At 67.9% G+C, this 56636-nt stretch carries 57 protein-coding genes and 5 pseudogenes (1 of these 62 running past the window's edge); 33 read left to right on the top strand and 29 right to left on the bottom strand.

From position 1 onward, the window contains the following. The 3 genes from E5671_RS02830 to E5671_RS02820 all read right to left on the bottom strand — a co-directional run. Positions 1-513: the start of a winged helix DNA-binding domain-containing protein gene (locus tag E5671_RS02830; protein ID WP_160502293.1), read on the bottom strand. 576 nt of this gene lie to the left of the window's left edge; 513 of the gene's 1089 nt are visible here — the first part of the coding sequence; it begins with the start codon at positions 511-513; the stop codon falls past the left edge of the window. 247 nt (positions 514-760) lie between these two features. Beyond that, positions 761-1201 carry an SRPBCC family protein gene (locus E5671_RS02825; RefSeq protein ID WP_160502292.1) on the bottom strand — a complete coding sequence of 147 codons (441 nt, stop codon included), beginning with the start codon at positions 1199-1201 and terminating at the stop codon, positions 761-763. A 45-nt stretch (positions 1202-1246) separates the two neighbouring features. Beyond that, positions 1247-1588 carry a VOC family protein gene (locus E5671_RS02820; protein ID WP_160502291.1) on the bottom strand — a complete coding sequence of 114 codons (342 nt, stop codon included), beginning with the start codon at positions 1586-1588 and terminating at the stop codon, positions 1247-1249. 82 nt (positions 1589-1670) lie between these two features. Here E5671_RS02820 and E5671_RS02815 point away from each other — a divergent pair, with 82 nt between their 5' ends. Then, a complete protein-coding gene (locus tag E5671_RS02815; protein WP_160502290.1) occupies positions 1671-2288 on the top strand; it encodes a CGNR zinc finger domain-containing protein in 618 nt (205 codons plus the stop codon). A 128-nt stretch (positions 2289-2416) separates the two neighbouring features. Here E5671_RS02815 and E5671_RS02810 read toward each other — a convergent pair whose 3' ends face one another. Further along, entirely contained in the window at positions 2417-3328 is a 912-nt protein-coding gene (locus E5671_RS02810) for a LysR family transcriptional regulator (RefSeq protein WP_160502289.1), read from the bottom strand. Positions 3329-3398: 70 nt separating this feature from the next. Here E5671_RS02810 and E5671_RS02805 point away from each other — a divergent pair, with 70 nt between their 5' ends. The 4 genes from E5671_RS02805 (at position 3399) to E5671_RS02790 (ending at position 7155) form a co-directional block, all read left to right on the top strand. Then, on the top strand, positions 3399-4337 hold the full coding sequence (locus tag E5671_RS02805; protein ID WP_160502288.1) for an NAD-dependent epimerase/dehydratase family protein: 939 nt from the start codon (positions 3399-3401) through the stop codon (positions 4335-4337). A 14-nt stretch (positions 4338-4351) separates the two neighbouring features. Then, entirely contained in the window at positions 4352-5296 is a 945-nt protein-coding gene (locus E5671_RS02800; RefSeq protein WP_160502287.1) for an aldo/keto reductase, read from the top strand. 344 nt (positions 5297-5640) lie between these two features. Next, a complete protein-coding gene (locus E5671_RS02795) occupies positions 5641-6468 on the top strand; it encodes a PhzF family phenazine biosynthesis protein (RefSeq protein WP_160502286.1) in 828 nt (275 codons plus the stop codon). A 225-nt stretch (positions 6469-6693) separates the two neighbouring features. Further along, the gene (locus tag E5671_RS02790) at positions 6694-7155 is read left to right on the top strand and encodes a DinB family protein (RefSeq protein WP_336606031.1); all 462 of its coding nucleotides are present in this window, start codon (positions 6694-6696) and stop codon (positions 7153-7155) included. 670 nt (positions 7156-7825) lie between these two features. On the opposite strand, the gene E5671_RS47685 is transcribed toward E5671_RS02790, so the two are convergent. Continuing rightward, positions 7826-8203: a transposase domain-containing protein gene (locus E5671_RS47685; protein ID WP_160502285.1), complete on the bottom strand. Its 378-nt coding sequence runs from the start codon at positions 8201-8203 to the stop codon at positions 7826-7828. Between the two features lie 407 nt (positions 8204-8610). Here E5671_RS47685 and E5671_RS02780 point away from each other — a divergent pair, with 407 nt between their 5' ends. Together E5671_RS02780 and E5671_RS45920 are read left to right on the top strand one after the other, a co-directional pair. Then, entirely contained in the window at positions 8611-9231 is a 621-nt protein-coding gene (locus E5671_RS02780) for a dihydrofolate reductase family protein (RefSeq protein WP_160502284.1), read from the top strand. Positions 9232-9554: 323 nt separating this feature from the next. Next, positions 9555-9731: pseudogene (locus E5671_RS45920) on the top strand (NUDIX domain-containing protein); the annotation flags it as partial. 204 nt (positions 9732-9935) lie between these two features. Here the strand turns inward: E5671_RS45920 and E5671_RS02770 are convergent. From E5671_RS02770 to E5671_RS02760, 3 genes and pseudogenes are all read right to left on the bottom strand, one after another. Then, a complete protein-coding gene (locus E5671_RS02770; RefSeq protein WP_336605644.1) occupies positions 9936-10331 on the bottom strand; it encodes a hypothetical protein in 396 nt (131 codons plus the stop codon). A 621-nt stretch (positions 10332-10952) separates the two neighbouring features. Beyond that, positions 10953-11288: pseudogene (tcmP, locus tag E5671_RS45915) on the bottom strand (three-Cys-motif partner protein TcmP); the annotation flags it as partial. 435 nt (positions 11289-11723) lie between these two features. Next, positions 11724-14612 carry an XRE family transcriptional regulator gene (locus E5671_RS02760; protein ID WP_160502282.1) on the bottom strand — a complete coding sequence of 963 codons (2889 nt, stop codon included), beginning with the start codon at positions 14610-14612 and terminating at the stop codon, positions 11724-11726. A gap of 35 nt (positions 14613-14647) precedes the next feature. On the opposite strand from E5671_RS02760, the gene E5671_RS02755 reads away from it, so the two are divergent. Then, positions 14648-14929 (top strand): hypothetical protein, encoded by a 282-nt coding sequence (locus E5671_RS02755; RefSeq protein ID WP_202122778.1) that lies wholly within the window; start codon positions 14648-14650, stop codon positions 14927-14929. A 379-nt stretch (positions 14930-15308) separates the two neighbouring features. After that, entirely contained in the window at positions 15309-15863 is a 555-nt protein-coding gene (locus E5671_RS02750; RefSeq protein ID WP_160502281.1) for a hypothetical protein, read from the top strand. A gap of 1038 nt (positions 15864-16901) precedes the next feature. Here E5671_RS02750 and E5671_RS02745 read toward each other — a convergent pair. After that, the gene (locus E5671_RS02745; protein WP_160502280.1) at positions 16902-18197 is read right to left on the bottom strand and encodes an MFS transporter; all 1296 of its coding nucleotides are present in this window, start codon (positions 18195-18197) and stop codon (positions 16902-16904) included. 183 nt (positions 18198-18380) lie between these two features. Continuing rightward, complete coding sequence (locus E5671_RS02740; RefSeq protein WP_160502279.1) at positions 18381-19163, bottom strand: MBL fold metallo-hydrolase; 783 nt, start codon at positions 19161-19163, stop codon at positions 18381-18383. Between the two features lie 116 nt (positions 19164-19279). Between E5671_RS02740 and E5671_RS02735 the strand changes: the two genes are divergently transcribed. After that, on the top strand, positions 19280-19867 hold the full coding sequence (locus E5671_RS02735) for a CGNR zinc finger domain-containing protein (RefSeq protein ID WP_160502278.1): 588 nt from the start codon (positions 19280-19282) through the stop codon (positions 19865-19867). A gap of 90 nt (positions 19868-19957) precedes the next feature. Here E5671_RS02735 and E5671_RS02730 read toward each other — a convergent pair whose 3' ends face one another. Both E5671_RS02730 and E5671_RS02725 read right to left on the bottom strand, forming a co-directional pair. Further along, the gene (locus tag E5671_RS02730; protein WP_202120992.1) at positions 19958-22207 is read right to left on the bottom strand and encodes a family 78 glycoside hydrolase catalytic domain; all 2250 of its coding nucleotides are present in this window, start codon (positions 22205-22207) and stop codon (positions 19958-19960) included. A 292-nt stretch (positions 22208-22499) separates the two neighbouring features. After that, complete coding sequence (locus tag E5671_RS02725) at positions 22500-23066, bottom strand: TetR/AcrR family transcriptional regulator (RefSeq protein WP_160502277.1); 567 nt, start codon at positions 23064-23066, stop codon at positions 22500-22502. Between the two features lie 77 nt (positions 23067-23143). Here E5671_RS02725 and E5671_RS02720 point away from each other — a divergent pair. From E5671_RS02720 to E5671_RS45235, 3 genes and pseudogenes are all read left to right on the top strand, one after another. Continuing rightward, a pseudogene (locus E5671_RS02720) lies at positions 23144-24064 on the top strand (SDR family oxidoreductase); the annotation flags it as partial. Continuing rightward, the gene (locus E5671_RS45910) at positions 24065-24853 is read left to right on the top strand and encodes an MBL fold metallo-hydrolase (protein ID WP_160509942.1); all 789 of its coding nucleotides are present in this window, start codon (positions 24065-24067) and stop codon (positions 24851-24853) included. An 897-nt stretch (positions 24854-25750) separates the two neighbouring features. Continuing rightward, positions 25751-26077: a methyltransferase family protein gene (locus tag E5671_RS45235; RefSeq protein WP_202120991.1), complete on the top strand. Its 327-nt coding sequence runs from the start codon at positions 25751-25753 to the stop codon at positions 26075-26077. 249 nt (positions 26078-26326) lie between these two features. Here E5671_RS45235 and E5671_RS02705 read toward each other — a convergent pair whose 3' ends face one another. Continuing rightward, positions 26327-27496: a cytochrome P450 gene (locus tag E5671_RS02705; protein WP_160502276.1), complete on the bottom strand. Its 1170-nt coding sequence runs from the start codon at positions 27494-27496 to the stop codon at positions 26327-26329. Between the two features lie 110 nt (positions 27497-27606). On the opposite strand from E5671_RS02705, the gene E5671_RS02700 reads away from it, so the two are divergent. After that, a complete protein-coding gene (locus E5671_RS02700) occupies positions 27607-28215 on the top strand; it encodes a TetR/AcrR family transcriptional regulator (protein WP_160502275.1) in 609 nt (202 codons plus the stop codon). Between the two features lie 28 nt (positions 28216-28243). Here the strand turns inward: E5671_RS02700 and E5671_RS02695 are convergent, their stop codons facing one another. Further along, entirely contained in the window at positions 28244-28792 is a 549-nt protein-coding gene (locus tag E5671_RS02695; protein ID WP_202120990.1) for a PLP-dependent transferase, read from the bottom strand. A 244-nt stretch (positions 28793-29036) separates the two neighbouring features. Between E5671_RS02695 and E5671_RS47680 the strand changes: the two genes are divergently transcribed. Then, on the top strand, positions 29037-29504 hold the full coding sequence (locus tag E5671_RS47680) for a hypothetical protein (protein WP_443032555.1): 468 nt from the start codon (positions 29037-29039) through the stop codon (positions 29502-29504). Here E5671_RS47680 and E5671_RS02685 read toward each other — a convergent pair whose 3' ends face one another. After that, positions 29505-29654: a hypothetical protein gene (locus E5671_RS02685; RefSeq protein WP_160502274.1), complete on the bottom strand. Its 150-nt coding sequence runs from the start codon at positions 29652-29654 to the stop codon at positions 29505-29507. Between the two features lie 126 nt (positions 29655-29780). Then, on the bottom strand, positions 29781-30305 hold the full coding sequence (locus tag E5671_RS02680; RefSeq protein WP_160502273.1) for a hypothetical protein: 525 nt from the start codon (positions 30303-30305) through the stop codon (positions 29781-29783). A gap of 149 nt (positions 30306-30454) precedes the next feature. Here E5671_RS02680 and E5671_RS02675 point away from each other — a divergent pair, with 149 nt between their 5' ends. Next, on the top strand, positions 30455-31774 hold the full coding sequence (locus tag E5671_RS02675; protein ID WP_160502272.1) for an ISKra4 family transposase: 1320 nt from the start codon (positions 30455-30457) through the stop codon (positions 31772-31774). A 12-nt stretch (positions 31775-31786) separates the two neighbouring features. On the opposite strand, the gene E5671_RS45900 is transcribed toward E5671_RS02675, so the two are convergent. After that, a complete protein-coding gene (locus E5671_RS45900; protein WP_336605643.1) occupies positions 31787-32113 on the bottom strand; it encodes a hypothetical protein in 327 nt (108 codons plus the stop codon). A gap of 484 nt (positions 32114-32597) precedes the next feature. Here E5671_RS45900 and E5671_RS02670 point away from each other — a divergent pair, with 484 nt between their 5' ends. Together E5671_RS02670 and E5671_RS02665 are read left to right on the top strand one after the other, a co-directional pair. Beyond that, positions 32598-33362 (top strand): hypothetical protein, encoded by a 765-nt coding sequence (locus E5671_RS02670; protein ID WP_160502271.1) that lies wholly within the window; start codon positions 32598-32600, stop codon positions 33360-33362. 19 nt (positions 33363-33381) lie between these two features. Then, positions 33382-33780 carry a hypothetical protein gene (locus E5671_RS02665; RefSeq protein WP_160502270.1) on the top strand — a complete coding sequence of 133 codons (399 nt, stop codon included), beginning with the start codon at positions 33382-33384 and terminating at the stop codon, positions 33778-33780. Between the two features lie 348 nt (positions 33781-34128). On the opposite strand, the gene E5671_RS02660 is transcribed toward E5671_RS02665, so the two are convergent. After that, positions 34129-34998 (bottom strand): IS5 family transposase, encoded by an 870-nt coding sequence (locus E5671_RS02660; protein WP_160502269.1) that lies wholly within the window; start codon positions 34996-34998, stop codon positions 34129-34131. 832 nt (positions 34999-35830) lie between these two features. Between E5671_RS02660 and E5671_RS02655 the strand changes: the two genes are divergently transcribed. Continuing rightward, positions 35831-37012, top strand: a complete 1182-nt coding sequence (locus E5671_RS02655; protein WP_160502268.1) for a hypothetical protein — start codon at positions 35831-35833, stop codon at positions 37010-37012. Positions 37013-37076: 64 nt separating this feature from the next. Here the strand turns inward: E5671_RS02655 and E5671_RS02650 are convergent, their stop codons facing one another. Further along, complete coding sequence (locus tag E5671_RS02650) at positions 37077-37529, bottom strand: hypothetical protein (RefSeq protein WP_160502267.1); 453 nt, start codon at positions 37527-37529, stop codon at positions 37077-37079. 517 nt (positions 37530-38046) lie between these two features. Between E5671_RS02650 and E5671_RS02645 the strand changes: the two genes are divergently transcribed. From E5671_RS02645 to E5671_RS47670, 3 genes and pseudogenes are all read left to right on the top strand, one after another. Continuing rightward, positions 38047-38220: a hypothetical protein gene (locus E5671_RS02645; protein WP_160502266.1), complete on the top strand. Its 174-nt coding sequence runs from the start codon at positions 38047-38049 to the stop codon at positions 38218-38220. Positions 38221-38578: 358 nt separating this feature from the next. Beyond that, positions 38579-38743: pseudogene (locus E5671_RS47675) on the top strand (transposase family protein); the annotation flags it as partial. A gap of 98 nt (positions 38744-38841) precedes the next feature. Continuing rightward, positions 38842-39213, top strand: a complete 372-nt coding sequence (locus tag E5671_RS47670; RefSeq protein ID WP_443032773.1) for a transposase — start codon at positions 38842-38844, stop codon at positions 39211-39213. Between the two features lies 1 nt (position 39214). Here the strand turns inward: E5671_RS47670 and E5671_RS02630 are convergent, their stop codons facing one another. Further along, complete coding sequence (locus E5671_RS02630; protein WP_160502263.1) at positions 39215-39595, bottom strand: hypothetical protein; 381 nt, start codon at positions 39593-39595, stop codon at positions 39215-39217. 140 nt (positions 39596-39735) lie between these two features. Here E5671_RS02630 and E5671_RS46875 point away from each other — a divergent pair, with 140 nt between their 5' ends. The 5 genes from E5671_RS46875 to E5671_RS02605 all read left to right on the top strand — a co-directional run bounded on the left by E5671_RS46875 (position 39736) and on the right by E5671_RS02605 (position 44212). Next, positions 39736-40044: a transposase gene (locus tag E5671_RS46875; protein WP_272902809.1), complete on the top strand. Its 309-nt coding sequence runs from the start codon at positions 39736-39738 to the stop codon at positions 40042-40044. 217 nt (positions 40045-40261) lie between these two features. Continuing rightward, positions 40262-41248 carry a hypothetical protein gene (locus E5671_RS02620; RefSeq protein WP_160502261.1) on the top strand — a complete coding sequence of 329 codons (987 nt, stop codon included), beginning with the start codon at positions 40262-40264 and terminating at the stop codon, positions 41246-41248. A gap of 1402 nt (positions 41249-42650) precedes the next feature. Further along, on the top strand, positions 42651-43013 hold the full coding sequence (locus E5671_RS02615; protein WP_336606030.1) for a hypothetical protein: 363 nt from the start codon (positions 42651-42653) through the stop codon (positions 43011-43013). A 54-nt stretch (positions 43014-43067) separates the two neighbouring features. After that, positions 43068-43676, top strand: a complete 609-nt coding sequence (locus E5671_RS46870; protein ID WP_160509940.1) for a DUF6431 domain-containing protein — start codon at positions 43068-43070, stop codon at positions 43674-43676. A gap of 104 nt (positions 43677-43780) precedes the next feature. Continuing rightward, a complete protein-coding gene (locus tag E5671_RS02605; protein WP_160502260.1) occupies positions 43781-44212 on the top strand; it encodes a helix-turn-helix domain-containing protein in 432 nt (143 codons plus the stop codon). 297 nt (positions 44213-44509) lie between these two features. Here E5671_RS02605 and E5671_RS02600 read toward each other — a convergent pair whose 3' ends face one another. Continuing rightward, positions 44510-45211 carry a hypothetical protein gene (locus E5671_RS02600; protein ID WP_160502259.1) on the bottom strand — a complete coding sequence of 234 codons (702 nt, stop codon included), beginning with the start codon at positions 45209-45211 and terminating at the stop codon, positions 44510-44512. A 595-nt stretch (positions 45212-45806) separates the two neighbouring features. Beyond that, positions 45807-46079, bottom strand: a pseudogene (locus E5671_RS47290) (HNH endonuclease); the annotation flags it as partial. Between the two features lie 252 nt (positions 46080-46331). On the opposite strand from E5671_RS47290, the gene E5671_RS02590 reads away from it, so the two are divergent. Continuing rightward, positions 46332-47273 carry a GNAT family N-acetyltransferase gene (locus E5671_RS02590; RefSeq protein ID WP_160502258.1) on the top strand — a complete coding sequence of 314 codons (942 nt, stop codon included), beginning with the start codon at positions 46332-46334 and terminating at the stop codon, positions 47271-47273. Here the strand turns inward: E5671_RS02590 and E5671_RS02585 are convergent. The 5 genes from E5671_RS02585 to E5671_RS02565 all read right to left on the bottom strand — a co-directional run bounded on the left by E5671_RS02585 (position 47210) and on the right by E5671_RS02565 (position 51669). Continuing rightward, positions 47210-47626 carry a nucleotidyltransferase domain-containing protein gene (locus E5671_RS02585; RefSeq protein ID WP_336605642.1) on the bottom strand — a complete coding sequence of 139 codons (417 nt, stop codon included), beginning with the start codon at positions 47624-47626 and terminating at the stop codon, positions 47210-47212. The two genes, E5671_RS02590 and E5671_RS02585, sit on opposite strands and share 64 nt — an antisense overlap. A 31-nt stretch (positions 47627-47657) precedes the next feature. Then, positions 47658-48800: a hypothetical protein gene (locus E5671_RS02580; RefSeq protein WP_160502256.1), complete on the bottom strand. Its 1143-nt coding sequence runs from the start codon at positions 48798-48800 to the stop codon at positions 47658-47660. 827 nt (positions 48801-49627) lie between these two features. Beyond that, entirely contained in the window at positions 49628-49963 is a 336-nt protein-coding gene (locus tag E5671_RS02575; RefSeq protein ID WP_336605641.1) for a helix-turn-helix domain-containing protein, read from the bottom strand. Next, positions 49960-51072 (bottom strand): tyrosine-type recombinase/integrase, encoded by a 1113-nt coding sequence (locus tag E5671_RS02570; RefSeq protein WP_336605640.1) that lies wholly within the window; start codon positions 51070-51072, stop codon positions 49960-49962. Before E5671_RS02570 ends, E5671_RS02575 begins: the two co-directional genes overlap by 4 nt. Before the next feature lie 183 nt (positions 51073-51255). Continuing rightward, entirely contained in the window at positions 51256-51669 is a 414-nt protein-coding gene (locus tag E5671_RS02565; protein ID WP_202120987.1) for a hypothetical protein, read from the bottom strand. 111 nt (positions 51670-51780) lie between these two features. Between E5671_RS02565 and E5671_RS02560 the strand changes: the two genes are divergently transcribed. The 4 genes from E5671_RS02560 (at position 51781) to E5671_RS02545 (ending at position 54265) form a co-directional block, all read left to right on the top strand. Next, on the top strand, positions 51781-52191 hold the full coding sequence (locus E5671_RS02560; protein WP_160502255.1) for a hypothetical protein: 411 nt from the start codon (positions 51781-51783) through the stop codon (positions 52189-52191). A 22-nt stretch (positions 52192-52213) separates the two neighbouring features. After that, entirely contained in the window at positions 52214-52507 is a 294-nt protein-coding gene (locus E5671_RS02555) for a hypothetical protein (protein WP_160502254.1), read from the top strand. Positions 52508-52674: 167 nt separating this feature from the next. Then, positions 52675-52956, top strand: coding sequence for a hypothetical protein (locus E5671_RS02550; RefSeq protein WP_160502253.1), 282 nt, complete (start codon positions 52675-52677; stop codon positions 52954-52956). A 184-nt stretch (positions 52957-53140) separates the two neighbouring features. After that, complete coding sequence (locus E5671_RS02545) at positions 53141-54265, top strand: hypothetical protein (RefSeq protein ID WP_160502252.1); 1125 nt, start codon at positions 53141-53143, stop codon at positions 54263-54265. Positions 54266-54953: 688 nt separating this feature from the next. On the opposite strand, the gene E5671_RS47285 is transcribed toward E5671_RS02545, so the two are convergent. After that, positions 54954-55124, bottom strand: coding sequence for a hypothetical protein (locus E5671_RS47285; RefSeq protein WP_336605639.1), 171 nt, complete (start codon positions 55122-55124; stop codon positions 54954-54956). A 112-nt stretch (positions 55125-55236) separates the two neighbouring features. Further along, on the bottom strand, positions 55237-55467 hold the full coding sequence (locus E5671_RS47280; protein WP_160502251.1) for a hypothetical protein: 231 nt from the start codon (positions 55465-55467) through the stop codon (positions 55237-55239). Between the two features lie 8 nt (positions 55468-55475). On the opposite strand from E5671_RS47280, the gene E5671_RS02530 reads away from it, so the two are divergent. Then, on the top strand, positions 55476-56312 hold the full coding sequence (locus E5671_RS02530; RefSeq protein WP_160502250.1) for a hypothetical protein: 837 nt from the start codon (positions 55476-55478) through the stop codon (positions 56310-56312). The last annotated feature ends 324 nt before the right edge of the window (positions 56313-56636 follow it).

The raw sequence follows: 56636 nt of genomic DNA, 5'->3' as shown, positions 1-56636 counted from the left end.
GCCGCCGGGAGTCGGATGCACCAGGGGGACTTGCAGCTCTACCGCGCCCGCCAGTACGGCGCCCTTGTGGCCGGGGCAACGTTCGGCGAGCGTGCGGCTCAGCTCACGCCGTAACAGGGTCCGGTCACCGACGATCTCCCGTCCCAAAGACGCGAGTTCACCGACGTCCAGGTCGGCCGTCTCCTTCGCGTAGTACGCGGCACGCAAGGTGCGCTCCAGCACTGGCTGGACGGTGGGCCGCAGCCAGCCGAAGTCGTCGGTGGCCACCAGGTGTTGCGTACCGCGCAGCACAGTCGAACGGACCGCTCGCCGATCGTTCAGCAGCGAGGTCAGCTCGTCTTGCTTGAAATTCTCCATGCGCGTCCAGAGGCCGACGTATGGCCAGTTGGGCTCCTGGCTCTGCACGGCGACGAGGTGCCGCAGTACCTCCAGGGCGGGGCGAACGCTGCGGTCCGACAACAACTGGCGCTGGAGTAACGTCCTGTTGAGGGCACGGCGGGAGATCGAAGGCATACCGGCCATTGTTCACGCTCCGATTCGGGTGACGTCGAGTTTCCCGGCCACCTATTGCCCCACGCCGCAGCAGATCTCGGCGCCTGGATTACTGCTGCGGCCAGCAGGGGGCATGTGCAGCCGTCGGCTCGCCGTTGTGGCCCGAAGGCGTAGACCCCGTCGATTTGATGCTCAGTACTCGGGCGCCATCAGTGTCTGCCAGGGAGCGCCTGGTGTCGCGCTGGCGTCCAGCTGGCGGTCATTACGGTCAGGTTGGGCAAGGCTCGTTGTCCAGCGCTTGGTTGGCGTGTGCCTCCAGGGTTTGTTTGATGATCGGGAGGCCGCCGTCCATCGCGGAGGCGAGGCCGGTGACGAGTTCGTCCGGCAGTACGTCGTGTATCCATACCAGTCGGCTGCGGTCGGGGCCGTGCGCGAAGACTTGCATGGAGGAGTTGTTGTGAAGGGGCTGGATGGCGTCGCCGGTCCAGGCCCAGACGATTCGGCGGGCTTGGTCATCGAGAGCGATGAGGCGTTCTCGCACCACGTCGCCGGTGGCGAAGGTGACAAGTCGCTCACCGGGCTCGGTGAGTCGACTGCCGATGACGTAGCCGGGCGCGAAGCGCTGTGGACCGGTGGCGAAGTCGCCGAGCAGGGCCCAGCAGCGCTCCGCCGGTGCATCGATGGAGACTTCTCTGATCACTGAGGCCATCGCTGGTTCTCCCTGTTTCTCGTCGGTGCGGCGGTTATGCGGCGGTTATGCGGCGATCACGCAGAACTGATTGCCGGCGGGGTCGGCCAGCACCACCCAACCGTCCTCGTCGAATCGCCGCACCACGGTCGCGCCGAGCTCGCTGATCCGGTCGACCTGGCAGGCGAGGTCGTCGGTCGACAGGTTCACATGCGTCCGGTTCTTGCCCACGCGCGGTTCCGGCACCCGCTGGAGGGACAGTCCCACCGCGCTCTTGGCCGGGTCCTGCAGATAAGTGGTGGCGCCGTCGGACGATGCGATCTCGTACCCGGTCACCGCCTGCCAGAAGACGGAGGCCCCCGCCAGGCCGGTGGTGTCGATGCAGACGTTCCCGATGCTGATGCTCATGCTCACCCCTTCGATCTAACTGGTGAAGGCGATACGCTAGTTAGGTAACCAGTGACTGTCAATAGATGGTTAGAATGGCGTCATGACGTCGAAGCCGGTCACCGGGTCGCGCCCGGACAACGACTCCGCCGGTACAGCGCCCGGGCCGCTGCGCTGGATCGAAGAGTTCATCAACACCCGCCGCGCCGACGGCGATGTGATCGCAGCACCGCAGCAGCTCTCCCAGTGGCTCCACGACCGCGGGCTGATCCCCCGGCAGGCAGCTGTGACCGATGCCCAGCACGCCCGCGCGGCGTCCGTGCGCGAGGGCCTGCGGGCACTGATCGCCGCCAACAACACCGAAACGGTCGCCAGCCCCAGGCCCGACGGCCTCGACCCAGCCGCCCGAACCGCCCTGGCCGCACTTACCGCACACATCCCGTTGACACTCGACGTGAGCCGTCAGCCGCCGCGGCTCTCTCCCGCCACCAGCGACCCGATCGACGCCGCGGTGGCCACCCTTCTGATCGCCGTCGCGAACGCCGTGGCCGACGGAACGTGGCCCCGCCTCAAGGCGTGCCGTGAGCCGAGCTGCCGATGGGCCTACTACGACCATTCCCGCAACCGGCGCCGCACTTGGTGCTCCATGGAGCTCTGCGGCAATCGCGCCAAGGCCCGCGCTTCCCACAACCGAAAGAGCACCCCCCGCGCCGAACGCTGACCCTCGTGGCCGCCCGCTCGACCCCGGCTACAGGCCCATCAAAAGCTGCCAGTCCGAGGCCGGTGCGGTGCGGAACGCGACCACAGCGCGTCAGCGTCGCCGTGTGCCAGCACGCCTGCCCACGTCACTCAACGCCCCTGGTGTTGCTGCACTGCCTGCTCGCGAAGGGCCTGGACGAGCGTCGTGACGTGGGGCTGGTCGCTACGGCTGATGGCGGCGACACCGATGTGGCGGATCGGGCCCGGCGACTTGATCGGGACAGTGCACAGGCCCGGGATCTCCGGGGCGAGCGCGATGGAAGGGATCAACGAAATGCCGATGCCTGCGGCGACGAGAGAGCGGGCGAAGAAGTAGTCGGTGGTGGTGCCGCGCACTTCCGGATCGAAGCCCGCGCGCTCGGCGTAGCGGCGCAGGTACGCCTCGGTTTTCAGGCAGCCGAGAACCCAGGTTTCGGCTGCCAGCTCGGCGAGTTCGAGCGCGTCGCGGTTGTCGAGGCGGTGCCCTTGCGGCAGGACGACGTGCAGGGGGTCCTCCAGGAGTGGCGTCCACTGCAGGCTGGAGCTGGGGCCCGGCCCGATGGGCAGCGGGCCGTCGAAGTGGTAGGCGAGGGCGAGGTCCACGGCCCCCTGGCGGACGAGCGGCAGGGTGTCCTCGGGTTCGCCTTCCCTGATGTGGAGCACAGTGCGTGGGTGGGCTGCCATGAGCCGGGGGAGAGCGGCGGGCAGCAGGAGCCTGCCACCGCTGGTGAACGTGGCGACGGTGAGTTGGGTACGCCCGGTGCTGAGTTGGGCGACCTGTTGTTGTGCGTGTTCGAGCTCTGCGGCGACGGATTCGGCGGCGCCCACCATGATCTGACCGGCCTGCGTCAGGGTGACGCCGCGGGTGCTGCGGGCGACGACCTTGGCGCCGAGGCTGCGCTCCAGGGCTGCCACGTGCTGGGAGACGGCCGAGGGCGTGAGGCGGAGAGCCGTGGCCGCCTGGTTGAAGCTGCCGCGTTCCGCAACCGCCCGCAGAACGCGGAGTCGCTGCACATCGATCAACAGTTTTCCTTCATACGCATCCAGTAAGTCAGGGCTTCTACTGGTGACGATAGGTCGCCAGGGTGGGGGCATGCAAAGGATCTGCGTCATCGGCGGAAGCCGGTACTTCGGGAAGCTCCTGGTGAAGCGTCTGCTGGCCGCGGGCTACCGAGTCACCGTGCTCAACCGCGGCTCGACCCCGCCACCCGTAGGCGTCGAACACCTCGTCGCCGACCGGAACGACGAGGCCGCCCTGACGGCGGCGCTCGGCTCGCGCACCTTCGACGTCGTAGTGGACCAGGTCTGCTACACCCCGGTTCAGGCCGCCATCGTCGCCCGCGCCTTTGCCGGCCGCACCCGGCGATACGTCATGACCTCCACGATCGAGGTCTACGACCCCGCGACCGCCGCGCTGCCGGCTGTGCCGGCAGGAACGCCGGTGCCGGAGGAGGTCGTGGACCCGGCCACCTGGCTGGTGGCCACGGACCTTCCTTGGCACGACGAGGCGTATCTGGAGGCGCACTACGCCGAGGGCAAGCGCCAGGCGGAGGCGGTCTTCACCCGTTCCGGAAGCTTCGAGTTCGCCTCCGTGCGCAGCGCCCACGTGCTGGGCGGCGGCGCGCAGGAGTTCACCGGCCGGCTCGCGCACTACGCCGAGTGCATCGCCCGGGGCAGGGAGATCACTGTGCACGCGAAGGCACTGCCCACGGTCTTCATCCACTACGAGGAGCTGGCGGACCTGCTGATGTGGGCGAGCACAGTCGGCTTCACCGGTCCGGTCAACGCCTGTTCCGACGGCTCGCTCGACGTGCACGGCCTCGCCGCGATCATCGCCACGCAGGCCGGTCGGGAGCCCCATTACCGGACCGTTCGGGCGGGCGAGGAGGCTTCGCCGTTCTCCGTCGACCGCCACTACGCGATGAGCAACGCCCGCGGGTGGGAGCTGGGCTTTTCCTTCTCCCGCACCACCGACTGGCTGCCCGGTGCCATCGCCGAAGCCTTCACCACCGAGCCGTCGCCCACCACCTGAGGTGCAAAGTCACCATGGAGTACCGCACCATCGCAGACACCGCCGTCAGCGCCATCGGTCTGGGGGCCATGCCGCTGTCCATCGAGCACCGCCCGGACGAGGCGCGGGCCATCGCCACCGTCCACGCCGCCCTCGATGCCGGCGTCACGCTCATCGACACCGCCGACAGCTACCACTGGCACGCCGACGAGGTGGGCCACAACGAGCTTCTGATCGCCCGCGCCCTGTCCCGCTACCGCGGCGACACCTCCGGCGTCCTGGTGGCCACCAAGGGCGGCCGCGGCCGCCCCGGCGACGGCAGCTGGACCGTCACCGCCGCCCCCACCCACCTCAAGCAAGCCGCCGAGGCCTCCGCCAAACGCCTGGGCGTCGACGCGATCGGCCTGTACCAGCTGCACAAGCCGGACCCGGCCGTGCCCTGGGCGGAGTCTGTCGGCGCACTGCGCGAGCTGCTCGACGCCGGCACGATCCGCGCCGCCGGCATCTCCAACGTCACCACCGCCCAGATCTGCCAGGCGCATCAGATCCTGGGCGACAAACTCGTCTGCGTGCAGAACCAGTACTCGCCGGCTGTCCGCGACAGCGAGCCCGAACTGCGGCTGAGCAACCAGCTGGGTCTGGCGTTCTTGCCCTGGAGTCCGCTCGGCGGCATCCGGCGCAGCTCCCTCGATGGCCTCTCCTGCCCCACCTCGGCGGGCACTGCCTTCCACCGCATCTCGGCCAAACGCGGCGTCAGCCCGCAGCAGATCGCCCTGGCCTGGCTGCTCGCCCGCTCCCCTGCAGTGATCCCGGTGCCGGGAGCCAGCCGCCCGGCTTCCATCACCGACTCGGCTCAGGCCGCGGACCTCAAGCTGACCACGGAGGAACTGACGCAGCTTGAGGATGCTCCTGTAGGGGGTGGGATGCCGACGGCAATGAAGATCAGCGAGCAGCCGCTCACGATGGCCAGAACGGTATAGCCGTGGGTGTGCATACCGCTCATGCGGGATGCGCGAGCGCGGCACCGGCCTGCACGGCATTGAGTACGGCATCATCCCCTCCACCATGAGGACCGCGTGATGTTTGGAATGCTGCCTTGCTCGCCGAGCTCCAGCGTGAACTGATCGTGGCGACCACCGATGATGGCTTCCAAGGGGTCGGTGGTCGCAGGCGAGCGTGGCAGTACCGCGCCCCAACTGATCGGTCTGGCCTCGGTCTTCGCGGCGCGGATCGGTGTGCGGATGGTGACTCCGGACAGGTAATGAGTCCACTTTCCTCAAATTGGCCTGCGCGTAGCTGTGATTGGCATCGATACGGTCGCGGAATGCAGATCCACGTTGTAGACGCCTTCACCGACCGCCCCTTTGCCGGCAACCCCGCGGGTGTATGCCTGCTCGACACTGAAGACTGGCCTGAGGACGCCTGGATGCAGCGAGTTGCCGCCGAGATGAACTACTCGGAGACCGCCTTCGCGCGGCGGCTCCCGGACGGCGACGGCGCCGACTGGGAGATCCGCTGGTTCGCCCCTCTGGTGGAGACCAACCTGTGCGGCCATGCCACATTGGCCACGGCACACACGCTGCGGCGGGAGCGTGGGCTTGTCGGCGCGTTGCGTTTCCGCAGCCGGTTCAGCGGCATCCTCACCGCGCATGCGCACGAGGACGGCAGCATCACCCTGGACTTCCCGGCCGCGCCCTGCACGGAAAGTCCCGTACCGGCAGGCCTGTTGGAAGCCCTGGGAGTGAAGCCTGAGGCGGTCTTCCGCACCGGTGCGCTCGGCGATCTGCTGACTGTGCTGCCCGACGAGGCCGCCGTCCGGGCCGTGGCCCCCGACCTCGACGCGATGGCCGACGTGACCCGCCGTGAGGGCCTGCGCGGCGTCATCATCACAGCCCCGGCACCCAGTCCCGGTCTGGACTACGATTTCGTCTCCCGCTTCTTCTCACCTGCCGAGGGCATCCTCGAGGATCCGGTCACGGGTAGCGCCCACACCGCTCTGGCCCCCTACTGGTCGGAGCGGATCGGTCGAAACGAGCTCACCGGCCTGCAGCTATCCGCGCGCACCGGGATGGTGAGGACCGCCGTGCATGGTGACCGCGTCCACCTCACCGGCCACGCGGTCACCATCCTCGACGGCGTCCTGAACGTCTGACTGATCGATTCCCGGCGGCTGGGCTGCGCGCATCAGACGAGGCAGTCCAACGGCATTGTGTGAAGAGAGAGTTGGGCTCCCTGTGGCTGCACCGTATCTGCCGCGCAGAGCGCTGGATCGAGGACACCAACTGACCTATATCCCTTCTACGGTCAGCCCATGACAACGTCACTGGAGAACCAAGTCTCGCTTCTTCCAGGTGAGCGAGGCGAACTGTTGTAGGCACTGGCGGAGCAGCGGGAGCTGCTGCTTATCACGATCCGCGGGATCACGGACGCTGAGGCCGCACGGCGCACGACGGTGAGCGAACTGACCCTGGGTGGGATCGTCAAGCACCTCGCCGGCGGCGAGCGAGTGTGGACACAGATCATGGTCAAGGCGGACGGCGAACTGCCAGAGGGCATGCTCGACATGGGGCAGTACCAGATGGCAGAGGACGAGACCATCGCCGCACTGCTGGAGCAGTATGCGACGGCGGCGCGGGCGACCGAAGGGGCCGTGGCTGCCTTTGCGGACCTCGAGCGGAACGTCCCTCTGCCCAGGACTCCATGGTCCCCGCCGGAGACCATCTACTGGCCCGCTCGCCGGATCCTGCTGCACTTGATCCGGGAGACGGCCCAGCACGCCGGGCATGCCGACATCATCCGGGAAGCACTCGACGGATCCAGCACCACCGGCCAACGATGACGTCCCGCCGAGGACGCGGTTGCCTTTGGCGCCTACGATGTTGGCGGTGGTGCCGACGGGTGTGATGATGTCGGCGGCCTGGACGACGAGGTCACGGGCGGTCTGGACGGCGATGGTGAAGCCGCAGCGGTCCGGGTCGGTGCCGGGCCGGGACCGGCGGCCTCCAATCATCACCGTCCGCAATGCTTGATAGAGGGCGAGCACAGCCCACATCTTCCGCTCGACGCTGCCAGGGTCGCCCGAGCGGAGGGCGTTGGCCAGCGTCGTGGCCAGCCAGTAGGAGCCGGTGAACGAGGAATCGCCGCAGGGCACGGAGATCTGAGCTTCTACGACGCGCACCGGGACGGTCCCGATGACGGGGAGGTAGGAGCCGTCGCGTAGGCAGGTCAGGATCGGGGTGCGGCGGTTGGCGCGCAGCCGGCCCAGGAACTTGGCGCCAGTGTCGGTCACGGCGGCGAGGAAGGCGTTGGCGTCGAAGCCCTTGTCCCACAAGACCAGCATCTCCGGGCTCAGATGGTGCCGCAGTTGCCTCGCGTAGGCGGTCTCGCCGTCGCTGGTGGGGCCGAACACGGCACCGATCAGGGAGCGGATGCCAGTTTCTACCAGGGGCATCAGTTCCAGCATCGGATACCCGCCGCGGCTGCCGGGCCCGAACCACTCGACATTCCGTTCACTGTCGGGGATCTTGATTGAACCGCAGCCGTCGAAGGAAACCATCCGGAACGGCCCGAACCGTACTCCGGTGGTTGCTGGCACGGCGAGCGGACCGGCCAGGACCTCGAAACAAGTGCCGCATCGGTTCGGTGCCGACGCGGCGGCGCAGATCGCGCAGGGCCTTCGCGGTCGGCGCCGCGACCTCGAGCCCGGCGCCGGTCAGGGCCGCGGTCAGCTTGCCCCAGACCAGCCGGTAGCCGACCTCGGGGAACAGGCACATCGCGAACAGGAAGTAGACCCCGACCCGAGAAGGAAGGTCTCGCAAACGGAGCTGAACACAGCGGGTTTCGTCCAGGAGTACATCAACGAGGTCGAATGGTATGACCTGGGTCAACTCGCCCAGATGCCCGGGAGTGAACCGGCTGAGGCCACGGTGAACTCGCGTGAGACGGTGGTCAGGCCGGGCGGCAGGGGACAATGACGTGCGGGCAACGGAGCGCCTCGATGATCAGCAGTCTTGGCGGACTACCTGACCAACGCCACTTCGTCGCCTGCGTTCCGACTCGACGCCAACACCCCTTGCCGCCAGCGGAAATACGCTAGTACCCGGCCTTGGGTCAGGCTCCCGTGTCGTCGAAGTTTGAGCACAGCGTCAAGGGTCGGGGCCAGCTGAGTGGCGCCGAGAACAGCGAAACGGCCGCGCGATGAGTTCGCGGGCCCGGAACGGTCTACCCAAGTAGTGAACGGATCAGGCGACTCACCGCGAAGGCGACGGAAGGTCGCCACCAGGAGGACGGCACAGTGACCAAACGTTTGGGCAGGGTGACCTGCGACCTCTCGATCTCCGTCGACGGGTACTCGGCCGGGCTCAACCAGGCCGAGCAGCGCCCGTTCGGCGACGACGCCGGTGATGGCTGGGGCGACAGGCTGCACGCATGGATGTTCGAAACCCCGGAGCGGCGGCAGGTCGAACTCGACCGGCTGACGGCAGCCGGCGCCTTCATCATGGGGCGCAACATGTTTGGCCCCGTACGCGGCGCGTGGGATCGGCAGTGGAAGGGCTGGTGGGGCGACAATCCGCCGTACCACGCGCCGGTCTTCGTCCTCACCCACCACCCGCGCGACCCGCAACCGATGGACGGCGGCACCACGTTCCACTTTGTCACCGACGGCATCGAATCCGCACTGCGGCAGGCTCGCGAGGCGGCCGGGGACCGCAACGTGTCGATCCACGGGGGCGCGACCACCATCAACCAGTACCTAGCCGCAGGCTTGATCGACGAGCTGCGGCTACACATTGTGCCGTTCACGCTCGGCGCCGGCACACGGCTGTTCGACGGAGTGCCGTCACTGAATCTTGAGCAGGTGGAGTCGCGAGCAGCGAACTCGGTTACACACGTGACTTATCGCGTACTGACCTGAGACGGGCGGTGTCAGTCACAAGTACCGCCACACTTCGATGACACTCACTCAAAGTTCGATGGCACAGGACATCAATCTGTGGGACTCGCCCGTCTCGCGTGACGCGATCTGGTAGATCGTCGTTCATGACGCGGGCGCAACTGACAGACGATGAATGGGAGTTCGTCGGGCCGTACCTGCCGATCGGCAGGTACGGCCCGTACCCCGAGCGGCTGCGGCAGCAGTTCGAGGGCGTGATCTGGAGGTTCACGACGGCTGCCCGAGCGGTTTCGGGACCTGCCCCTCGCGCTGCGGACGCATCCGCCGTTGCGGCTGCGACACTGGTGGACGACTTCTGCCTACAGGAGAAGCGCGTCCCTCACCTTCCCGGCGGGGGAGTCGGAGGCCAGGAGCCGTGCGAAGCGGCGATACGCGAGCTGGAGGAGGAGACCGGGCTCCTCGCCCGCGATCTGCGCCTCCTCGGGCGTGATCGACCCGCTCCCCGGCGCGACCGCCGCGAGAACTCACCTCTTCCTCGCCACCGACCTGCGATCCGGGGTCGTTCATCGAGACGACACAGAGATCGGCATGACGGTGCACGGATGGAGCTCGGCAACGCGGCGGATGCCGTGCGGGATGGTCTCATCACCGAGACCGGCAGCGCCGCCGGGCTGCTCCTGGCGGCCAGGATTTAGGGTCGATTCGCCCTGTTCACCGCGGAACCATCAGTCGTGACGGGCCAGTCTGGCAGCGGAATCGAGCAGGACCACAGCCAGTACGGGGATGAGCACCAGGTCCGCGAACACGCCTAGCAGCAGCAGCCCGCCCAGCACCGCCCCGGCGATCGAGCCCGCGACCATGACCAGGGCGAAGCGGCGGTTGGTGCCCAGTACCACAAAGCTGCCGTCCTGGCTGTAACGGGCGAAGGCCATCAACATCGTCGGCAGCGATACCAGCAGCGAGAGGCTTCCCGCGGTCTTGATGTCCTGCCCGAACAGCAACACGATCGTCGGGATCAGCAGCTCGCTCCCGGACACGCGGATGATCGCCGCGACCGCCCCGATGCCGAGCCCGGCCGCCACCCCGAGTCGCACCTGCGCCCACAGCGCATCAGTGATCACTAATCGGACAGACACACCCGATCAACTGACCAGCCGATCAAAGGGACACGCTCTAGCGCTCCTCGGCGCCGATCTCAACCGGATCGCCGAACGCCAACGAACTCAGCAATATTCGCCTCCGATGTTGTTGCCGGAAATGCAGTCTCTGGCCGGTCCGCCCCACCAGGACGAGTTCATGGGACCAAGGCGCCACATTCGCTCGTCGGTGGGCTGTGAAACCTTCACGTCAATTGGCACGAAGGTGTCGCCGTCGTCTTGTTGGTGAAGGCATGGGTCTTCAGGGATGGTTGGCCAGCAGTGAGGGAGGCTGCGGGTGCTGCAGTGGGGGCACTGCACAAGGCGGCTGCGAGTGCGGCGGCCAGGGCGAGTCGGCGGGAGCTCGACATTTCTCTCCGTTCGTGCCGGTAGCACAAGTGGCGGGACGAGGCGGGAGGAGGATGCCCCTATGACTTTGGTCAAGGGGTTGGGGCGGGTTGGGGTTGGTAGAAGGTCCCGTCGCGGAGCATCGCGAAGAGGACGTCGGTTCTGCGTCGGGCGAGGCAGAGGAGTCATTTCTTCGCTGTCACGGGCTGCGGCTACATGCGTCCAGTGCTCCCGACCGCCGAATACGCCGTCGACGATGTCTTCGTTGAGTTCCTTGCGTCCGCTGAACCAGTTCGGCCCAAAGGTAACGATGACCTCGCTGGCCGGGTTTGCCGCGATACGGGCCATCACGGATAGGGGAGTGTTGACGTTGCCCCAGCTGTCGAAGACCCCCAGGATCGGGTGTCCCCAGGCTTGCAGTTCAGTCAGCAGCCGTTCGCTGTCCCGGCCTGCCTCACCGCAGCGCACTTCCACCCGCACGGGCAGCTGATCCAGCGGGCCGAAGTTCTCATACAGCTCTTTGACCAGGTGCTCGTAGGTGGCGCGGTCCTTCTCGATGAAGATCAGCTGCGCCCGGTCCCGGGATAGGCCCATTCGGTCCAGGTGGTTATGGTGCAGGAGCCCCCGCAGGTTGAAGACCGGGGGATCCTTCTTCGCCCGCCTCGTAGCGGCCTGGGCCCGCGAACGCGTCCAGGAACGTGACCTTCGGCCAGCTGCCGCCGGAGCGGGGACTGGGCTGGAGAAGGATCGGCCACCAGGCGTCGAAGTAGTGCTTGTACAACCGGTGCTTGGCTCCCGTTGCCGGTTCCAGCGGCCACAGAACACCCATTCCGACCCCCTCGGACAGCAGAATGTTGCACAGATTGTCCGCTGAGTAACTACGCGGCGCCAGGGAGCGTTCCAGACGCGGACATGTGAGCTATGAGCGTTCGCTGTACGGAACATCGAGGTCGTTGCGGGGCTGCTCGAAGCTCCATGCGCGCCGTGACCGTGTGGCGGACCAACGAACCACGCAGTGACACAGCATGCCTACGGTGATGAACCGTTTGATGGTGTGAGTGGGCTGTGCGGAATATCCACCGTCGGTTGCCAAAGGGGCGTCGGAGTGCCATCCGGGTCCATACCGTGCGGCCATCGCGCGCGGAGCATCGATGCCCAGGCCGCGTGTTCGTATTCGACAGAAGCTCCGCCGTAGTCGGCAGCTTGCCGGGCCAGGGTTGTCGCGTTCGCCCGGTCCCCGGCGGCTTCCCGCATCTCCGCCAGGCGACGCAGGACGTCGGTGTCGCCGTGGTCGGCGGCCTGCCGGGCCAGGATTTCCGCGCTTGCCCGGTCCCCGGCTTCCTCACGCATCACCGACAGCTGGCTCAGGGCGAGAGTGTCGCCGTGGTCGGCTGCCTGCTGGCTCAGGGCTTCAGCACTATCTCGGCCCCCGACTTCTTCCCGCATCACCGCCAACTGACGCAAGGCGTCGGTGTCGCCGTGGTCGGCGGCCTGCCGGGCCAGGATTTCCGCGCTTGCCCGGTCCCCGGCAGACTCCCGCATCACCGACAGCCGACACAGGGCGATGGCGTCACCGTAGATGACGGTCTTCCGGGCCAGGGCTTCGGCGCCGTTGCGGTCCCCGGCGAGTTCGCGCGTCACCGCCAGTTGGTGCAGAGCGATGGTGTCGCCGTGGTCGGCGGCCTGCTGGATTAAGGCTTCGGCACCGTCCCGGTCCCCGGCTTCTTCCCGCATCTCAGCCAGTTGGTGCAGGGCGTCGGTGTCGCCGTGGTCGGCAGCTTGGCGAAGTAGGGCTTCGGCGCCGTTGCGGTCCCCGGCGAGTTCGCGCGTCACCGCCAGTTGGTGCAGGGCGTCGGTGTCGCCGTGGTCGGCGGCCTGCTGGACTAAAGCTTCGGCATCGTCCGGGTCTCCGGCTTTCTCCCGTATCACCGCCAGTTGGTGCAGGGCGTCGGTGTCGCCGTGGTCGGCGGCCTGGCGAAGCAGGGCTTCGGCGCCGTCCGGGTCTCCGGCTTCTTCCCGTATCACCGCCAGTTGGTGCAGGGCGTCGGTGTCGCCGTGGTCGGCGGCCTGGCGAAGCAGGGCTTCGGCGCCGTCCGGGTCTCCGGCTTTCTCCCGTATCACCGCCAGTTGGTGCAGGGCGTCGGTGTCGCCGTGGTCGGCGGCCTGGCGAAGCAGGGCTTCGGCGCCGTCCGGGTCTCCGGCTTCTTCCCGTATCACCGCCAGTTGGTGCAGGGCGTCGGTGTCGCCGTGGTCGGCGGCCTGGCGAAGCAGGGCTTCGGCGCCGTCCGGGTCCCCGGCCTTCTCCCGCATCATCGCCAACTGATGCAAGGCGTGGGTGTCGCCGAGGTCGGCGGCCTGGCGGGCTAGGGCTTCGGCGCCGTCCAGGTCCCCGGCCTCCGCACGCAACACCGCTAGTAAGGCCAGGGCCACGGGGCTTCCGTGTGCGGCGGCTTGATGGCGCAAGTGATGAGCCCACTGCAGCCGCAGGCGTTCCTCAGCTTCATCCGCGACTCGGTTCAGATCATCAGGGTGAGCGAGATGGGTGAGAGCAGCATGCCAGAAAGATGCAGGTGGGCACAGGTGACGGCGGCTCGTGCGACCGTGTTGCTCGAGGTAGTCGGCGAGCCGGAACTGTGGTCCCCTCACCGCCTCTGCGCCCGTTGTGGCGGCAGAGGCAGGGGCGGGGGGACGTCGCAGGGGGCGGGGGGTGGTGTGTCGTAAGGGAGCCTGTTTGCCGTGCACAGGCTTGTCGAGTTCGGCGTAGGCCTGTTCCGCCCAATCGTCGGTGAGCTGGTCGTAGTCGCTCTGGCTGAGGTAGTCGGTGGCAGCATCGGTGAGGAAGGCCTGCGGGAGGTGCAAGCCGACACCGAGGCGGCGCGCGTCCATCGCGGCCTGCAGCACTGCCTTGGCGGCCGGGCTAGCGTGCTGGTAGCGGTTGAGGAGTTCGGGAGCGCCGGCCAGGTCCTGGGTGATCCGGCCGTCGATCTTTGCACGGGTGAGGGCGTCGGCCAGCAGCGGATCTCCACCCTCGGCAAGGGCCTTAGCCGCAGTCAGGGCCTGGGCGTCGAAAGCGTCGGGTACTGCCAGGAGGTGGCCAGCGAGTAGTTCTCGTACTCGGCTGTGGAGATCCGGCTCGGTCGGTGTGGGCAGAGCCGTGTACTGGCTGGCGTACTCGGGCCAGAGCGTGCCCAGCACCAGCACGGGCCCGCGCTGCCGGCTGACCAGCAGATGGTGCACGGCCGCCGCGATCTGCTCACCTACTGCCCGGTCGCCGAGGTAGTGCTGGGCCTCGTTCAGCCACACCACCGTGCGGGGCCCGACGCGGTGCAGCTGATCCAACGCGGCCTGCGCCCGGGTCGGGTCGAAGGGATGCCACAACCGCCACCCCTGATCGGCAAGGGGCTGGGCGGCCTCCCAGCACGCCCGTGTCTTGCCCGTCGAGGAGGCGCCCACCAGCACCATGATCCGGCTGCGGCCGGCCATGGTGTCGCGGACCGCTTGGTCCAGCACCCGGTCATGCGCGCGGGGCACATAGGCGGGCCAAGCCCGCTCTGCAGACATGCCGGAGCCTGAGGCCGCCGGGCCGGGTCCGGCCCGGTGGACCTCCAGATCGTGCGGCGACCACTCGCCGATGGGGCGGCCCGGCCCCTCCGGGGTGACCGTGCCCGCTTCCCGCACCACGGCGCGCTGCAACGCCAGCAGTTCTTCCACAGGCAGCTGCAGCGCGCGGGCCAGTGCCGCCACCGTCTCCGCGGACGGCACGGGCTTCTGGGGCGAGAGCGCCTCCGAGACAGTGGTCCGCCCCAACCCCGCCCGCCGGGCCAGCACGGTCTGGTTCAGCCGGGCCCGGACCAGCCCGTCGGCCAGTCTCGCGCGCAGCTCGGTGAGTTGCGGGCCGTGGCCGTTCTGCTCGTCCATGTACCTCCCCTCCCGGGGCCCGGATGTGTTCGCCGGTGTTCATTCTCGTCCAGGCGAACCCCGGAGAACGCAGGTTCCACGACCTTCGACCACGTCAACGCCCCACCGCCTACCGGGAGTCCATCGTGGCCGTCGTCCTTCTCACCACCGCACTCGTGATCGTCATCGCGCTACTGGCCGCCGCCGGCGCGGGCAAACTCGCCCGCATGGACGGCGCCACCTACCCCACCGCCCTCACCCGGGCCGCCACCACCTTCACCGCGGTCATTACCCTCGCCGCCGCCGTGACCGCGGCCCTCGCAGCACTGTTCGTCTGAACGCCCAGAGCGCTCGTGCCAGTCTCGGACGGCCGCGTCAGCGGTGCGGCGTCGATGCGCGGTGCGCCGGCTCGTGCTGTTCGGCTCGGGCCGACACAGCCGAAGCCTTGGCCAGAGCCCGCCAAGTTCAACGGCGGCCAGAAGGCGAGTACGCTGCCGCACACCTCGCCCGGATCACCGTGCACGCTGCGGCCGGCGAGACGGCCACCGCCATCGCCTATGAGATCACCGCAACCCTCAACACCATCAAGCCCTCCGGCTCACGTCGTACTGGGTGAGGCGGGGTCTCCGTCACCCTGCTGCGTACATCCGTGTCAACGGCGGGCTGGATCGGGAAGGCTGACGGGATGAACGAGCCGTGGGGGTGGTCGCTGCTGCCGTGACGGCTGGTCTGCTGGGCATCGCCGGAGTCCTGCTGGGCCTGTTCGTCGGTCGACGGCAGGTCAGCGACCAGGCCCAGGTCGAGCATGGGCAGTGGCTTCGCGGCCAACGCCTGCAGGCCTACCTGGACTTCCTGCACTCCTGGGGCGCGGCGATGAGCGCGATGGAGGACCTGCAGGAGGAGCGGGGGGCGGAGTTGGACCTGGCCGTTGAGAACGTAGGGGAAGTCGGGCTGGCGGAACGGATGCAGGAAGTGGTGGTCGCGCGGGCCAACGGACCGTTGGCGGAAGCGGCGGACGCAGCCGAGCGGGCCACGCTGGTCGCCACACCGCCCCTGGAAGAGCAGGTTGAGGATGTGCTGCAGCGTCTGATGGTGCTCAGTTCCGGGCTGCACTCCCGTGCCCGCTACGAGTCGGCCAACCCGGAGTGGGCTGCGTGGAACAGGGGAGCGCTGGAGGCGCGGGAGGCCCGCACTGTGTTCTTCCGGCAAGCGAAGGCCGACTTGGAGACCGTGCCGAAGCCTGGCACCAGCCGCAGAAGACGCAGCCGTTAGCCACCCGTGACCGCCGTTGCGGCGACCGCGTCGTCGAACGGGTGTGCACGCGGGCCGGAGCGAGCGCCCCCCCGGGGCCCGCGCCCGCGCCTGCAGCCGTTCGCCAGTCGGCATCGGACAGGTCGAACACGCCGATCTGGCCGAGGCACTCTTCCGCGACCATGTCATCGAACGCTGGTGCTACAACAACCAAGCCCTCGCGCCGCCGGAGTGGATCACCGAGCCGACCGACGACGAAGACGAGTAGCCCACAGACGACGCCCACCGCTTGCTGCGCCGACGCCGTCTGCGCCACTGGCGCCAGGACACCGGTCTGGGCCGTGCCGCGGGTGGCGACGGGGCAGGCGGCGGCCATGCTGCGTAGCACAGCGGCGCTTCGGCCACGGCGCTTCGGTGCAGGGACCGCATTGTGGTCTGGAGCGCAAATTCCACTGATGACAGACTGAGTTGAAGTCAATGGGGGGCTTCGTGCATCGTGACAGGCGGCAGATTCAGACTGCATGCTGGGCAGCGCGGACTCGGAGGAGCCGCTGATGCTGCCGTTGGAGGCGATCGAGCTGGACGCGTTTCGTCACCGGCACGAGCACCACACGTTCTGGTGCGGGCTGCTGCGGCGGCCAGTTGACGACCAAGCTCTACACCGACCGGGTCTGTTCCCTGTCAAGTTCGACGTGTTGGGCTTCCAGGGTCTTCCTTGTCGCCGGCGTGTCGGCGTACCCCTTTGGATGTCGTGAGGGGTGCGCGTACTCCTGTCGTACCAGGATCAGGCACTGGAAGCTGCGTGCTCGGTGTCCTGGAGGGCAGCTCCTGGGCGTTGCGGGCGGAGAGGGGGAGCGTGGCCCACAGATCGACGGCCAGCCCTGTGGCCAGACCCAGTAGCGTGCCGGACCGTCCGCCCAGACGGAGACGAGCCAGGGCGTCACGCCCTCGCCGAACTGCGTGAGCGGCCAGTCCATCAGCATGTCCTGGCGCCACCGCCAGACCCCGCTCGCCACGAGGCCGAGCACCACGTAGGTGATGGCGAAATGCGGTGTGCGGTCAGCGCTTGCGGGCGGTGGCGATGATGACGGGCAGCAGAGCGAGGGCGATGACTGCTCCGGTGATGGCCAGGGCTGAGTAGCTGGCGGCCGCGACGACGAGGCCGGAGATCATGCCGCCGGCGGCGCCTGCGATGGCTACGGCGACGTCGACGAGTCCCTGGGTCTTGGCGCGGGTGGCCACGGGGGCGGCGTCGGTGACGATGGCGGTGCCGCTGACCAGGCCGAAGTTCCAGCCCAGGCCGAGCAGGATGAGGGCGAGGGCGAGCAGGGCGACGGAGTCGTCGGGGGCGGTGGCCGCGAGAACGCCGGCGGCCAAGAGCGTGAGGGCGGCCCAGACGGCGATGGTTGCGGAGCCGAAGCGGTCGACGAGTCGGCCGGTCAGCGGTGAGGGCAGGTACATGGCGCCGACGTGCAGGGCGATGACGAGACCGGAGGCGGCGGTGCCGTGGCCGTGGGCGTGCATGTGGACCGGGGTCATCGTCATGACGGCCACCATGACGGCCTGCGTGAGAACCAGGACCAGAACGCCCAGTGGCAGACTCGGCTCGCGTCGCGGGGTGCCGGGTACAGATGCCGCGGTCGCGCTGGTGGGCTGCGCCGAGTCGGTGCTGGTGTCGGCGTGCACGGTGCGGGCGAGCAGGAGGGGGTCGGGGCGCAGCCAGATCAGCAGAGTGAGGGCGGCCAGGGTGAAGGCCGCGGCGGCGACGACGAAGAGTCCGGTGAGGCTGGGCAGGCCGAGGGCTTGTGCCAGGTGGCCGGTGGGGCCGGCCAGGGCGGGGCCGGCCACGCCGCCGACGGTGGTGGCGACCACGACGGTGGAGATGGAGCGGGCGCGGTGGGCCGGTGCGGCGAGGTCGGCGCCGGCGTAGCGGGCCTGGAGGTTGACGGCGGTGCCGGCGCCGTAGAGGAACAGGGCGACGAAGAGCAGGGCCGGGCTGTCGTTGGCGGCGGCGGTGGTGACGCCGACGGCGCCGAGTGCGCCGACGAGGTATCCGGCGGCCAGCCCGGGGCGGCGGCCGCGGGCCTGGGAGAGGCGGCCGACGGCGATGGCGGCCAGTGCGGAGCCCGCGGTGAGCAGGCCGCTGCTCAGTCCGGCCAGGGCGGTGGAGTGGAGCATGTCCTGCACGAGCAGCGCTGCGACGGTGGTGCCCGCGGCGAGCCCGAGTCCGCTCAGGACCTGGGAGGCGAACAGGACGGTGAGGATGCGCTGTTGTGTGCGGGCGCTCGGCGGGCCGCTGCCCTGAGCGTTGGTTTGAGGGGAGGGGGGCTTCGGGGTGGTCGTGCGGTGGGCCATGACGGATCCAGGAGGGACGGGCCCCCAGGCGAGCCTGTGGCGTAACTGAGGACCAATGGAAGGGGGCGGCTGTCTCGGGGCGGGCGGGAGGCGCTCGGCCGTCGGTGGGAGCGGGCGCAGCCACGGGGCCCGCGGGGGCGGCGGACCTGCCGGGCCCCCGCGGGCAGGCTGTGATGGGTCCGCTCAGTTCAGCTGCAGACGGTCGGCGAGGCCCGCAGCACCGAAGGCGGCCTGCAGTTCGTCTCGGCCCTCGGTGAAGTGGGACCAGCTGTCGAAGTGGACGGGCACCACGCGGCGGGCACCGAGGATCTGGGTGGCCTCGGCGGCCTGGGCGCTGTCCAGGACGATCAGGCCCCCGTCGAAGATCTCCGCGAAGCGCGGGGCGCCGGCGAAGAGGATCGCGGTGTCGATGGGTGCGAAGCGTGCGGCGATCTCCTTCACGGCGTCCAGGGAGGCGTTGTCGCCGCTGACGTAGACGGTGGGCAGGCCCTCGCCGGTCAGGACGAAGCCGACGACCTGTCCGGCGATCGGTTCGACTTCCTCGCGGGTGCCGGGCCCGTGGATGGCGGGCACGGCGGTCACCGTGAGCGTGCCGCCGCCGGGGCGCTCCAGCTCGATGGACTCCCAGTCGGCAAGCCCCGTCGCCTTGTCGCCGAGGCGTTCGCCGCCGCCGGTGGTGGTCAGGGTCAGCGGGATGTCGGCGAGCAGGGCGCGGCCGGCGTTGTCGAGGTTGTCGTCGTGCTCGTCGTGGGAGAGCAGGACCACGTCGACGGGGCCCAGGTCGTCGGGGGTGCCGGTGGAGTGGGCCGTCTTTTTCAGGGCCGGGGCGCCGGGAGGCGCGGGGTAGGTGCAGGGGGCGTCGAAGGTCGGGTCGGTCAGAAAGCGCAGGCCGCCGTACTCGAACAGGGCCGTGGGTCCGCCGAAGACGCGGACGGGGAACTGCGTGGACGCAGGGGAAGCAGACACAAGTAACCTCACGGATGCGAAATGATTGAACCGTGACTCGACTGTAGGCACACGTCACGGATAGAGGCAAACCCAACCGTGACTCACGGTTGCGTCGGGGTCGTACCATGAGGGATATGGAAGAGAGCATCGTTACCGAGTCCGGGCTGCCGCCCGCTCCGGGGGCCGAACAGCACCCGTCGATTGCCCTGGTCAACAGCGCCGTCGCGCTGCCGGGCGGGCAATACGTCGACCAGCTCGGCACGCCCGCCGGGGCCGATCAGTGGCTGACGCAGCAGGGCCTCACGCCGGTCGATGCGGGCATGCTCGAGATGTGCGCCGCGCAGCTGCGTTCCCTGCGTGAGCAGGTCCGGGCGCTGTTCGCGTCCCGTGTCGCGGGGCTGCCCGCGCTGCCCTCCGCGGTCGCCGCGATCAACGACACGCTGACCCGCGTGCCCACCGCCCCGTTGCTGGCTTGGGACGACAAGAGCGGCCCCTACCGCGCCATGTCCAATCCCACCTCGGAGCTCGTCGACCACGCCCTGGCGGCGCTCGCCGCCGACGCCGCCGACCTCCTGACCGGTCCGGACGCCGAGCGGCTCACTGCTTGCGCGTCCACGCCCTGCAACCGGTACCTGCTCCGCCACGGCCGCCGCCACTGGTGCTCCACCCGGTGCGGCGACCGCGCCCGTGCCGCCCGGGCCCGCCGCTCCGGCCGCGCGTGACACCGTGGCCAGGGGACGGGCACCGGACCAGCAGCCGCTCGGCAAGGACGCGCCCCGCGCCGATGGTTGTCACTGACGCGGGACTGCAGGTCAGCTGAGGAAGGTGTGCTCACCGCCGGTGACGGTTGTCTCGGTGCCGTCGGGGAGGACCACGTCGGCTACGACCTCGTCGGGAACCAGGACACGGACCTCGATCTGAGCGCCCTGGCGGCGCCAGTGGGATTCGACCCGGCCGCGTGGCGTCTCCAGACGGGCCCCGGCCCAGTCCAGGCCGGGCCCTGGTGTCGGGGCGAGGCGGATGCGCGCATAGCCCGGTTCGGCCGGCCGGATCCCGGCCACCACCTTGTAGAGCCAGTCCACTACGGCCCCCAGGGCGTAGTGGTTGAAGCTGGTCATCTCACCGGGGTTGACCGAGCCGTCGGGGAGCATGGAGTCCCAGCGCTCCCAGATCGTGGTCGCGCCCATCGTGACCGGGTAGAGCCAGGACGGGCACCGCTCCTCCAGCAGCAGACGGTAGGCGTCCTCCACGTGCCCGGTCTCCGACAGCGCCCAGGTGATGAAGGGCGTGCCCGCGAATCCCGTGGTCACCCGGTACTCGTGCGTGCGGACCAGTTCGGCGAGCCGTTTGCCCGCGGCCGCCCGGGTGCTCTCGTCGAGCAAGCCGAAGCAGACCGCCAGCGCGTACACGGTCGCGCAGTCCGAGCGGATCCGGCCATCCTCGGCGACGTAGTGCTCCCCAAACGCGGCCCGGGTGCGCTCGGCCAGCTCTGTCCAGCGTGCGGCGTCGGCGTTCTTGCCGAGGAGGCGGGCCGTCTCGGCGGCGAACATCGCCGAGCGGTACAGACAGGCGGTGGCCACCACCCCGGGGTCGGCCTTGGCCGCCCACGGCTCGTGCGGGGAGGAGTCCGGGTCGAGCCAGTCACCGAACTGGAAACCCTGATCCCACAGACCGTTCTCCGACAGCCGCGGAAGTATCGACTTCAGGTGCAGCACCATGCCCGGATAGTGCGCCGCCAGCCGCTCGCGGTCCCCGTACTCCTCCCACAAAGCCTGCGGGACCCACACCGCGGCGTCGCCCCACACGGCGGTGGGGCTGTCCCAGATCTCGAACATTCCCGGGTCCGGCGCCGCGGCCAGCTTGAACGCGTCGGGGACGACGTGCGGGACGCCGGCCGCGCCTGAGCGGTGGGTCTCCTCGGCCAGGTCCAGGAGCCATCGGTGCAGGAAGTCGGCCGTGTCGAACTGCACGGACGCGGTCTGGGCATAGACGGCGATGTCGGCTGTCCAGCCCAGCCGCTCGTCCCGCTGCGGGCAGTCGGTCGGCACATGCAGGAAGTTGCCCTTCTGCCCCCACACCGAGTTCGAGGCGAGCCGGTTGACCAGATCGCTGGAGCACTCGAAGTCACCCACGCGTGTCATCTGCGAGTGCACCACAACGGCTTCCAGGTCGTCCGCGCTCAGCCGGCGCGGGTATCCGGTCACCTCCGCGTACCGGAAACCGTGGAACGTGAGCGTCGGCTCGAAGACGTCCTTGCCCCCGGACAGCACGAACGTGTCGGTGGCCCGGGCCGTCTGCAGCGGCCGGGTGCACAGCTCGCCGTCCTCCAGGACCTCGGCATGCCGCACGACGACCTCCGTGCCGGCCGGCCCGACGGCCCGGAGACGGATCCAGCCGACCAGGTTCTGGCCGAAGTCGACCAGTGTCCGCCCCTGCGGCGAGGTCCAGATCCGTTGGGAGCGCAGCACCTCCTGCCGCTTCGCCGGCGGACCCACCTGGGCGACGAGCGGGGCACGGTCGAAGGCCACCTCCCGCACCGGGAGCGCATCGCCCCTGCCGCGCAGGCGCGCGTCGATCCGCTCCCCGTCGTACAAGCTGTTAGACGTCACCTCGCTGGCCCGCGCCGACCAGGAGGCATCACTCACCACCGACTGGACATGCCCGTCCGCGAAGCTGATCTCCAACTCGCCGACGAAGCCGATCTCGTTCCCGTAGTTGGAGCGGGCCGCCCAGAAACCCAGATCACCACGCCACCACCCGTTCCCGAGCAGCACCTCCACGGCAACCTCGTCGCCGCCTTCACCCTCTTCGCCGCGCAGGAGACCGCTCACGTCGAACTCCTGAACCTCCAGCCGCCATGCATAGGACGTCCAGCCCGGGTTCAGCACCGAATCCGAGACGGGGCGGCCGTCGATGCGCGCCTCGTACACCCCGTGCGCGGTCGCCCGCAGGAACGCCGCGGCCACCTGTGAGCGGGGCCGCTCCAGGGTGACGGTCCGGGTAAGTACGACCGCGGCGGCTCGATCGCCACCAGCAGTGATCATCGAAGCGTGGTCCAGCACCGGTGGGTACTCCGTTTCGCGACGACAGGTGGAAAACCATGGGATGGGTGTTCAGCGACGCTGTGCCGAAGATCCCCAACCCTGCTCTTCATCACCACTTGGGTGCAGGCTCAATCAGAGACCCTGCGCTCTGGTAGCCAGCCGGATTCGGCAGTGTCGCGGGCTGCCAGAGGTGGCGTCAGTGCAAACCGCAGGCATACCGGGTACCTCCCGCGGCCGGATCAGGTCTGTTCAACACGCTACGTGGGGAAGGGGGCGAAGGCTCCTTCTCCAGCATCACTGCCGGTCCGCCTTAGTTGCCCGCAGTCACGGCCTTGAGCTCGTCCAGCGATTCCCGGATCAACTGCGACATCGCGCGCTCCTCGCTCGCCGCGATCCAGCGCTCGAAGCCAACCTTGAAGACGGCGATCCCAGCCTCGGCGGTCAGGCTCGCGGCCGGCTTCGCAACACCACGTTCGTGCAGGGCGTCGGCGAGCGCGGCTGACATCGAGGCGAGCTTGATCAGCTCACGTTCCTTGAGTTCCGCGTTGGCCACTATGACGGCTTGCCGCTGGCGGAAGTGCTCGCGACGGTCGACGAACGCGGTGCAGACCGCTTCAAGGCCGGCCGCTACCACGTCGATGGGCGCTGCGGACTTCGGAGCTTCGGCAACTGCGCTCGCAAACAGCTCCTTCAGGATGTCGGAGCCGTCGAACAGCACCTCGCGCTTGTCGGCGAAGTGCCGGAAGAAGGTCCGCTCCGTGAGCCCGGCCCGTTTGGCGATCTCCGCCACGGTGGTCTGGTCGTAGCCACGCTCGCTGTAGAGCTCCAACGCCGCTTTCGCCAGGCGTTCGCGCGCGTTTGGCTCCCATCTACCCATGCGCAGAGTGTACGCGATGGCAGTGACTGACATCAGGTGTTACTGTCGATGACAGGCACTGACATCAACGGTTTGGAATCCCCAGGCGCATCTTTGTGACCGGCGCGTCCGGCTGGATCGGCTCCGCCGTCGTTCCCGAACTTATCGACGCGGGGCACCAGGTCGTCGGGCTCGCCCGGTCCGGCGCCTCCGCCGCCGCCCTGACCGCCGCCGGAGGACAGGCCGTCCGCGGCACCCTCGACGACCTCGACGTCCTGCGGGACGCGGCCGCTGCGTCGGACGCGGTCATCCACCTCGCCTTCAAGCACGACATCGGCTTCACCGGCGACTACCAGGGCGCCGCCGAGGCCGACCGCCGCGCCGTCGATGCCTTCGCCGACACGCTGGCCGGCACCGACCGCCCCTTCGTCGTCGCCTCCGGCCTGGCCGGCTTCAAGCCGGGACGTCTGGTGACCGAGCGGGACATGCCCACGATCGACGGCTCACCGCTGTCGATCCGAATGGCCACCGAACAAGCGGTACTCGCACTCGCCTCGCGCGGTGTGCGCTCATCCGTGGTACGAGTGTCACCGACCTGCCACGGCGAAGGAGAACACGGCTTCGTGGCGGCCCTGGTCGCCATCGCGCGGGCCAAGGGCGTCTCCGGTCACATCGGCGACGGCGCCAACCTCTGGCCGGCCGTCCACCGCCTCGACGCCGCACGGCTGTTCCGCCTGGCCGTCGAGAAGGCCCCCGCCGGATCGGTGCTTCACGGCGTTGCAGAGGAGGGCATCCCGATCCGCGACATCGCGGAGGTGATCGGCCGCCACCTGGACGTGCCGGTCACCTCCGTGACCCCCGAGGCCGCGCCCGAGCACTTCACCTGGCTGGGCCCCTTCCTCGGCCTCGACGTCTCGGCGTCGAGCACCCTGACCCGGGAACTGCTGGACTGGCGGCCGACCCACCCCGGCCTCCTGGAAGATCTCAACAGGGGCCACTACTTCCACGCTCCTTCGTCCGTGACTCCTGCCGAGACGCCCCGTGACCAATTCCCCGTCCGCGTCTTCGGCGGCCCGACCGCCCTCTTCGAGTACGGCGGCCTGCGCTTTCTCACCGACCCCACCTTCGACGCCCCCGGCAACTACCCGGCGCCGGGCGGCGCGGTCCTGACCAAGACCGCCCCCTCCGCCGGCAGCCCCGCCGAACTCGGTCTCGTCGACGTGGTCCTGCTGTCCCACGAGCACCCCGACCACCTCGACCGTTCCGGCCGCGACCTGCTCGCCGACGTGCCACTGACCCTCACCACTCCTGATGGCGGCAAGCATCTCGGAGACAAGGCCAGGGGGCTGGCCGACTGGGAGTCGGTCGAGCTGGACCGTCCCGGCGGCGGCACGGTCACCGTCACCGGTGTCCCCGCCGTCCACGGCCCCGGCCCGCGCGAGGCGGTCGAGGCGTTCAGCGGGCAGGTCGTCGGCTTCGTCCTGACCGGTGACGGACTACCCACGGTCTACGTCAGCGGCGACAACGCCTCCCTCGACGCCGCCAGGGAGACGGCCGACCGTTTCGGGCCGGTGGACACGGCCGTCCTGTTCGCCGGCGCACCCCGCTTCGAAGGTCTATTCGACGGCGCACCCCTCGTCCTCGACAGCGCTACGGCCGCCGAAGCCACTCGCATACTCGGCGCCCGCCGGGTGGTCCCCGTCCACTACGACAGCTGGGCCCACATCACCGAGGGCCGAGACGCCCTGCAGGCCGCTTTCACCGCTGCGGGGCTCGCCGACCGCCTGGACTGGGGACACCTGGGCTGACCGCAGTGGATGGACTCCGTCCATCCAACGACCCGCCGTAACCGAGCTCCCGGTGCCCGTCCCGGCCCCCGGCAGGTGCGGATCGATGTAGGGGCGGTCGCGCAGAATCTGGTGGATGCGGCCACGCGTTCCGGCGTCTTCGGCAGCGACGAACACATCGGCCTGGGCCGGGACGTCGTCGACGCCGTCGGAGACGGGGCGGCCTGCTGGTCGAGAGCGGCGGCACGCTCGTGCAGAGCCGTGGCCTGGTGGTCGGTGCGCACGATATTGCCGCAACCCGATACGCAACGATCGAGCTGCGGGGCGTCCCGGATTCCGGCACGGTGGCACAGGGCCTGCTCCCTTTTGTAGTGGCACAGCAGCAGGGCTTGCGGGTTGTCGTAGAGCACGGCGTCCTGGTTGGCGAGCAGTCGGCGGGCGCTGGTGGCGTTGATGATGCTGCCCTCGAACCGCGGGGCGCGGGCAGCGGCGCGGATGACACGGCGGGCTGCCGGGCCAGAGACCCCCTGGCCCGCGGTGAGTGTGTCGTTGAGGCGGGCGAGGGTGTCGGTGGGTGCATACACCCGCATCAGCGGCGACTACCTGCTCGGTGCGGCCCGCAAGCACGACCCGGACCGGGGGTGAGCGCGATGACCGTCGCGGCGCTGACCCTCTTCGTGCTGGTCCTGCTGCTCGTCGGCGGGGTGTGTGCTGCTGTGCAGCAGCGGCGGACCGGAGACAGCGGGGTACGCCCGCCCAGCGGGGCACGGGACTGGGGTGCGCGGCTGGCCGGTGCGGCAGGCGGATTCCTCACCGGTGCGGCGGCCCCGGTCGCCGATTTGCTCGGCCTGCCCCTGCTGCCCTGGCTGGAGGAGCCAGCCGCAAGGCTTACCGGCCTGGTCCTGGCAGCAGCCGGCATTGCCGCCGTGTTCGCCGCCCAACTCGCCATGGGCGCCTCCTGGCGTACCACCGTCGACCCCACGGAACACCCCCCTGGTCACCACCGGCCCGTTCCGCCTGGTACGCAATCCGATCTACGCCGCGCTGACCGTAGTGATCGCCTCGCTGGCCCTAGCCGTTCCCAACGCCATCGCCGTCCTGGGGCTGGCCGTCATGGCGCTCGGCATCGAGATCCAGGTCCGGCGCATCGAGGAGCCGTACCTGCAGAGCATCCACGGCAACGACTACCAGCGCTACGCCGCCCGCACCGGCCGCTTCCTGCCCGGCCTCGGTCGCGAGCGCTGACCTGCACGGGGGCCTCGGACGCGGCCGCCTGCGCGAGTGCGCGCAGGCGGGGTTCGGGTTCTACGGCGAGGACACGGGTGACTGTGGGCGGGTAGTGGGCGAAGTTCGCTCCGTCGCCCGCGCCGATCTCGATGACCTCGCCGGTGAGGCCGGCGAGCAGGGCTTGGCGGCGTACGGCCATGCCTCCTCGTTCCATGGCCTTGTTCATGTGCGGGTAGAGCCGGGCGAAGGCGGGCCGGGGCACGGCGGTCACCAGCTCACTGGAAGTTCGACCAGACCGCCGGTCAACACATCGCTGCGCATCCGCAGTTCCTCGATCGGTACGGCCAGCCGCATGGCCGGGAAGCGTGAGATGAGCTGGCCGAATGCGACCTGCAGCTCCATACGGGCCAGTGGGGCGCCGATGCAGTAGCGGGCGCCCTGCCCGAAGGTGAGGTGCCCGGCCGCGCGCCTGGCGATGTCGAAGCTGTCGGGGTCGGGAAAGGCGGCGGCGTCGTGGTTGGCCGCGCCGTTGTCCAGCATGACCAGGTCGCCGGCCTTGATGGTGACGCCGTCGATGTCGATGTTGGTATGGGCGTAGCGGGGAATGCCTCCGCCGCCCTTGCCGGGAGCGCGCAGGATCTCCTCGACAGCGTCGGCTATCAGGGCGGGGTTGCCGCGCAGGGCCTGCCACTGGTCGGGGTGGGTGAGCAGGAGCAGGGCACCCAGGCCGAGTTGGACGACGGAGGTCTCGTGGCCGGCGAAGAGCAGCGCCATGGACAGCATGGCGATCTCGTCGTCACCGAGGCCGTCGGTCGCACACAGGCGTGAGATGACATCGGGGCCGGGGGTGTGTCGCTTGCGGGCCACCAGCTCTTGGCCGTAGGCGAAGAGTTCACCGATCCCTTGCTCGGAGCGGGTTCGGTCGTGGATGTCGGCGGCGGCCTGGGTCCAGGTGCGGAACCGGGTGCGGTCTTCATAGGGCACACCGAGCAGCTCGCAGATGACCAGGATCGGCAGGGGCAGGGCGAGGGCGCTGTTCAGGTCGCAGGGCTGGGCCTGCCCGGCGAGGTCGTCGAGGAGGGTGCCGGTGAGGGCTTCCACTCGATTGCGGAGGGCGCGAATGCGGCCGGGTGTGAAGTGCGGCTGGAGCAGGCGGCGCATCCGGGTGTGGTCGGCCTTCTCGGTGTCGTAGTTGCCCAGCGGGCCGCCGAACAGCGCGGATTCGCCGGAGCGCGCGGCGGTCTGGGGCTCGGGGTGGGAGCGGCCGAGCCGGTCGTCGTCGAGGAGTTGGCGCACCTCGTCGTATCCGGTGATGAGCCAGGCGTCATCGCCGACCTGAGTGCGGATCCTGTGGATGGCGCCCTGTGCCGAAAGCGCCCGCAGCAGCAGCGGAACCTGCAGGGGGACGGTTTGCGGGAAAGGCAGTTGGGTGGTCACCGGCACTCCTTATTTACTGCAGCCTGTATACTCTCACTTAAACAAAAGCACTTGTATACTTCCGAGTCAATAAGTGGTGGCGGCAGCGAGGAAGGCGGACGAGCGGACCGATGGCAGCACAGCGAACCTCCTCCGGCGGCGGCCCGGTGCCGGTCACGCGGATGCGGCGGGCCGAGCGGCGGGAGCAGATCCTTGGTGCTGCCTCACGGGCGTTCGCGCGCACCGGATACGTCGCGACCGGCCTGGACGAGGTAGCCGAGGAGGCCGGGATCACCAAGGTGCTGCTCTACCGTCACTTCGAGTCGAAGGCGGACCTGTACCGGGCGGTCCTGGACCGCGCCTGCGGTCGGCTGGCCCAGAGCGTGGGCAGCGACGACTTCGACGAGGACTCGATCCCCGCCTTGCTCCGCGCCGCGTCAGCCGACCCTGACGGGTTCCGGCTGCTGTTCCACCACGCCGCCCGGGAGCCGGAGTTCCGCGAACTCGTCGACACCCTCAACGCCGCCTCGGCCGAGGTCGCGCGGCGCAATCTCGCCCAGCGCCTACCTGCGGGGCCGTGGCTGGACTGGGCGGCGCGCGTCATCCCCGCCTTCACGACCGAGGCCGTGATCGGCTGGCTGGATACTGGGCAGCCCGACCCCGATCAGGCGGCTGGCCGCATCAGCCAAGCCGTGCACGGGGTCATCCAGGCGGCGCTGCCTGCATCCGGTCAACGCTGAGGCGGCGCAGGCGCGTTCGGGCGGTTGGTCAGATCTTGCTCAGTGCCTGGTCGAGGTCGGCGACAAGGTCTTCGCTGTCTTCCAGACCGACGGAGAGACGGATCATGCTGTCCGTGATGCCGCGCCGGGTCCGCTCTTGCGGGTTGAGGCCGTGGTGGGTGGTGGTGACCGGCTGGGTGGCCAGACTCTCTACGCCGCCCAGACTGGGTGCGATGCTGAAGAGTTGAAGCCGGTCGACGGCGGCGGTGGCGTCCGCGCCCGGGCCGTCCACTGTGAAGCTGAGCATCCCGCCGTGCCCGCGCATTTGTGTGGCGACGAGGCGGGCTTTGGCTCCGGTGGCCAGTCCGGGGTAGTGCACCGTGCTGACGCGTGGGTGCCCGGCCAGGTGGCGGGCGATTGCAGTGGCGGTCGTGTTCTGCGCCCGTACGCGGACGACGAGCGTGCGCAGGCTGCGCGCCAGCAGGGAGGCCGTCTCGGGGGCGATGGTCTGGCCTAGGTTCTTGCGCCAGACAGCGATGGGGGCAAGGAGTGAGCTGGGGCCGACGACGGCCATGTCGGTCGTCTCGACTGACTCCACCAACTACGTTCTCCAGCGAGGAGAACAGCAACTCTTCGATTTGCGGCCGTACTTCGTTCACGGCGCAGCACTATCGACCACACGGCACACCGGCCGGGCGATTTTCGGGCTATCTCAGCCATTACCAGGAGATCGACAGTCACGCTGTGTACGCGCCCACACCAAGTGGACCAGAACCCGCTCAGATGTCCACAGCCAGCCCAGCGACGTCTGGGCCCGCAGGTATCGAAAGTTCCTGCACCACGTGGTCGACCGGTGGGGCCCTCTCCACGATCGCGTCTTCGGTATCCGTACGGTCATCGGAGGCGGTCAGGTTGACGTATCAGCAGCCTGCGCACCTGCCCGGCAGGTCGCCGACGCCCTCGAAGCGCACGCGGACGCGGCGGAACTGGCGGGCCGGCGGCGCTTGGGGGTGGACAAGGCGGGCGGCTACCTGCGGGCCAAACTCCCCTACCTCGGCTATGACATCGCGCTGGCGGAGGGCCGGCCGATCGCGACAGGCGTGATCGAGGGGGCGTGCCGGCACCTGGTGAAGGACCGGATGGACATCACCGGTGCCTGCTGGGGCCTGGCCGGGGACGAGGCCGTCCTCAGGCTCCGCACGGTGATCAGCAACGGCGACTTCGAGGAGTACTGGAAGTATCACGCGCAGCGCGAGCACCTGCGGGTTCACGCCATCCGCTACCGCGCCAGCCTCGCACTCGCGGCGTGATCACCGTCCCTCAAACAGAGCCGCACCCTCCCGCAGGTCCAGATGATCCTGGAACAGCTGTCGCAGCAGGTCACGGCCCCGCTCTTCGAGAAGGTCCTCCAACTCGTGATGGGCCAGCCCGCCCGCCTCGGGCGAGGCCAGATCCGTCACGAGCGCCCTGAATAAATTCGTCGCTGCCTCAAACGAGTCAGAACTCGACGGCATGTCGTACGGTTCCACTGCTCTTCTTCCTACGGACGTTTTGGGTGGTACCTACGACCGTAGGAAGAAGGGTTCTCATCCGCCAGAGCCCGGGCCGTGCTGCCCGATGTCCTCGGCATGTTCCGTCAGGGCGAACAGGCCCGGACTGTCCTCGGTGAGCCAGCCCCGCCGAGCCAGACGCTTCAGCTTCGCCCGCACCGACTCCACCTTCGAGGCGCCCTCGCCCCACCCGATCGCCACCGACACAGCTTTCGACCGCATCGGCCTCCCCGCAGCCCGCAGCACACCCACGACATCCCGATATCCCTCCGACAGCACCGACACCCCCATGCCCGGCTCCCACGGCGGCACCGTCACCACCCCGATCGGCGAGCCCACCCCCGCCTCCTGCGGTCCGGCGTCCTCCCGCGGCGCCTGCTGATCGGCGGCCACGTCGTCCAGGACCTCCCGCACCACCATCCGGGCAATCTCCACCTGCGAGAGCATCTCCTCGAACGCCCCCAGCTGATCACTCAACTCCGCTACCTCAGCACGCAGTTCGCACACACGCTCACGGATCGCAGTCTCGCGGCGCTCCAACTCCTCGATTAGGGACACCATCACCACACCCCCTCGCACCTACCCAAGAAGGTAGAAGCGAACCAGCACCCGCCACCAGACCGCGCACACAAACGAGCAGGTCGACCAACCCTCAGCCAGTCACTCGAAACGAGCCGGACCCCCTGCGGGAGCAACACGAACAAGAAGCTGTGGCGAGGCGACGGCCGTGCATAGTCGGCGCCGACGGGCTGCTCCGCTCGCGGCTGGAGACCGGTCATGGGCGGCTGCTGGCCACGGTGTTCGGAACGGTCAGGGTGTCCCGCTGCGCGTGGCGGCGCCTGGAGGCGGCCAACGTGCACCCGGCCGACGAGGACCTGTCGCTGCCCAGAGGGCGGCACTCGCACGGCCTCGCCCGCCTCGCGGTCCAGGCCGCGACCCGGATGTCTTACGACGCCGCCGCGGAGACGATCTGCCGCCGGTGCGGCCCGGTCCTCGGCAAGCGCCAGCTCGCCCACCTGCTCGTCGAGGCCGCCCAGGACATCGATGCCTTCTACGATGCGCGGATCGTTCAACCATGCACCGTCTCCACGGTGTTGGTGCTGTCGGTGGACGGCAAGGGGATCGTGATGAGGCCGGAGGCTTTGCGGGAGGCTACCCGGCAGGCCGCTGCCCGCCGGGAGAACACCTTCCGCACCCGGCTGGCCATCGGGGAGAAGAGTGCCCGCAAACGCATGGCCACGCTCGGCGCGGTCTACGACGCCGACCCCGCACCACGTCGACCGCACGACGTGATCACCCCGCCCGGCGGACGGGCCGCCGGCTACACCCCGCGGCCGGGCCCCATCGCCCGGGGCAAGTGGCTGTGCGGTTCGGTCCGTCACGATGCGGAGCATGTCGTCAGGCAGGTCTTCGATCACGCCGAAGCCCGCGACCCCCATCATCGTCGCAGGTGGGTGGTCCTGGTCGACGGCGCCCGCCACCAACTCGAGCTGGTCCAGGCCGAAGCCCGCCTGCACCATGTCGACGTCCGCATCGTCATCGACATCATCCACGTCCTGGAGAAGATCTGGGCGGCGGCCTGGTGCTTCCACCGCACGGGCGACAAGACCACCGAGAGCTGGGTTGCCACCCACGCCCTCGCTGTTCTCGCAGGTCATGCCGCCGAGGTCGCCGACGCCATCCAGGACCAGGCCGACCACGCCGATCTGAACGGTGAGCAACACCGCGGCGTCGACGTGTGCGTCCGCTACCTGCGTACGAACAGCGAGTTCCTCCACTACGACCAGGCCCTCAAGGCCGGCTGGCCCATCGCCACCGGGATCATCGAAGGAGCCGCACGCCACCTCGTCGCCGACCGCCTCGATATCAGCGGGGCCCGCTGGGGTCTCGACGGCGCCGAAGCCGTCCTCAAGCTCCGTGCTGTCGCAGCCAACGGCGACCTCGACGCCTACTGGAAGCATCATCTCGCCCGGGAGCATCAACGCCTCTACCCAGTCTGTGACCAGGGCAGTTATGCCCTCACGGCCTGACAGTCACTTCCTTCAGGAAGAGGCGAACCCGTGGGAGAGGTCCAGCTCGAAGGGGGAGCCGGGGCGATCCGGGGCCCAGCCTCGCGCGAGCGCGGTGCGAATGTGATCCGCTACGTCGGAGGGACGAATCGGGGCGCCGGTTCTGCCGATCCAGTTACTGAAGTGCGGTTGGCCGGTGGTGACCACCAGTGTTGTTCCCGGGCGGTCGGCGTGTCCGACGGCGTAAGTGCAGGGTGACCAGCACAGTGCCTGGCTGTATGTGGGCCTGCGGCGCAGCCGCCACCGATAGGTCTCCCCGTCCACGACAATGCGGCGCGAGCCCTTCCTCCCCAATGCCACAGCCCCTCCTCTGATCTCCTCACACGTTAACGCGTGCCCGGCCTGCTGCTGAAACAGATACTCGCTTCGCTTCCCCGTTGCTCACTCAGGAAGAGCCACACCCGAACGCAAACCCGCCTATCGCCGGGCCCAGATGAGGATCGCGGCGAGGTGGAGTGCGCCTTGGTAGGCGATGGCCAGTTACATGGGAAGTGAACGTCGATAGGTGCGGTTCGTTTCGAGTGACCGGCCCGAGCTTGGGCGTTCCGCGATCGGGCCGGCGGTGGGTGCGGGGTCTGCCAGAGGCTTTCGTGACGTTTGTTGACCATCTGTGCAGTTGAGGAACCGCTGAGGCGGAAGTGTGCCTTTCGTCATAGCTATCATGATCATTCCGTGATGAGGTGATCCTCGACCATCCGGGTACAGGTCCCCCTTTCCGCTCATACAGGAGTGGGGGTTGTTCTGCCGTACCCAAAAACTGCTCAGAATGGGGAACTTCGGGCATATGTCCAACAGAACGATCAATCGCACCGTGCTCACGCGCACCGCCGTACTCGTCTCTGCGCTCACGGCCGGTGCGGTCTTCGCCACCAGCACCGGAGCGCAGGCGGCTGAGGCCATTCCTCGCACCCCCGCCGCCACGTCTATGACCGCCGCCGCGGCAGGCGCCGAGGACTCCGATGCGGCCGGGCGGAACGACCAAGACGGCTTCACCGCCGATGAGTTGGAGCAGGGCAAGGCCCTGGCCGACGGCATAGCCGAACTCGGTATCAGCGAGAGCCAGTTTGCCAACGCATTGGAGATCTCGCTCACCCGCACCACCGACGCCAACGGCCTGCGCGAGCGCCTTGCGGCGCTGCCCACATCACCCACCGCCCAGCAGACCGCCGAGGCCGCCTACCCCGGCGACGCCGACGCTCAAGCCGCCATGCTGCCCGTTCTGGCCAACGAGAAGGTCCGCTACGCCACTCTCCAGAACCTGGCCGCCGAGAGCGGTGAGAAGGCTCCCGCAGTTGCCTTCGGCTGGTGGGACCAGACCAAGTTCATCGTCGGTTGCTCCGCGGCTGTGGCAGGGGTGCTCATCTCCTTCGTCCCCGCCGGCTCGGGCGTCAAGGTGGCCCGTGCCGTCAAGCTGTTCAAGAGCTACGGCGCCAAGAAGACAGCCACGATCCTCTGGCGCTTCATGAAGGGCAAGCACGTAGGTTCAAAGGAGCGGGAGGCCGTAAAGGCGTTCATCGGCATCAGCGCCATTCAGAAGGCCTGCACCTGACACTGTCTGAGGTGGACAAGTGACCCTGGAACACCTCTCTGTTGCCGTTCTGGCCGCGGAGATCATCATCATGCTGCTCGCCCGCTTCGGCACCGAACGGCGGCACTGGCGCCACCACGCGAAGGGCGAAGCGGCGCCGCGGAAGCGTGACGACATCAGGCTCGGCCCCGGCCTGGTGTACTCCGTCGCCGCACTGGCCCTGGTCGCCAAAGCCGTGTTCAGCGGTATCGACTTCGAGTGGAGCATCGGCACTCTGAGCTTGCTCGGCGTTCTCGGTGTCCTGGTACCGGGCTACGCCGCCAATTCCGTCATGCTGCTCAGCACACACGGCGACAAGAAGCCACTCAAGGGCTGGCAGGAGACACTGGCATTCGTGCTGGCTGCGCTCGGCGGGGCCGCCGCAGTCGCATTCATCTGACCTCCCACACCACCGGTGCTGGGCACACACAGGCCCGTGTGTGCCCAGCACCGTCTTAGAGGTCGTTTTCAGCTGGTTTGCGCCGCCTCATGTATCTCTTAACTCGTCCTGGGTCTCACGCGTGTCGATTTCCGGCACGCCTCCGCTAGACGGAGAGGGCATCAGCGCACGTCTTGGGATGAGACAGGCTTTGCAGGATGAGACCGGCAAGTCGGGCCTCACAGGCGGCCCATGGAGCACCTTCACCCTTGCTGCCCCTCAAGTCGCGCCCCGTCACAGGTACATGTTGGGATCAAATAGGCTTCATAGGTTAAAACGACCTCTTAGAGGTCGTTTTCTCCCGGTGTTTCATCCCGTGATGTGGTTTTGATCCGGTGATGTCGGGTCACGCCAGGAGACGGTGCCCTCACCGGTGAGTCGGCGGGCCATGAGGTCGGTCATGGCGAGGTGGATCATGGCTTCGGAACGGTGCGGGAGGGTCTCGTAGTCGCGGGCCAGGCGGCGGTGCAGCATGAGCCAGCCGTAGGTCCGCTCGACCGTCCACCGCTTGGGGATCGGGGTGAATCCCCTGGTCCCGGGGGTGCGTTGGACGATTTCGAGGTCTATGCCGAGGGTGGCGGCGTGGTCGATGAAGTGTTTGCGGTAGCCGCCGTCGACCCAGACCTTGCGCAGGCCGGGGTGGACGGCAGCGGCCTGGCTGAGGAGCTGGGTGCCGGCCGTGGAGTCCTGGACGCCGGCCGCGGTGACCAGCACCGCCAGCAGCAGGCCGAGCGTGTCGGTGATGATGCTGCGCTTGCGCCCCACGATCTTCTTGCCCGCATCGATGCCCTGCGTCCTGACGGGTACGGAGGTGGAGGTCTTAACGCTCTGCGCGTCGATCACGCAGGCCGACGGGTGCTTGTCGCGGCCTTCCTGCTGGCGCACCAACTCCCGCAGCAGCCCGTTGAGCTGGGCGAAGATGCCGTCGGTCTGCCATTTCGCGAAGTAGCCGTAGATCGTCTGATGCGGCGGGAAGTCGTGCGGGAGATAGGCCCACTGACAGCCGGTGCGGTCGACATACAAGATCGCGTTCATGATCTCGCGCAGGTCGTGCCGCGGCGGCCGTCCGAAGTCCAGGGCCCGGCCGCGGCGTTCAAAGCGCCAAGCGGACAGCACCGGCTCGATCAACTCCCAACGGGCATCGGACAGATCACTCGGATAGGGACGACGGCTGGTCATGACCTGGACGTACCGCCGATCGAGGGCGTGCGCCCAGGCGTGCGTCCGGCCTCGTGGAAGCACGGAACAGAAGCGGGCGTCCTGGAATGAGACAGGCGGAAGCAGGCTCTCGCCCCAGCCATCACACCGTCCGCCTCGCCAGCCACGGCCCTCACTGCAGACTCACCAGCACCAGATCACCAGTGGACGCAAAACTAGAGATAACAGCGCACTGCAGATGAAAACGACCTCTTAGAGGTCGTTTTAACCTATGAAGCCTATTTGATCCCAACATGTACCTGTGACGGGGCGCGACTTGAGGGGCAGCAAGGGTGAAGGTGCTCCATGGGCCGCCTGTGAGGCCCGACTTGCCGGTCTCATCCTGCAAAGCCTGTCTCATCCCAAGACGTGCGCTGATGCCCTCTCCGTCTAGCGGAGGCGTGCCGGAAATCGACACGCGTGAGACCCAGGACGAGTTAAGAGATACATGAGGCGGCGCAAACCAGCTGAAAACGACCTCTTAGAGGTCGTTTTAACCTATGAAGCCTATTTGATCCCAACATGTACCTGTGACGGGGCGCGACTTGAGGGGCAGCAAGGGTGAAGGTGCTCCATGGGCCGCCTGTGAGGCCCGACTTGCCGGTCTCATCCTGCAAAGCCTGTCTCATCCCAAGACGTGCGCTGATGCCCTCTCCGTCTAGCGGAGGCGTGCCGGAAATCGACACGCGTGAGACCCAGGACGAGTTAAGAGATACATGAGGCGGCGCAAACCAGCTGAAAACGACCTCTTAGGACGCGCATCGTCCAAGGAGCGGGACGGTGCACACGAGGACCCAACGACTACGCCGTCGTTGTGGTGCTCGGGTCAGACATCACGAGGTACTTCAGCCGGCCGGAGAACCGTGAGGCTCTTGAGCCTGAGTTGCAGGCCGAGGTCGAGTTCGGGTGGCAGAACAGCCGCGGTACCGATCCTGACGAGGTCATCGAGAACATTGAGATGTTCCTCGAACACGACGCCGCCTGGCGGGAAGATGGCGAGCCGCTCGTGGCCGAGTTCCGGCAGGACGCCGTGAAGGTCGAGGCGGCGGGTGCGGAGGCGCTTGGATCCTCAGCCGCTTCTGAGGTCAAGGCATGGCACCTGGCCTTCCGAGGCGAATGGATCGCTGCGAGCGAGCAGCTGCAGGAGGCGGCGAGACAGGTTGGTGCCGGCGGTCAGAGCACCCGCGGCTATCGCGGTCTCCTGCTGTATCTCTCGGGGGTCTGGCTGCATCTCGGATCGGAGGACGAGACCCAGCGCGCGCGGGCGAGGGAGCTCGTACGCCAGGCGGCCGCCGCGTCGGAAGTGCGGGGCACCTGGCTCAAAGAAATGCCTCAGCTTCCTGGGACCGAGGAGCTTTCGCTCGCGAGCATGGACGTGGTTGCCGTGAGCGCGATTGTCGCGCGTCTGCGGGGGCAGCTTCGCCCAAATCGCGTGAACGATGACCTGAAGAAGATGCGTGAGGCGCTGGCACCGGACGAATCGACGGTCTACGAGGGAGGGCTTACCTCTCTTGGATCGTTCCTTGGCGCTGAGGCATCCAAGCCTAAGGGGCAGGGGCGATGTGACTCAGCTTGGGTCTGGGGCACCGCGATCTGGATGACTGTCGAGGCTAAGTCCGAACAACACGCCGACGGCCTATTGCCGCTCCATGACATCCGTCAGGCGAACACGCAGCTCGATCAGTTGGCGGCGGATCATTCCATGGATCACCCACCTGCCGGTAGTCCGGCAGTTATCGTGTCGGACCGCCTCACCGTCGATCCGCAGCACGCCCCGGCCGCGAACGCAAACGTCTACCTTGCCTCGACCGAGACCATCGAACAGATCGCCGGTGACGTCTCCATCGTTTGGAGCGATCTACTTACCAGCGCGGTAGGAATCCAGGCAGAGCAGACGCTGCGACAGCACGTTCGGTCGGTGATGACGGAACACGGGTGTCTTCCCACTCAGGTCATTAACCGCCTCACGCAGAACAGGATTCGTCCGGGCGCCTGAGAGAAGCCAAGGCCGTCCTCGCGAGGCGGAGGACCAGATGGCGGGGACGGCCGGCTGGAAGGAGCTAGCGGGGAGCCTGAGCGATCCGGTCGCGGAGGTGCTGCGCTGCCGCTCGGACCTGCTCGTCAGGGCTGCCCTCCGTCAGTTGCGTCAAGCTCGCGGCGAAGAGCTCAGTCCGGAGCCGCCTAGCTTCCTTCGAGTCGTCGAAGATCGTGCGGTGTAGGACTTCCCCAAGTTCACTCCTCACCGTGGCCGGGTTAGAGGCGCGGGTAAACCCCTCGCGGAATACCTTCTGGACGATCTGCTCCTCGAGGATCTGCGTTGCCACAACGTAGTCGTATCCGTGCGGGCGGCCCTTAACCGGCGTGAGCGGGTAGTCCGGCAGGTAACCGAGTTCCCGGGCGCGGGCGAGCCAACGGCTGGCGGTGATCCCGCTGACTCCCCATGTGTCCTGGATAACCTGCCGAGGGGCTCGGTCCGTCAGTTCCGCATCGACGGCGAACCATGCGACCTGCACGAAGTGTTCCGCAGGCCAGGATCGGCCGACCTTCACCGACTGGATGCGGGCTTGGGCGAAGGCGTCGGCGATCTTGTTGTTCCACGTGGTCCGTAGGGTGCTCTTGACCCGGCCGAGGATGGTTCCTGTCGGCGCTCGCCGGACGGTCTCCCGGGGTGATGGCCTCAGGCTTCTCCGGGTCTCGCGGAGCGATCGCCAGCCTGGTGATGGCTGGCTTCCCGGCCACCATCCGTCCTTCGGCGGAGTAGATCCAGGGGCCTGGGATGTCGGAGTAGGTGACATCAACAGCCTCTGAGCCGTTGGCGAAGGAGTAAATCCACCCCGAAGTTCGGTCTCCGGTGATGGACATTGCTTCAGTGGGCTCGTCGTCCACGATAGTGATAACCCCCCGGCCGTGTTGTCGTCGCCGAAGCCTAGTGTTTGGCGGCCGCATCCAGAAGGCTTGGAAGCACAAGGGTGCCTCCTGAACAGGTAGTTCGGGGTCACGCCGATAGCGTTTCGGGGAGAGGACAGCAGCGTGAGTGCAGGAGAAAACGGCTCCAGCAGCGAAGGGATGCCGCTGCGGTGGGTAGTCATCCTGCTGGCGAGCGTGATCGGCGGGGCGGCAGTCGGCCGCGTAGAGGGGCTGGAAGCCGGCGTGACGGTCGCGATTGGGCTGGCGGGGTTCCTTCACCTGGTCGTGCGTTCGTAGGCCGTCCGCGCCAGCTGCAGCCGGCTGTCCAGCACTGTGGGCCCTCTGACAACTTTCAGAGGGCCCACAGTGCTGGAAGGAGAAGACTCGGTATCGGTCCCGTCGGTCCCGTCGGTCCCGTCAGGCCCTCACTGGCTGCGTAGGTGAAAACGAGGCTCTGGCACAGATCTTGGGCTCTGTCGCTGTTTTGGGGGCAGTGACTGCGACCACGGCTTGGGCATCACCTGGGTATGGACGGGGTCGTGAGCGTTGCTGATCTTCTCTTTCCCGGTGCGGCTGTGGAGGCCGAGCGGTTGACGCTCACCGAGGACGAAGTGCTCGTGGCCGCTCGGGCCAGGGGCATGGGGCTGTCTGTCCGGAGTGCGGCTGGAGATCGTCCCGGGTGCACTGCTATTACGAGCGGCGTCTCGCGGGCCCTCCTGTTGCCGGGCGGCGCCTACAAATCAGGTTGCGGGCCCGTCGGTTCACCTGCGAGAACACTGCATCTCGCATCGGACGTTCGCCGAGCAGATACCGGCGCTGACCCGCCGCTATGCGCGGCGGGCCGATGCCCTGACGGTGCTACTCACAGACATCGCGTTGTTCCTGGGCGGTCGGCCTGGTGCTCGGCTGGCCGACCGGATGCTCATGGTGACGTGCAAGGACACGATGCTCCGGTTGATCAGGGCCTTGCCTGAGCCGGAGCATGGTCCCGTCCAAGTCCTGGGCGTCGACGAGTTCGCCCTGCGCCGCAGGTGGAAGTACGCGGCCGTCCTGGTCGACATGACCACCCACCGTCCCGTCGACGTGCTCGCCAACCGGACCGCCGACACCTTCGCGTCCTGGCTCAGGCGCCACCCGGAAGTGAAGATGATCTGCCGCGATCGCGCCGGGTCCTTCCGTGACGGAGCCTGCGCCGGAGCACCGGAAGCAAGAGCAGGTGGCCGATATGTGGCACGTGCTCCACAACCTGGCCGAGGCCGTGGAGCGCATTGTCGGCCGGCATCGTGCTGAGCTACGCGAACCCTTGGCGACGGCAGCCGATGCGGCACCCGCTGGTGGGACATCGCCTGCTGAAGTCGACATCCATGGTCGGCCGCGCCCTCTGGTGTCGCGGACCCGCGAGCGGTATCAGCAGCTCCACGAGCGGATTCAGCGCGGCGACAGCCTGCGCGCGATCGCTCGCGAACTCCGCCTCAGCCGCGGCACCGTGGTTCGTTTCGCCGAGGCCGCTGACGTCGATGAACTTCTCATCGCGGCCACCCACCGCCCCAGCATGATCGACGACTACCGCCTCTATCTGCATCACCGCTGGCTGGAGGGCTGCACCAATGCCTCCCCCCTCACCCGAGAGATCCAGCAACTGGGCTACCGCGGAGGCACTGGCGCCGTCCAACGACACCTCCGGGCCTACCGGACAGGAGCGATCCCAACGGACACCCCGCTGCCTCGACTGACCGTCCGTCGTGTCACCGCCTGGATCATGCGCAGGCCCGAGCAGCTCACGGACACCGAACGCAAGGGCCTGGACGACCTATGCGCCCGCACTCCGGCGCTGGCCATGACCACCGAGTACGCCCGCCGGCTTGCCGTCATCCTGCGCGAACGCCGCAACGAACACCTCGCCTTCGGCTCGCCGACGTCCACCTCGACGGACAACGCGAACTCCGTACCTTGGCCAACGGTATGCGGCGCGACCGCGCAGCCATCCTCGCGGCCCTCACCACCACCTACACCTCGGGCGCAGTCGAGGGCAATGTCACCCGTATCAAGCTGCTCAAGAGACAGATGTACGGCCGGGCCAACTTCGACCTTCTGCGGCGCCGCATCCTGCTGTCGCCGTGATCAACCAGCCATCCCCCCAAATCAGCGACAGAGCCCAAGATCTGTGCCAGAGCCCGTAACTCGCCAACAAAGCCAACCTGCGGACCCTCGCCACCGAGATGGAGAACGCCCGTCAGCGTTGCTGACGAGGCCGGACCATCACGTGCACCCGGTCGCAGGATCAGTGGCTGCTGCTCGGCCGTGTCCTTGCCGCCAGTTCCTAACTACGCTGCCGGGCATGACTGATCTGCCGATCATCGCCTTCCTGAAAGCTCGCTTCGACGAGGCCGAAGCGCACCTTGAGGACGATCGCTCAGCGAGCGCGGGGGATGAGCTCGCGGATCTCTGGCATAGGCGCGGGATCTTCGAAGCGGTCGAGGCCATCTACGTCCTTGGCGAAGCGCAGCCGCAAATCGCTTCGGATGGAACTGCGCTGGAGCGCCTTGCTTTGGCGAGTGCCCGGCGCACTATGCTCATGCTCGCTGGCCGATACCGTCAGCACCCGGACTTCAACAGTGAATGGCACGAAAGCCGCCTCCCCATGTTTGAGAGCTGGGACCGTCGGGTTCTCCGTCAGGGGCGCCTGACTGGAGGCACAAGCGACACCCTCGAACCAACCCCGGACGAGCTCATCAAGCTCCGTACGGTGCACCCGGAATTGGTCGACGCGACCGTCACAGCGCCTGCGTACTACAAGCCGGGCGAATCCCGCCCTATGGCGGGTGTCTGGGAGACCGTGCTGATCACGCTCACACTCGGCCCCTTCATCCAAGCGATCATGGCCGGATACGGCGGGGCCATAAGTGGAGTGTCCCAGACTGCACTCCGCAAGGCCGTCGGGAAATTCCTCAGGGAGCGAGAAGAGGGGACGAACAGGGCCCTCGAAGGAGGAAGAGGCTTCAATCGCCAAGCGCCGGACTACGCCATCGCGCTACGCCCTGACGGCTTGAACGTGTCCTTCATACTGCCTCTGAAGGACAAGCCAGATCGCCGAACCGCCGCTGCACTCATGCTGCTTGAGGTAGACATCAGCGCGTTCGGCACCGACGAAGTCGTCATCGTGTGGGACGACGACACATGGGAAGCACTCATTCACCCCAACCCCGGCATACCCACCATCATGGTCCCCGCCCGATGGCAGCCGACCACCCGCCAATGGATCTTCCCCAACGGCGAAGCGTGGCGCTCACCCTCGGCCTCGCCCGAAGAGCCAGACGCCCAGTGACCGCGAGAGGCCATGGGCGGCTTGAGGGAGTCAGCGGCCCGGTGAGGCGGTCAAGTCCTCAACGCGATCGGTGAGATCGACCAACAGCAGCATCGGATACCTCGGATGGCCCCGGAAGACAGGCGAGGCCCGCTCAGCCATCTCCGGTAAGCAGTGCATACCCACGTGTCAGCAGCCATAATTGGGCCGCATGCCCCGTGGGTTCAGCACATCCATACCGCGAGATTCTGGGAACCCGTCGCCTTCCGGCTTCGGGGACGTCAGGCTCGCGCTGCCGCTGGGCATGTTGCTCGGCTGGCACGGCTGGATTTTCGTCGCGCTCGGTGCCCTCGTGGGGCACATCCTTGCTGCGCTCTTTTGTTCCGTCAGGTGTCGGCGCGCCCGCCGTTGAGACGCAGCATGAAGAGCAGGCTTCGGTGGCAGCCGGCGGGGACCTCCTGTGCGGCCGCGACCATGTGGCCCGTCAGCGCCGGTCCGGCGTGGACGACTGGGACGGAGTCTGTCTGCTGCCGTGTGGGCAGGACCGCTCTCAGCAGCTCAGCGCCTATGTCGGACTGGCCGGATGCGAACAGTCCGCCGGTGAGTTCGGTGTGACCGATGCGCGCGGGAGGCCGGCTGCCAGGCGCAGGGTGTGTCCGGCCTGGGAAGCGCGGCCTCACTTCTCGAGCGCCACCGCGGTACGGGCCTGCTCGGCTGGAGGAAGTGACGCGATCTCCCACACGAGACTAGGTCGTAGGCATCCACGGAGGGGCCGCCTGCGCGGAGGGCCCGGAGGTGCGGGCCGTGTGCTGTGCCTGTTCGGCCAGGTGGGGCAGCGGCTCTGGCGTGGTGGGTGGGTGGAGCTCCTGACGGGGGACGGGAGCCGAGGGTATGGCGAGTGCCGCGGCACCGGAGGCCAGGGCCGCGTTGGCCCTGCGCCCGATGCGGTTGTCGCCGGCGGGCGCTTGGGGAGGCTGCGGAGTGCTGGAGTGCTAGAGGGGAGGGGGGAGCCGTGGGGGCGCCGGATGCTCGCGCTTCTCAGGCTCGGCCCACGACGGGTGAGCACGGCCGTTGGCACCAGCGGGAACAGGGTGTTGAGCCGCCGAGGACCCGGGCCCGCAGAGTGGCAGCCGGCTTTTGCGGGTGCTTCGGCTCGTACGGGCGCGTGAGCGCTCCGGTCGGCCGCGTCGGCGGCCCGCTGGGCGGAGAGCGGGTCGGTGACCACGGCGCGCGCCCGGGACTGCTCGGCTCCCGCAGGCGCTGCCCACCTACCTCGGCAACTTTGCAGCCGGACTCCCCGCCGGACTCGGGAGCGGGCTTGCGGTCGGACTCACCGCCGGGCTCCGAAGCGGCCTCGGAGTCGGGCTAGCGGTCGGGCTCGGCAGCGGGGTGTCGGCGTACACCAGAATGTGGCCCTGGCAAGATCACTTGTACGCGGACAGCTGGTGACCCGCTCACCAGCGCCTCCCGCGTCGAGGACGACTACCGCTTCCCTGACGCCTTCCACCTCGCCCACGCGGCCGTCCTGGGCTGGTCACCCGTCACCCGATTCCTCCTGGGCTGCAAACGCAAGTCCAGCCCCGACGCCGACGAGGCCGAGGACGGCGGCCGCGCCATCGCCATCGAAGAGGGCATCTCCGCCCTGGTCTTCTCCTACGCCGCTCGCCACCGCTACTTCGCCGACATCAAGCACGTCGACCATGAACTGCTCACCACCATCGGCCACATGATGTTGAACGACTCTCTGTATGAGCATGTAGGTGGGGGTTCGCGACACTCGCGGTGAACATGAGTGTTGACTTGCTGGGCAGTCTGGCCTTGCTTCGTGAACGACGACGCGATGTGCACGAAGCGGAGGTGTGGGGTGCTCATCGTCGATTCCGATGTCGTACGTGTGGAATGCCAGCTGCGGGCGGGCGAGTTGGCCTGTCCGTCGTGCCAGGTGTCTCTTGCGCCGTGGGGGCACGGCCGGCCGCGGGAAGTACGCGGCGATCTCGGGGCCCGGCTGTTCGTACGGCCTCGCCGGTCACGCTGTTCGGGCTGCGGTGTCACGCACATGCTGCTGCCGGAGGCCATCTGGCCTCGGCGGGCGGACGCGGCCCGGGTGATCGGGTCCGGACTGGAGATAGCGGCTCTGGGGCTGGGGCACCGCCAGGTCGCCGCCCATCTGGGCCGGGCTGAGGGCACCGTCCGCGGCTGGATCCGCCGATTCCGGGGGCAGTCCGAGGACGTTCGCCGGTACTTCACCGTCGCCCTGGTCGCGCTCGCCGACGATCCGGTGATGCCCGATCCGTCCGAGGGCCCGCTGTCCGATGCCGTCTCGGCCATCGCGGCCGCCCATCGGGCGGCCGCGATGAAGTGGGCCAGCATGAACACGGTGTCGCGGTGGGAGTTCGCGGGCCGGGCGATAGACGGCCGTGTCCTGACCTGCATGCCTTCCGCTAGTTGATCAACACGGGCCGCCCCTGGGCGGCGATGGGAGGCGCCGGGAGTCTTGATCGTGTCCGTCCGCGAGGAGGCGGACGCCGATTGAGATGCGAGGTGAGTCCGCGCATGGTGTCGAGCGAGGATGAAGACCGCCGTCGGGAGGAGAAGGCCCGGCAGGTCGGGCTGTTCCGCTATTCCCTGATCCAGGACCTGCTCGATCCGGCCCTGACGACCCGCCAACGCGGGCGTCTGGCACGGGAGTTGGCAGAACGAGAGCACACCGACCCGTTCGGCCGGCAGGTGAAGGTGTCGCGGGGCACGATCGACCGGTGGGCCAGGGACTACCGCCGCGGCGGGTTCGCTGCGCTGGTCCCCGAGCCGCGCAAGGCCATCCCCCGCACGCCGGTGGAGGTGCTGGACCTGGCGGCCGCGCTGAAGCGGGAGAACCCGGCCCGCACGGCCACGAACAGGCGCCCCCTCCTCATCGTCTGTCTCACCCACGCGCACGGGTTCGGCCAGCCCGCACACTCTGGCCCGAGTTTGCCAGCCGCGACCTGAACTCGATGTTCGCGGTCTGGAGCGGCCGGTGGGGTCCATCAATCCCGATGGTGGTCGGCTGGCGGGCGATAAGGACGATGCGATCGAATGGACCTGGATCGTCAGACGGGAGGAGTACGCACCGCTGCGTACTCTGCTCAGGTCGGGCCGGACGCTATTCGTTCAGGCCGATGTGGATCACGCGTGGTGGGTCCGGCCCGTTGGTGATCTTCAGGCCGAAGTCCAGGTGCCAGGACAGCGGTTCGCCGACCCGATCCGATTCGTCAAGGTGACCTTCGTCGAAGTCTCTGCGCCGGGTCAGACCTTTTCGAAGTTGAACCGGAAATCAATTCCCCCCGTGCCCCCGAAGAGGTAGCTGAGGCCGTAGATAATCAGCCCGATAAATAAACACGCACCGAAGAAGGCTATGGGAGTGGGGAGGTCTTCCAGCCACTCGCCAATACTTTCTGCGCGGCGCTCCCACCGGTGTGCAGTTCCGCGTTTGACCTCGATATCGATCAGGGAGTTCGTGAGAGTGAGCGCGGGTAGTCCGTCCGCGAGGAGCGTATAGCTCGCTCCCGTCCCTCTGCCGATTCGGCCGGGCCTGATGTGAACCTCCTGCCCGACAATCTCATACCGAGGGGGCTGCGCCTCAGCCGAGTGGGAATGGACGTCTAGGACCTCAAGGATCTGCGCCCCGAGATTGAAACATACCGGCATCTCGCTATCGAATGCGGCGCTCGGAATGTCTCGCCGTCCGGTATTCCTGATATCGATACGCACCACGTGGGGATTTATGAGAAGTTCACCGTTGCGTCGCAATTCGAGGGTGTTGGCCAGCGTGTGATTTCGCGTGACAATCGACGTCACCTCATAGTCGTAAACTAGCTGGCGCTTCGGATGTGCAGATTGAAGGGTGGCCCACACTGCGGCAACGCCACTCACCATGGCAACGATGACACCCGCCGCCCCCCAAAAGGTACCGGATGTCCAGAAGGGCCCTGTCACTGTTTCCCCCATATCCAGAGTGAACCAGGAATGTGAGGGTCCGCGAAGTGGTTCAGCGCGCATCGGCCCCGCCTGCTCGCAGAGATCCGGGGGTCCCATCAGGTCTTCAGCTACGTGGATGTGATCTCGTCTACTCAGGAGCGGATGCGGTTGCCTGTCATCGGGGGAGAGGGGATGGAGCCCAGAGGCCCTGACGGGCGATTCTTCCGTGTAGCCCCCGGGGGCAAGCCGATTGCACTCTTGCTGACCAAGCGTCAAGTTCCGGAGGACCCCCCACAGGCCGTGATCCGGACCGCCTCATCAGGGCGCAACCAGCAGTCACTGAGCCTCCGCCAACTTGAAGTCGCAGGTTAAGAGGCTGGTGTGCCCTGTTCTCGGGGGTACTCACGCGGGTTGCGGGCGGTTTGATGCGAGTCAGGCCAGTCCTGTCGGCGCGGCTTTACGAAGCCGCCACGCCACGGTTTCTGGACGGAGTATTCGTCCTCTGATCGCTTGGCGCTGCTGGACGCGCAGTGTGAGGCGCCTTCCATGCTTGACGAAGTCGACGGTGCCGCCCCGGCGTCAACGGGCGGCACCGTCTGTCCGGGCGGCAGCATGTACGCCGGGGCTACCGTGCGAGTTGCACCGTGATGGGCATGTTGGGGCAGCGGGTGGCGTTCTCGGCGAGGGCGGCTTCTTCGCTGGGGTCAATGGCGAGCTTCCAGCGGGTCTTGATAGCGACCCACTGGCTGACGTAGTCGCACCGGTTGCCTTCGGCCGGCGGCATCCAGGTGGAGGGGTCCTGGTCGGACTTGCTGCGGTTGGACTTTGCCGTGACGGCGATCAGTGCCCGGTCGTCGCCGAGGTCGTTGGCATAGGCCTGGCGCTCGGCCGTGCTCCATTGTTTAGCTCCGACTGGCGGGAGGCGTCATTCCACATGCGCGATATTCCGGAGTGTCTGTCTCTCAGGCCGGGCGACCCACGGTGGGGCCATCGAGGGCCTACTACTTGATGCTGCGGTGGGCAGCGGGACCTCTGCCCACGTCGAAGGGCACTGGCTCTGGCTCGGATCTAATGCCGATCACCCTCGGCAGGTGCCGATCTGGTCCGGGCAAGTGCTCCCCAGCGTCGAGTACGTCAGAGACCATGAACTATGCGCCCCGATGACTGGCACCTCACCGAAGGCGTCGACGACTTCCTCGCCCGATCTGGAGGTTTCCTGCGCTCCCGACCTGCCCTGCACACCATGCCCCTGACGGTGACGGAGAAGCTGCTAACGGACAGGGAGGCTGAGCGCGGCGCCGGTGCCTCTGTATTCGGCCAGTTGGAGCTCGGGGGCGAGATCTGTGCCACCTTCTACCAGCGCACTCCGTCCGGTCCCCTGAGTCTCACATCCACCACGGGCGAGCAGGCCGACCTGCTCGCCGCTCGCCTGGCTGACCTCGGCCGCCCCGTCCCCGGTGTCAGCGCGGACCACTGCACCGCTACCGCTTTCGCCGAGGCATGGCAGCGACGCACAGGCGCGGTACCGACACTCAGCCAACGGAACCGTCTCTACCGTCTCGGCACGATCACCCCGCCTGAGCCGCTTCCCAAGGGCCGCAGTCGCGCTGTGGGCGATCAGGACCATGAGCAACTCGTCTGCTGGGTAGCTGAGTTCGTCGAAACAGTCGGAGAGATCCCCGCTGTGGACATCGACTCCTGGGCCTGCTCGCGCTTCGCGGACAGGCACTTCACGTTCTGGCAGACACCGGACGGTACACCCGTCTCCATGGCCGCCACGACGGTGATAGTTGCAGGCATGGTCCGAGTGGACCCGGTGTACACCCCGGCGCACCTTCGGGGGTGCGGCTACGCGGGTGCCGTGACGGTCGAGGTGAGCCGAGCCGCGCTGGCCGCAGGAGCGACGGACGTCGTGCTGTTCGCGGACCCTGCCAACCGTGCCAGCAACGCCCTCTACCAGCGAATCGGATATGTCCCGGTTACGGACTGGGCCGGATACGACTTCTCCTGGGGCGCATCAGGAGCAACTCAGGCTCGCCAGGGGTGGGAGAAACCCTCAAGCAGTGGTCCGCCCAGCAGGTCGAGCACCTGATTCACCGCAGTGGTCAACAGTCGGGGGACGGCGTGTTCGGCTACGGCCTGGTGCCCATCCAGCAGTGCTTTGCCCAGGACCGGGTCTGCCAGGGGCAGACCCTGGTCGTAGACGAACAGGACGGTCCCGCGGCGCCGGGCTCGGTCCCAGGCGAAGAACTCCGGTATGTCCCCCAGGGTGTTGAGGAACAGCTCGACGATGCGGCCCTGGTGACGGATCACTTCCCGCCGACTGATGTCCGAGTCGGGAAGGAGCACGGCCACATCCAGATCGCTGGTCGCGGTGGCCCGCCCCTGAGCGGCGGAGCCTCCGAGTATGGCGCCCAGGTCATGGGGATAGAGCTCGGTGACCACACGGAGAGCGTGTGTTTCAACGGCTTCTTGATCATTCATGGGCGCTCATCTTGCCAGCATGCGGATCTGTCAGCCGGGCTTCGAGATGGGCGGTCCAGTCGTTGGCGGCGCGGTGGCGCCATTGCTGGGCGGTGATGACATGCAGGCCGAGCATGGGTGCGAGGACGGCGGGCGGCAGGTCCTGGTCGAGTTCGATCAGTGCGGTCGTGCGGGTCTGGCGGACCGGGATCTGGCGAGCCGTGAGGCGGCGCGCGAGGACGCTGGCGGAGATGTGCTCGCCGGGCCGAGGCCCAGGGAAGAGCCACCGGCGGGTCGAGTTCGCGGCCCAACCAGCCACCGGCCGACGGATCAGTTCCGTGAGGAGGACCGCGAGCGGGGCGGGGAGGCGGATAGGGGTGCGATCAAGAACGAGGACAGGGTGGCCGTCCATCGTAGACAGGGCGTCGGTGGGCAGCGCGGCGATGCGCGTGAGGTGCTGCCCGAAGAGGTTCAAGATGGCACCAGCGACGCGCACTTCGAGGGGCAGAGCGTTGTCGGTCAGGCACTGCTGGAGGATTTCCCAATGGGAGTCCTCGTTGAGACCAACGGGGTCAGCCTTGCCGCGGTGCGGGACGTAAAGAAGGCGGCTGTGTCCGCGGCGGTGGGACCAGACGACAAAGTCACGGACCTCGAAGCGGGTGCTGGAGTTCCCTGCGAGCCACCAGTCGACATCGCCCTGGGTGACGTCGTGGAGGGTGAGTCCGCGCTTGGCCATGGCGGTCAGGAAGGCGGCTGCGAGGTTGATCCGGGTGTAGGCCCAGCGGATCCGGTGCTTGGAGCCTGTCGACCGCTGGTCAGCGCGGCGCGCGCGGGGCAGGAGCGACCAGCGGACGTAGGAACGCAGCAGCAGGGCGTGCTCGGGGTGGCGGTCGGTGACCTGCGCCAGGTGGCGTTCGATACGGGCGGGCAGCTCGGTGCGTTCAGGCAGGGCCTGATAGCTGACCAGGACGCTTCGGAGGTAGTCGACGCTCTGAGCGCCGCCGCGGCCGCAGGAGCCAGCGGCGGCGTCCAGATCCTCGTGAGTCAGTGGGCGTCCGGTGGCGATGAGATCGGCCAGGAGGCGGGCAGAGTGCGAGTTGCGAATCCAGTTGAGCGCGGTGCGCGGCTGTTCGCAGCCGGTCAGAGCGGCGTGCATGCGTGCGTACTGGCCATCCGGTTGGGCGGGTGCCGTTTCGAAGAGTGCCGCGAGGTCGTCGTGGAGGGTGCACCGGTCGCACAGCCCGCGGACCATGTAGGAGCGCGGGTTCGCACACCGGGGACAGGCGTAGCGGTCGGTGTGGCCGGCGCAGGGACCGCAGACCCGGCGGCCGTCTTGGCGGGCGATCAGAACGCGCTGCCTGTCGCAGCTCGGGCACGTGCCGGGGTGGGTGCGCGACTGGCGGTAGCACGGCAGGCACACCGCCCCGAGCGGCCAGCGCGCACAGACCGGTGCGTGTGTGGTGCACAGTGCGCACCGTTCCAGCGGACGCGGTCGGCAGCTGCTGCACGGGTCGGTGGCCGCTGGCCTGCCGCAGGCCGAACACGACCTGCCGACCGCCAACTGGGCGCGTCGGCAGCGCTCGCACGTCTGGTGGCAGGGCCGGGGGCGGGACTCGCCGCATACGGCGCATGGTCCGACATTGTCCTGCTTGGCGAGGATGCCTTCACATCCGCGGCAGACCCGCCCGCCGGGGACGGCCCGCCGCAGCATGCGCACGCGTCTGCAGCGCAGGCAGGCCGGCTGCCTCACCCCGGCAAGCCCGGCCTTCAAGAGGACGGTGATCAGTGCCTGCACCGAACGCGGCGCGTCGGACGCGCCGCTGACCAGGGCGTCCGGATGTCGGGTCAGATGCGCGCGGATCCTGCCACGGGCAGAGGGGGTCAGCTCGGCAACGATCCGCTCCGCGTGCTGGGCGGACAGGCCGGGAAGGAAGGCGGTGATCCGATCGGCCAGTTCCTCCCAGGCCGGTGGCGGTTGGCCGCTCACACGTCCTCAGGGCGACGAACCCGCACCTTCCGGGCCGGCGGGACCACGGCCGGCCCATCGACCTCACCCGAAGCCGTCGGCTTCGCGACCTGCCTGCGGACCTCCCGCACCGTGATCAGATCCGCCGGCGAGCAGCCCAGAATCCCGCACAGGGCAGCCAGCGTCTCCATCGACAGGCGCTGCGGGGGCTGAGTGACCAGACGGAACACCTGCTCCCGCGACAGGTGCACCCCGTACTCGGCCAACAGCGGCACCAGGTCCGTGGTCTGATACATGTCGTGATCGGCCATCAGCCGACGCAGATTCCAGTCAAATCCCATCCGCTTCATCACCGCGACCTCAACTCCTTTCCACCCGCTCGCTCCATCCGTCGCCGCAACGACGCCTCCATCAGACGGTTGCGGTACTCGTCCGACACCCACGTGTACAACGCCGTTGTAGAGGCATAGGCGTGACCGACCTGCTCCTGGACGAACCGTTCCGGATACCCGAACTCGATCAAGTGCGTGATGTACGTGTGCCGCAGGCAGTGCAGTTCCAGTTCCGGCGGCAGCCCGGCATGTTCCCGGATGAGCGTGAAGACCTCGTCCAGGCGCCGCACCCCGAGCCGGCCGCGGCGTTCGGAGACCCACAGTGCCGGATGCCGGCCCGGCGAGAAGCCGGAGCGAACCACGTCCACCCACTCCTCGAGGACCGGGACGACCCAGTCGACCTCCGGGACCGTCAGCACCGTCCGCCGCTTCGGCGGACTGCCCCGTGACGCCTTGCCGAACCGGACCTCCAGTGCACCGAACCGGCCGTAGGACTTGGCTCTGGGATTGCGTCGCAGGTCTGGCAGGTCCAGCTTGGATGTCTCGCGGCGCCGGGTTCCATACGCATACACCTGCTTGATCATGACCGCGTCGCGCCAGGCCGCCAGCACGCCCTTGCGGCGGCGTTTCCTGGCCTGTTCGACCCGGTCGTCGGCGGCGTCGAAGAGAGCCTGCAGCTCGTCATAGGTCAAGGCCCGGCGCTCGGGACTCCCCTCGAACTCAGCGACGTGATCGGCAGTGTTCCAGTCATGGCATACCTGCACTGGGAACTGGCCGAAGGCCTCCTCGCAGGCAGACGCCCAGCCGTAGCGGCCATCGGTGATGAAGGCGCAGAACATCTGCAGATCACCCTGCTGGCCGCGGACTGTGGAGTGGGCCAGCGGAGCCGGACCTGACAGCCGATGCGAGAAGTACGCCTCCACATCCTCAGGCGTCCACTCCCACGGATACGTCGCCGCGAACAGCGCGAACCGCCGCACCAGGCTCAGCCGGTCCTCGATCGTCTTACGTGCCAGCAGCCGCGCCCGCTGCTGTTGCTCCCACCCCTGCAGCATCGCATCGAACATCGCCGGTGCCGGGTCCAGAGCTTGCACGTTTCCCGGGACGACCAGCCGGAACGTGCCCGGCACATCAACAGCTCTCACGGCCACTCCCACGATGTTGCGCTCGATGCATCATCGTGGCGTTGGTGCTGGAACCTCCGAGGCCAGATGCCTCGACTTCGCCTGAACGAGCTACGCGCCCGCCGACTTTGACCAGGTCATGGACGCGACGTCCTTAGTGCGATGTCGATGCAGGAGAAGCAACTCCGCCTACTTGGAGTCCCAGGATTCCGCAAGCGGAACCCGGTGGTCGATGTCGAGCCCGGAGGGGCCTTCGACGTACCGGTCGTCATACTCCGAGAACCAGCGGCCTCCGCTCAGCTTGCACTTGGCGCTCTGCTTTGGGGCGGTGAGCGCTTCGGCCTTGAGGACCTCGGCGCGCGTGCTGCAGCCTTCCTTGTCGGCATCCACCCAGTGCTTGAACGAGGTCCGCTGGTAGCCGGTGCGGTCCTCCTCCCTCACGGGCAGGGCCTTGAGCGCGGCCATGAGCGGCTTCGTGACGGTTTCACCGACTCGTGGTGCCGTATCGGGGCTGCCAGCGGGTGTGGCGTGCGCGGTGGCGGCCGGGATGGCCAGGGCGACGGCGGCGGTGAGCAGGACGGCGGTGCGGGTGATGGCGGGCACGGGTCTCCTCGAAGAGCACGAACTGGTCGTGGTCTTCGTAGCGAGTCGGCGCTTGTCGCCGGGCCGTTGAAGGTGTTCGTGTCACCCGCACGAGCGGTAAGTCTGATCGTTATGGGGGTTTCTCCGCGCAACGACCTCGCCGTGGGCGGGCCGTTACTGGCGGCTACTGTGCTGGTCATGCACTATGCACGGGGATCACGGATAGCTGCCGCCGCCGTTTCCTGCCTCCTGCTGACGAGTTGCAGCAGCGCCGACGACGGGAAGAACGGCGGTGCGGCTGAGCCTTCGGTCATCGGCTCGCCGGTGGGCAAGCCCATCGAGTCGCCGGAGGCGACGCCGGAGAGGAAAAGCAACAGCGTTCCGGAGCCGGATCCGGATGCTCCGTTCATCGAGCACGTCAAGTACGAACTGCGCACGCGCACGGTGAAGATGGCCGGTGCTCCGGGCGAGACCAGCGCCCGATGCGACAAGGATTTCGTCCGGCCGGTGACAGGCGCCAGGATCACCTGCACTCATCTATGAGGGCATCGAGGTGACCTGGCCGGTGAAGTTCACGGGTAAGCCGGGGTTCGGCGGCATGGGCGATGGATACGAAGCCCAGCCCAGCACCGGTCTGCTCACCCGGGAGGGCGCCCTCACCTACTTCTGGGGCAATAATCGCGAGGCAGGCACGGACCTGCGTTGCGACACACTGCCCCGGGTCACGAAGGTCCCGCTCGGCCAGATGTCCGGGTATCAGTGCTCCTATTTCGCCGCCAAAGCGGCCACAGACGGCCGGGACATGTGGATCACTCAGACCTTCTACAGCACCACAGACGGCGTCCGCGCCCGGGTATGACGATCACAGGCGTCGTCTTCTGAGGGCCTGCAGCGACGCCGGGGGGCGAAGCGACAGGGGTGTGCCGGTAGGGGTCGCCGAAGGGAGGGCCGGGGCGTGCATCGGAAAGGCATGGGAACAAGCTAAGACGCTGACGGATGTCAGTGGCGCAGAGGACGCTTGCCGACATGGCAGACTCAGAGCCGAAGGACCAAAAGCACGGCGAGTTCGTGTGTCGTCCCCTTCCCCCGGCGGTCCGACCCATGCTGCGCGAGAAGGGCACGGCAGCGACGATGCGCCCCCACTACGCGTCGCCCCTCGCCTCCTTCACGCGGCCCGGCCTCCGCCGCCCCTGGGCCTTCGATACCGAGAAACTGCTGCTCCGCGCCACCAGTCAAACGGTCGTCTCAACGGCCTCGCAAGCCAAGATGAACACACTGCACGCCGCCCTGCGGCCAGCGGCGCCCTGAACCGGCTGACTGCGGCCCTCGGACTGGAGCCAGACCACGCCCGGCTCCAGTCAGCTGTCTCAGGTTCTGAACGGGAACCTGGCAGGTGGCCACGCCAGCGCAGTGCTGGGCCGTCGAGCTCTCGGTGTGTTGTCTCCCGCTGCTGTGGCAGCCGAGCGGTCGGCGGCCCTGAGGAGCCACTCCGGTGGGCCGCGGATCGATGGTCACGTCCTGGCCGCGGATCAGTGTGAAGGACGGTGTGTGCCTGGCATGGGCGCCTCGCGTTGAGCTCATCGAAGACCTCATGATGCTGAAGACGACCAGGCAGCGTCATCGCCTCCTCATCGACCGGCGCTCCGACGTTGTCGACGATGTCGAGGAAAGCCTGACGCATGTTGATCACCCGGCGCTGTCCGACGACGTGCACTTCTCTCTGGAGGCAGCAACCTGCGTGCGCGCCGGGCACGACACAGCTGCTCAGGCTCTTCCGGGCAACCTCCTCGACACGCTCATGCGCCGCCACGGGCACGCCTGGCTGCAAGGGCCCTTCCCCCAAACCCAGTTCACCGGCACAGGGAGCCACAAGATGGTCGCCGGAGCGCTCGGCACACGCTCCGGGGCGGGGGGCTTCAAGGTGCTGATGATCGCCCCGTACCTGGTGGTGAGCGCCAGATCACCAGGACCGTGGCCGAAGTGCGAGCGTGGCGTCATCGAGGTGGATGTCCCAGCCGCGGGGCACTCGCGTTGCCTTGGCTGCGGGGATACCGGTTTGCGGGTGAGTAAGCGCGGTCACGACATCATCCCCGGCGGGGAAGTCACTTGCCCATTCGAGCTCCCACCGTGGCCTATAGCCCCACAAGCGCCGATCACACGAGGGGCGCTGTGGCATGGGGCGATCCAAGGGGTGTGTGTCCCAGGCGTGCAGCGCCCATGCGCCCTGGGCGTCACGCAGGTTGAGCCGCACCAGCAGTCCTGCCAGCAGGACCTCGGCTGCCTCGGTCAGGGGCGGAATCTCGGTGAGAGCCTCCTTCTCGCTCTCGCTCATCGGCACCTCGGGGCCCTGCAGGTGGCGGGCGCGGGGTGTGGGTTCGCCGGCAAGGAGCTGGGTTGTCGCTTCCTCGGTGACAGACATCTGTGCGCCGGTGGGAAGGTGGCGCAGCAGGAAGGTATCCCCGACCTGAGCTTCAAGGCGCAGCCCCGGAAGCCGACACATCGCGCCCCCGCCCTCGCGGACGCGCGGAACGAGGTAGCGGACGGCGTTGAAAGCCGCGTTCACCACGATGGCGAGGTGTCCAGGCCGTGGGGAGGGTACGGGGTCGTAACTGGCTAGTCCCCGCACAGCCCAACTTCCGGGCACGGTGTGTTGTAACAGCCCGGCGTTGAACAGACCCAGTGCCAGCAAGACACGCAGCCGACGCTGTTCGGTCGTACACACGTCGAGCCCCAGGCCAGGACGGTCAGCGGCTCCCAGAGCCGCGGCCATGGGGTCTTCCCCGGTATAGCTGGCCCCGCGTCGAGTGCTGCGTGGACAGGGCGGCGGCGTACGATTTCCCGCTCTGCTGCGCGTGGGCGCGGGCATCCTTCTTGCGGGCGTGGTCCCTGTGCATCGCGGTGTCCTAACCGGCGGCTTGGGCCCGTGAACCGTTCCGCCTCACACTGCGAGAACAGACGAAGTTCCGCACGATGCGGCAACTGAATATTCCTACCGGATGCTGCGGTGCCGCTTTCACCAGCCAGCCCGATCACGGGTCGGGGGCCGGACGAGGCTGTCACGACAGCAGCCTATGAAGTCCATTTCAGCACCGATACCCACGAGATCTCTCTTCGGCACGCCGATGTTGCGGAAGACGCGATCAAGATGTCGGCTGAGCAGGCCGGGGCGCAGTCCGCCGCCAGAGGGTGCCGCTTCCAACTCCTCCTCCCACAGGGCGACTAGCTGACATGTACTTCACGGCTAGAGCCTCCCCGGCACTCAGCCCCCAGTGGTTGGGAGCCTCCTGCGTCGCGAACGCTGGAGCCTATGAGGTCAGCACCGCGGGGTGGGCCGACGACCGCTTTGCCGCCGTGACCGTTTCTCCATCGGTCCGTAGGTGTCCGCACCTGGTGGGGGTCGAAGGCTGCCCGGCGAGCGCGGCGAGCTTGTCGACGGTCAGCTTGGCCCGGCGGCTCTTGCTGTTGGACAGGGACACCCCGAGCTTCACCTCCGGACCCGTCCGGCAACGCCTCTACGTGGCCCCTGGGGACCGTCACAGAGCCCGTGTGGGCCCTCGTACTGCTGCGCCACAGGGCCGTAACGCCCCTCTAGAAGGCGCTCGCGGGTGCCGTGGACGGTTGCGCGGGCACGTCCGTCTCCACCGGCCGCAACGAGCGGGTGAGGCCGACGGCCTCCAGGCGCTCGCGCTGCCCGTCGGCCAAAGCCGCCCACACCTCGGGCTTCCGCTGCCGGGCCGGGGATCGGATGCGGCCTGCGGTGCGCTGGTGGGGGTAGGGGGCGTGGCGGGGGAGGTGCCGGGTTTGTGGTCGGGGCATCATGCATTGCCATGGACCTCACAGGCATAGCGGCTCTGGTCGCTCTCGCGGGCATCCCCGTGAGCGTGCTCATCGCGCACTGGCAAAAGCGCACCGCCCTGCAGCAGACCCACGCCCTCAACCGTGCCGCCCGCGAGACAGCCGAAGCCGCCCACCAGGCGGCGCTGGCGCAGGCCGAGGCCAGCCACCGCGCCGCCCGGGAAACCGCCCTCGAGCAAGCCGCCGCCGCACACCAAGCCGCCATGGCCCAAGCAGCCGCCAACCACCAGGCAGCGCTCCAACTCCAAGCCGCCCAAGCCGAAGCCGCACACGAGAGCGCTATGGCCCAGGCGGCCGCCAACCATCAAACCGCCCTCGAACTCCAGGCCGCCCAGGCGGCAGCCGCTCACCGCAGTGCAATGGCCCAGGCAGCCGCCAGCCACCGGTCCGCACTCGAGGTCGCCAGAGCCCAGGACCAAGTGGAAATCGAACGCTGGAAACGCGAGAAGCGCAGCGCCGCCTTCGAGAAAGTCCACGCCTCACTAGACGAATTCCGCACAGCCTTCCTGCAGAACGCTGACACCGACGCCCTCGCACGAATCGGGCTCGATATGCACGGCCTCTTCCACGCGGTCCGCCCTTTCGGTGGGCTGAGCCTGGCCGAAAAGGTCGGATGGCTGAGCGGGACATGCGGAGACCTGGCCCGCAGGATACGCGAAGCGCCAATGAACGAAACCGAACGGCAAGAATTCTGGGACACCGAAGTATCACCCAGAAGGAAAGAACTCACCGAAGCCATGAGTCGAACCCTGGAACTCGCGGAACAAAACCGGCTAGCCAACGTGCGACGCGTAAACCGACGACTGTAGTACGCCAGAACCCGACAACCCCAGAGGGCTCGAAAGCGCACATCGATCAGGCTGGCTTCTACGGCTGGAGCGCCTTCGCGTCGCGCAGCATCATCCGGGCTGTGCGGCTCGGGGGATGCGGTACCCGGCTCCGTGTGGGTGGGTGGTGGGGTGGCAGTGGTTGGTCAGCAGTGGGTCTGATCTTCCAGGCCGTGCTTCTACGCGGGTCGGTGTGCGGATATCAGTGTTCGTGTCGGCTGCCATGAGTTGACTGTCGACTGTCGTGGAATGCCTAGCGTAAGCAGTCCCTTGCTGTCATGGAGTTGCCTCTTCCTGTGTGCGGGG

The sequence above is a fragment of the Streptomyces sp. BA2 genome, from assembly GCF_009769735.1.
Classification (GTDB): domain Bacteria; phylum Actinomycetota; class Actinomycetes; order Streptomycetales; family Streptomycetaceae; genus Streptomyces.
This window is presented reverse-complemented; position numbering and strand designations above follow the sequence as displayed.

Bases quoted from the DNA above. Each gene is read 5' to 3' on its own strand.
- E5671_RS02825 (WP_160502292.1), bottom strand. From the start codon at position 1,201: ATGGCCTCAGTGATCAGAGAAGTCTCCATCGATGCACCGGCGGAGCGC.
- E5671_RS02820 (WP_160502291.1), bottom strand. From the start codon at position 1,588: ATGAGCATCAGCATCGGGAACGTCTGCATCGACACCACCGGCCTGGCG.
- E5671_RS02815 (WP_160502290.1), top strand. From the start codon at position 1,671: ATGACGTCGAAGCCGGTCACCGGGTCGCGCCCGGACAACGACTCCGCC.
- E5671_RS02805 (WP_160502288.1), top strand. From the start codon at position 3,399: ATGCAAAGGATCTGCGTCATCGGCGGAAGCCGGTACTTCGGGAAGCTC.
- E5671_RS02800 (WP_160502287.1), top strand. From the start codon at position 4,352: ATGGAGTACCGCACCATCGCAGACACCGCCGTCAGCGCCATCGGTCTG.
- E5671_RS02795 (WP_160502286.1), top strand. From the start codon at position 5,641: ATGCAGATCCACGTTGTAGACGCCTTCACCGACCGCCCCTTTGCCGGC.
- E5671_RS02760 (WP_160502282.1), bottom strand. From the start codon at position 14,612: ATGGACGAGCAGAACGGCCACGGCCCGCAACTCACCGAGCTGCGCGCG.
- E5671_RS02745 (WP_160502280.1), bottom strand. From the start codon at position 18,197: ATGGCCCACCGCACGACCACCCCGAAGCCCCCCTCCCCTCAAACCAAC.
- E5671_RS02735 (WP_160502278.1), top strand. From the start codon at position 19,280: ATGGAAGAGAGCATCGTTACCGAGTCCGGGCTGCCGCCCGCTCCGGGG.
- E5671_RS02725 (WP_160502277.1), bottom strand. From the start codon at position 23,066: ATGGGTAGATGGGAGCCAAACGCGCGCGAACGCCTGGCGAAAGCGGCG.
- E5671_RS02700 (WP_160502275.1), top strand. From the start codon at position 27,607: ATGGCAGCACAGCGAACCTCCTCCGGCGGCGGCCCGGTGCCGGTCACG.
- E5671_RS02680 (WP_160502273.1), bottom strand. From the start codon at position 30,305: ATGGTGTCCCTAATCGAGGAGTTGGAGCGCCGCGAGACTGCGATCCGT.
- E5671_RS02670 (WP_160502271.1), top strand. From the start codon at position 32,598: ATGTCCAACAGAACGATCAATCGCACCGTGCTCACGCGCACCGCCGTA.
- E5671_RS02660 (WP_160502269.1), bottom strand. From the start codon at position 34,998: ATGACCAGCCGTCGTCCCTATCCGAGTGATCTGTCCGATGCCCGTTGG.
- E5671_RS47670 (WP_443032773.1), top strand. From the start codon at position 38,842: ATGCTCATGGTGACGTGCAAGGACACGATGCTCCGGTTGATCAGGGCC.
- E5671_RS46875 (WP_272902809.1), top strand. From the start codon at position 39,736: ATGCGCCCGCACTCCGGCGCTGGCCATGACCACCGAGTACGCCCGCCG.
- E5671_RS02620 (WP_160502261.1), top strand. From the start codon at position 40,262: ATGACTGATCTGCCGATCATCGCCTTCCTGAAAGCTCGCTTCGACGAG.
- E5671_RS46870 (WP_160509940.1), top strand. From the start codon at position 43,068: ATGTGCACGAAGCGGAGGTGTGGGGTGCTCATCGTCGATTCCGATGTC.
- E5671_RS02605 (WP_160502260.1), top strand. From the start codon at position 43,781: ATGGTGTCGAGCGAGGATGAAGACCGCCGTCGGGAGGAGAAGGCCCGG.
- E5671_RS02600 (WP_160502259.1), bottom strand. From the start codon at position 45,211: ATGGGGGAAACAGTGACAGGGCCCTTCTGGACATCCGGTACCTTTTGG.
- E5671_RS02590 (WP_160502258.1), top strand. From the start codon at position 46,332: ATGCGCCCCGATGACTGGCACCTCACCGAAGGCGTCGACGACTTCCTC.
- E5671_RS02580 (WP_160502256.1), bottom strand. From the start codon at position 48,800: ATGCACGCCGCTCTGACCGGCTGCGAACAGCCGCGCACCGCGCTCAAC.
- E5671_RS02560 (WP_160502255.1), top strand. From the start codon at position 51,781: ATGGGGGTTTCTCCGCGCAACGACCTCGCCGTGGGCGGGCCGTTACTG.
- E5671_RS02550 (WP_160502253.1), top strand. From the start codon at position 52,675: ATGGCAGACTCAGAGCCGAAGGACCAAAAGCACGGCGAGTTCGTGTGT.
- E5671_RS47280 (WP_160502251.1), bottom strand. From the start codon at position 55,467: ATGATGCCCCGACCACAAACCCGGCACCTCCCCCGCCACGCCCCCTAC.
- E5671_RS02530 (WP_160502250.1), top strand. From the start codon at position 55,476: ATGGACCTCACAGGCATAGCGGCTCTGGTCGCTCTCGCGGGCATCCCC.